Raw genomic sequence first — 57671 nt, 5'->3', positions numbered from 1 at the left:
TTTTTATAGAACATCTAAAAGTGAAGATGGTACCGAAAACACCAACAAGAGATTTATTAGTAATTCTCTAAATAGCGAGACCTTTAGAACTGAAGATGAGAATGAAGATGATGATAATTATCAATTTTCACTTAACTACGTTAATAATTTAAATGACGATGGTCAGAAATTAACGGTAGACCTTCAATACTCTAAGGGAGAAGAGACAAAAACATCTATCATTGAGGAAAACAATACTATCCCTAATGAGAACTTAATTGTTTTAGAGAATGTATTTGAAACTGAATTACAAAATGAGTACTTAGTTCAAGCAGATTATGTATTGCCTATGGGAGATGCCCAATTTGAAATAGGTTACAGAGGCACATTTGAAGAAGAGGTTACGGACTATAGATTAGATTCTTTAAACCAAGCTACAGGTCAATTTAACATCAATGAAGACTTGACCAATAAATTCACTTACAATGAAAATGTAAATGCTTTATATACCCAATACGGAAACAAAATTGGAAAGTTTTCATTTTTACTTGGACTTAGATTAGAAAATACGCAATTAAAAGGTCAATTAGATTCTGAGTTTGATACCAGTCAACTTGAAGAACAATTAGGCGTTGATGTTGATGTCAATTTTGACAAGAACTATTTAGGTTTATTCCCTACCGTTAATTTTATATATGAATTAGCCGAAAATGAGAATATTTCATTGGGTTATAACAGAAGGATAAACAGACCAAGAGGTTGGTTCATAAATCCTTTTCCGTCAAGGTCAAGTAGAACAAACATCTTTCAAGGTAATCCAGATTTAAATCCTGCATTTTCCAATGCCTTTGATTTAGGATATTTAAAAAGATGGGATAAAATAACCCTAACCTCATCAATCTACTACCAAAGAGAAACAGACTCTTTTGAGCGTGTACAGGAAGAGACAGGTCAAACTACTACTGATGGTATTGAAATCATTAGAACCATTCCTATTAACCTTTCTACTAACAACAGAATTGGTGCAGAAGCTGGTATGATGTACAGTCCTACTAAATGGTTACGATTAAATTCCAGTTTCAACTTTTTCAGGTTTTCAACAGAAGGCATATTTAACGATGTAGATTATGGAACTACAAATAACAGCTGGTTTGCAAGGTTCAGCTCTAAGGTATCTTTACCAGAAAAGATAGATTGGCAAACGAATGCTTTTTATAGAGGTCCGTCATCAACTGCACAGACCGAAAATAGTGGTATATTCTCTTTAAACTTAGCTTTCAGTAAAGATATAATGAAAGACAATGGAACACTGTCGTTAAACGTAAGTGACTTATTGAACTCTAGAAAAAGAAGCTCTTATACAGAAACAGAATTTTTTACTTCAGATAGTGAGTTTCAATGGAGAAGACGACAAATAACCATGGGCTTTGTATATCGTTTCAACCAACCAAAAGAACGTAATAAAGGTTCTAGAGGAAATGGCGGAGATGAAGGTGGCGAAGAAATTGAAGGATAGAAATAATTAAAACAAGACATAAAAAAAGAAGCCAATTGGCTTCTTTTTTTATACTTATCTTTTTCTATACTTCTCGTGCAGCTTTTTTCTTGTCGCGTCTTTCTTTCAATAATTCTATAATGTTACCACCTAACCAGTAAGGGACAACAAATAATAACAAAAACATCATTAACCAAAAACCGATGGTTAAAATGGTTAAAAACGCTAAAAATCCTAAATATTGGTCAAAATCAAACATATCCTTTTACTTATATATTACAAAGATACCATAAACGAATTATTTTTTGCAAACGTTCTGCAAAATTAATTTTACTTTTCACAACAAAGTTGTCACAATAAAAATAAATGTAAACCTTATTTTTGAGGCAATATTAATAAGTTAACTTAAGATTCATATAAATTATAAGATTATGGAGTTCAGAATCGAAAAAGATACCATGGGTAATGTTGAAGTACCTAAAGACAAATACTGGGGAGCACAAACAGAACGTTCGCGTAATAATTTTAAAATTGGTCCTTCTGCATCAATGCCTTTAGATATCGTCTACGGCTTTGCTTATTTAAAAAAATCTGCAGCTTATGCAAATTGCGAGCTTGGTGTGTTGGCTGAAGAGAAAAGAGATTTAATTGCACAAGTTTGTGATGAAATCTTAGAAGGCAAACTTGATGATCAATTTCCATTGGTAATTTGGCAAACAGGTTCTGGTACACAAAGTAACATGAACGTTAATGAAGTTGTTGCTAATAGAGCCCATGAAATAGCTGGTAAAGTAATTGGCGAAGGTGAAAAGACCATACAACCAAATGATGATGTAAACAAATCACAATCATCAAACGACACATTTCCTACTGGAATGCACATTGCTGCCTATAAAAAAATAGTAGAAGTTACTATACCAGGTGTTACTCAACTAAGAGACACACTTAATAGAAAAGTTGCAGAATTTAAAAATGTTGTTAAGATAGGTCGTACCCATTTAATGGACGCTACTCCCCTAACCTTAGGTCAAGAATTTTCTGGCTATGTATCGCAACTAGATCACGGATTAAAAGCACTTAACAATACACTGGCACATTTAAGTGAATTGGCTCTTGGTGGTACAGCAGTTGGTACAGGTTTAAATACACCAGAAGGCTATGATGTATTGGTTGCTAAATATATTGCTGAATTTACAGGGTTACCCTTTATTACAGCAGAAAATAAATTTGAAGCATTAGCTGCCCATGATGCAATTGTTGAAAGTCACGGTGCATTAAAACAATTGGCAGTTTCTTTGAACAAGATTGCAAATGACATAAGAATGATGGCTTCTGGTCCACGTTCTGGTATTGGCGAAATCATTATCCCTGCAAACGAACCAGGTAGTTCAATTATGCCAGGAAAAGTTAACCCTACACAATGTGAAGCTCTTACCATGGTATGTGCTCAAGTAATGGGTAACGATGTTGCTATAAGCGTTGGGGGTACTCAAGGACACTACGAGCTGAACGTATTCAAGCCGATGATGGCCGCTAACATTTTACAATCGGCTCAATTAATTGGAGATGCTTGTGTAAGTTTTGAGGAACATTGCGCTGCTGGTATAGAACCAAATCATGAAGTTATTAAACAATTATTGAATAACTCATTAATGCTGGTTACCGCGTTGAATACCAAAATAGGGTATTACAAGGCTGCTGAAATTGCAAACACTGCTCATAAAAATGGTACAACCTTAAAAGTAGAAGCTGTTAATCTAGGCTATGTTACTGCTGAAGATTATGATGAATGGGTTAAACCGGAAAATATGGTAGGTAGTTTAAAAGACTAAAGCCAAAATAATAGAAATGAAAAATGGCGACCAATTGGTCGCCATTTTTTTTATATGTAATAAGGTAATCTTACTTCAACATGAATTTAGAAGTACCCAATAATTTTAATTGATCATCATAAACGTTAACCATGTAGTTACCATCTTTGAAATCTCCAGAAGGCTTACTAATATAATCACATACATCTAAAGACTTGTTCTCATAGTAGAAACCAGTTTGCTTACTGTAAGTAATAGAAGCTCCATTATCATTTGTCATAGAATTACTACCACCAAGTACATTTCCTTGAGGATCTAAAACTTCTAAGAAAAATTCTCTATCACCAGCTTGTGCAATTACGTTGTCAGCAACAGTAAAACAAATTTTAAACTTGTCAGTTGCCTTAGCACGTTGTGTAGAAACTAATTTACCACTGTTACGCTCTTTTACAGCATCAACATTAAACTTAGATAAGTTTAAAGCAGAACCTTTTTCAACTACCTGAGCTAAGTTTGTATTTTGTACTACTAATGAATCATTAAAAACAGTTTGCTTTTCTAATTCAACATAAGTACTATCACGTTGCATAGCGATCATAGAGTTAGAACGAGTTAAAGAATCAACTTGTTTCAATAACTGCTCTCTTTCAGCTTTAAGAACACCAACTTGTCTTCTGTATCTTGATAAAGATCCAATGTCAGCTTTCATCGTTTTTACAGAGTCAATATATTTTGCAATATTATCTCTTGCACTTACCAACTCTTCGTTAGTTGCATTGCTTTCCAAAATAGCTTTATCATATTCAGATTTTAAGCTATTTAAATCTTCAACTACCAATTCTTTCTCCTTAGAAAGAACAACTTCAGTCTTCTTTTTATCTTGGTAAAGACTTACTGTATAAATGATAGTTCCTAAAAGCACAACACCTAAAAGAGCGGTCAAAACTTTTAAACCATTGTTGTTTTTTGTTTCAGTCATAATTTTAAATTTAATAAAGTGTCTGTTTGTTCAGTTTATATACGTGGTAATTCAAATTTTAGATTTCTTGGTGTTAAAATAAATAATTGATCATAGTAAATACTATATAATATGATATAATTTAGGAGTCACTAATATATCAAATATAACTCATGCTTACTATCGTACCTTTTGAGACTAAATATACTCAGAACTTTAAAGATCTTAATATAGCTTGGATTACCAAATACTTTATAGTTGAAGATAAAGATCGAGAGCTGTTAGAAACTAGCCAATATTCTATTATTGATAAAGGAGGCTATATTTTTATGGGATTATGGAAGAATGAACCCGTAGGGTGCTTTGCTTTAATCAAAAAAACCGATATGCGTTTTGAATTAGGAAAAATGGCAGTCAACAAATCTCATCACGGTTTACAAATCGGTCAAAAATTATTAATGTACGCCATTGATTTTGCAAAAAACAAAAATTGGGATACCCTTGAATTATATTCGAGCACTAAACTTGACACCGCACTGCATATATATAAGAAATACGGATTTATTAATGTTCCACTAGAGGATAATTTAGAGTATCTTAGATCAGATATTAAAATGGAACTAACACTTTAAACATACTATAATGAAAATAAAAGAATTACTTGTTTTACTATTCATAGGTGCACTATCTTTTTCTTGTAAAGAGGAAAAGAAATCTGACAGTGATATGAATACTTCAACAGAAACTGAGGAAAATATGTCAGCGACAAGTATGAAGAACCAACGCAAGACAGATGGTGTTGTAATTAAACCAATTGAACATGCGACGGCAGTTATTGAATGGAATGATGTTGTAATATACATAGACCCAACCGGCGGAAAAGCAGCTTTTGAAGGGCAAAAGACACCTAGCTTAATTTTAATAACAGATATTCATGGCGACCATTTAAATGTTGAAACCCTAGATGCTCTAGACACCTCTAATGCCACATTTGTAGTACCACAGGCTGTTGCAGAAGAGTTACCAGAAAAATATTCCAAACAATTAGAGATTATGGAAAATGGCACAAGTAAAGAATTGAGCGATATTACCATTGAAGCCATACCAATGTATAATTTAAGAAATGAAGCCCTTAAATTTCATGAGAAAGGTCGAGGTAACGGATATGTCTTAAACATTGATGATCAACGCATTTATTTTTCTGGTGATACCGAAGATATTCCAGAAATGCGTTCTTTAAAAAATATTGACAAAGCTTTTGTTTGTATGAACCTACCTTACACAATGACAGTTGAAAGCGCTGCCTCTGCTGTTTTAGATTTTAAACCAAAGCAAGTATACCCATATCACTATAGAGGTAAACCAGATGTAAGTGATGTCGCTAAATTTAAACAACTGGTAGATGCTGGTAATCAAGACATTGAAGTAATACAATTAGATTGGTATCCTAATGATGAATATTAATGTTAGCTGTTAGCTGTTAGCTGTTAGCTGTTAGCTGTTAGCTGTTAGCTGTTAGCTGTTAGCTGTTAGCTGTTAGCTGTTAGCTGTTAGCTGAAAATAAAAAAGCCCGCAATTGCGGGCTTTTATTATATAATTAAATTTCTTATCTAATTAACTTCTTATACTTAATTCGTTTCGGCATTAAGTCTCCGCCCAATCGTTTCTTCTTATTCTCCTCATAATCAGAGAAAGAACCTTCAAAGAAATAAACTTGAGAATCACCTTCAAAAGCTAAAATGTGTGTACAAATACGATCCAAGAACCATCTATCATGCGAAATAACTACGGCACATCCTGCAAAATTCTCTAAACCTTCTTCCAAGGCTCTTAAAGTATTTACATCCAAGTCATTGGTAGGTTCATCTAATAATAGAACGTTTCCTTCTTCTTTCAATGTCATGGCCAAATGTAAACGGTTACGCTCACCACCAGACAGCATGTTTACTTTTTTATTTTGCTCACTACCTGTAAAATTGAATCTACTTAAATAAGCACGAGAGTTTACCTGCTTACCGCCCATCATCACCATTTCTTGTTCATCACTGAAATTCTGCCAAATGGTTTTTTCAGGATCGATATTAGAGTGACTTTGATCTACGTAAGCAATTTTAGCTGTTTCACCAGTTTCAAACTCTCCTTTATCAGGAGTTTCTTCACCCATGATCATTCTAAAAATAGTTGTCTTACCAGCACCGTTTGGTCCTATAATACCAACTATACCTGCTTGTGGCAATTTAAAGTTCAAGTCTTCGTAAAGCAATTTATCATCAAAAGCCTTACTAACTCCTTTTGCTTCAATTACATTGATACCCAAACGAGGTCCGTTAGGAATATAAATCTCCAGCTTTTCATCAAGTTGCTTTTGATCTTGACTCATTAACTTATCGTAATTCTTAAGACGTGCTTTCTGCTTGGTCTGTCTTCCTTTTGCACCCTGACGTACCCATTCAAGCTCTCGCTCTAAAGTTTTCTGTCTTTTAGAAGCCGTTTTACTCTCTTGGGCCATACGTTTAGATTTCTGGTCTAGCCAAGAAGAATAATTTCCTTTCCAAGGAATACCTTCTCCCCTGTCCAATTCAAGAATCCAACCGGCAACATTATCTAAGAAGTATCTATCGTGTGTTACGGCAATTACCGTTCCTTTATATTGTGCTAAATGATGTTCTAACCAATGTACAGATTCTGCATCTAAGTGGTTAGTAGGTTCATCTAATAATAAAATTTCTGGTTCTTGAAGCAACAGTCTACACAATGCAACCCTTCTTCTTTCACCACCAGACAATACTGAAATTTTCTTGTCAGGATCTGGCGTACGAAGTGCATCCATCGCAATTTCTAACTTGGTATCTAATTCCCAAGCATTTGCAGCATCAATTTTATCTTGCAAAAGAGCTTGTTGATCCATCAACTTCTGCATTTTATCAGGGTTCTCATAAACCTCTGGAAGACCAAACATGTCGTTTATTTTATTGTACTCATCAAGAATAGCAACAGTCTCCGCTACACCTTCCTTTACAATTTCTAAAACTGTTTTGTTTTCATCTAATTCAGGTTCCTGTTCTAGGTAACCAACATTATAACCTGGAGAAAAAACAACATCACCTTGAAAGTTTTTATCAACACCCGCAATGATTTTCAACAAAGTAGATTTACCAGAACCGTTTAAACCTAAGATTCCAATTTTGGCACCATAGAAAAAACTTAAGTATATATTCTTTAAAACTGGGGTATTCGCATTTTTATAGGTTTTCGTAACTCCTGACATGGAGAAGATTACCTTCTTATCGTCTGACATAAAATTATAGTGTTAAGTGAAATATTAAAGCATACCAGAAGAATTCACTGGTGGCAATAAAATATATTATACTCTACCTTTAAGTGCGTTAAACACCCAAGCAATAGCAAAAAAGCCAATACCTACAGATGCAAAACCCCAACCGGCAACATCATCATAGCGAAAAGCACCTAAAGCAATAAGCGCCAGACCTACAAAGATCATTATAAACGTAGCCCAAGAGAGCACAGTATTCTTATTCATTTTCTAGTCAATTAAAATTTTAGCGAACTTCAAATATCGTAAAATTTAAGATATTTGTCCACTATTAACCCTGCTATTATTCAAAAGGAAACACAATACCTGTTAATTTACGAACAGAATCCATAATCTCTATTAAATCTAAACTATTTTGATGACTCCAAAGATCACTCTGCTTCTTCCCAGAAGCTAAACAATCTTGTACTTCTTCAATCTCATGCACATAACCTTTACCCCTTTTACCAACCTCATTAGAAGTTGATTCGCCATCTTTTTCTATAGTATACCCTGTAGTTTCATGCCATCTTGGATGTATAAATATAGATCCTTCGCTACCAGCAATTTCAGCTTTCTTTTCGGAATTAGAATTGAGTCCGCTATACAGAATAGCCTGAGCATTATCATAATTAAAAATCATACTGCACTGTACCTCAACCCCCGTTTTATAAAAATTTGCTGAGGCTTTTATATCCTTTGGCTTCCCTAACATTAAGTAAGCCAGAAATATAGGATAGATTCCGATATCTAACAGCGAACCACCAGCAAGATCAGGATTCAACAACCTACCGTTTTCATCTCTATCTAAAGCATAAAAAGCAAAATCAGCGTGTAAATAACCAATATCTCCAATGGTACCGTTATCCACTAATTCTTTTACCTTTTTAATAGTTGGGTTAAAACGTGTCCATAATGCTTCCATCAGAAAAACATTATTCTCTTTGGCTACAGCAACCATTTGCTCTACTTCGCTTTTATTGACACCCATTGGCTTTTCACAAAGTACAGCATTACCAGCTTTCATTGCAGCAATACTTAAATCTGCATGAGAAGTGTGTGGTGTAGCTAAATAAATAACATCTACGGTATTACTATTAAACAACTCTTCATAACTGCCATATGCATTTGGCGCACCATATTCACCTGCAAAATCTTGTGCTTTCTCTAAACTTCTTGAAGCAACGGAAACCAATTTAGCACCATTTACCAAGGCTAGGTCTTTAGAAAAACTATGTGCAATGTTACCTGCCCCTACTATACCCCACTTTATCATACTTTTTATTTTTGTTGCATGAACACCAAAATTAACTCCTTATCTTTATCCAAAGAAAAGAAATTATATAGAATGGATTTAAAATTCAATCAAAACGAAGATAGGAATAAGTTGTTATTATCAGACCTTAGAAGAAAGCTTAATGAGGTTTATTTAGGCGGAGGAAAAGCCAAAATAGCCAAGCAGCACGACCAAGGTAAAATGACAGCTAGAGAACGTGTTGATTATCTTTTAGACCCAAAATCTGAACAAATAGAAGTTGGTGCTTTTGTAGGTGACGGCATGTACAAAGAGCATGGCGGATGCCCATCTGGCGGAGTAGTTATAAAAATTGGATATGTTCAAGGCAAGCAATGTATTGTTGTAGCCAATGATGCTACGGTTAAAGCCGGTGCATGGTTTCCTATTACCGCAAAGAAAAATTTAAGAGCACAAGAAATAGCTATTGAAAATAAACTTCCTATTATTTACTTAGTAGATAGTGCAGGTGTGTATTTACCGCTGCAAGATGAAATTTTCCCTGACAAGGAACACTTTGGTCGTATTTTCAGAAACAATGCAGTAATGAGCAGCATGGGTATTACCCAAATATCTGCGGTTATGGGCAGTTGTGTGGCCGGTGGTGCCTACTTGCCAATTATGAGTGACGAAGCATTAATTGTAGATAAAACCGCTAGCATCTTTTTAGCAGGTAGTTATTTAGTAAAAGCTGCCATTGGAGAGAGCATAGATAACGAAACATTAGGTGGCGCTACTACGCATTGCGAAATTAGCGGTGTAACAGATTATAAGTCGAAAGATGATGCAGCTGCTTTAGATACCATTAAAAATATAATGGACAAAATTGGCGATTACCCTAAAGCGGGATACAACCGTAAGAAGGGTGTGAAGCCAAAAGAAAATCCTGAAGATATATATGGCATTCTACCAAGCTCTAGAGCTGAACAGTATGACATGATGGAAATCATTAAACGATTAGTTGATGATTCTGATTTTGAAGAATATAAAGCTGGCTACGGACAAACGATTCTTACCGGTTATGCACGTATTGATGGATGGGCAGTTGGTATCGTTGCCAACCAAAGAAAAGTAGTAAAAACTGCAAAAGGTGAAATGCAATTTGGCGGAGTAATCTACTCTGACTCTGCAGATAAGGCAACCAGATTTATAGCTAACTGTAACCAGAAAAAAATTCCGTTAGTCTTTTTACAAGACGTTACCGGTTTTATGGTAGGCAGTAAGAGTGAACATGGCGGTATCATTAAAGATGGTGCAAAAATGGTAAATGCGGTAAGTAATTCCGTAGTGCCAAAATTCACGATTATAATAGGCAATAGCTACGGTGCAGGAAATTATGCCATGTGCGGTAAAGCTTATGACCCAAGATTAATTGTTGCTTGGCCAAGTGCAGAACTTGCTGTAATGGGCGGTAACTCTGCTGCAAAGGTATTATTACAGATTGAAAAGGCATCTTTAAAAAAGAAGGGTGAAACCATTACCGAAGAAAAAGAGAAGGAGCTTTATGATAAGATTAAGCAGCGATATGACGATCAAGTGTCTCCGTATTACGCAGCCTCTAGATTATGGACAGATGCTATTATAGACCCAAAGGACACCCGTAAGTGGATATCAATGGGTATTGAAGCTGCAGACCATGCGCCTATCGAGAAGCCTTTTAATATGGGGGTTTTGCAGGTTTAATGCGAACTAATATATTAGAGAGATTATTACAATATAGATTTATAAAAATAAACAGTTATATTTTTTGCCTAGAAAAGTAAACTGGGGTTAATTAGCAACCATACTTACAGCATTTGATACTGAAAACAATTGCTGATTTACATTACGTAGACCAAGTTTAAATACCTTTGTTTCTTTTCGTTGCGATGCACTACCGTAATTATAATAGACAGTGGCTTTCAAATATGTAGGAGTCAAACTTTTATTACCTAAATACGTAGCATTAACCAACCAATTACCACGAAGCGTATCATCTATTAAATATTCTTCACTAGAGAAACCTGAACGTTTTTCGCTTTGAATTCTCTCAGCATTTGCAACTAATGAATGCTTACTTTTATAGTATCTCTTTTCTGGGTTTACAAATTGTAATTCAAATTCTGCCTCACTATCACTCCATTCAAAAACCAAGCGTGTTCCTTTAAAATCATCATCAAGTTTAATTTCATTCACCCTATCTGTTGAAACTAAATCAGCGCCTTTTAAGGATATTAAATTATTTAAATCTCGATCCATAATGGTTTTCACTTGTTCTTCTTTTTCCAATAATTCTTCTGCCAATAAATAATCATAACGCATGTACATTGCTGCAGCTTTCTGATTTAAACCTAATTCTCTATAACTATTTGCCAAGTCTAAATAAGATTGTGCATATTCTGCTCTGAGTGTATATACATCTTCATATAATTTATTTGCCTTTTTAAACTGTCCCTGTGCTTGATAAATATATGCAAGAGATTTTAAAGCTATAGGATTACTACTTATAATGCTTTTATTATCCTCAACAATCATATCAGCAAAATCTTGATTATTCCATCTATTAGAAAAATAATCGTAGGCATCTAAAACATAGTAAAAAGAGCTACTATATTTTTTAATTTGTTTAGCATAAATAGCCTTAGCATCTTCTTCCGTACCAGCTCCTAAAAGCTCAATTAAATAGTTTGGTCTCCCTTCGTTAAAATCAACAGTGTTTAGCGCTGAATTATCATATTTATTATTTTTAACTTTTGCATAATCAATAGGTTTACCATCTACCGTTCTAGAATATGCACTAGCTTTAGTGTTAATCACAATAACGCCTCCAGCTCCTATAGACCCATATCGTGTAGTCATAGCTAGATTATTTAAAACAGCCAATCGTTGAATAGCAGCGGGTGCTATCCAAGTAGGAGTTTGAGTCAATACCTGTCCATCAACATCATAAACCGCAGGTGGTGCTTGACTAACGGAATTTAACCCTCTAATATATATTAGACCTCCATATACGCAATCACCTACAACGTTTACTCCTGGAAACTCATTTTTCATTAAGTCAAGAATACAAATACCAACATCATTAATTTGATTTTCTTGTAAAAATCTAATTTTGCCTGGTGCAGTCTCGCTATCTAGAATACCATATGCCGTTTTTATAAGATTTGGGTTATAACTATACTCTTGTTGTAGCTCATTCTGTGATTTTCTATTGCTACCTTTTACAGTAACCTCATCTAGTTGATGTATCTCCTGACTCATTTCTATATTCAATATACGCGTAACGTCTTCAACTAGAATTTGAACATCATTTAGACCAGGATAAGTATATTGAATGACATCTCTTGGCTCAGCTGATATCTGGTAAAACCCGTTTGCATCTGTCTTGGTCGCAGTTTCTGAATCTATTATAGAAATCTGAACATTCGACAAGGGACTATCCATTTGTGTAACCTTACCTTTCACAGTATTACTTTGTGCTTGAATATTCGTGACAAAAGTTACTAGGACTAGAAGAATCAGAATATTTTTCATAGAAATATTATTAACGATTACATTAATTTATAGTATCAAAAATTAAACCATATTAAAGTTTTATGAAATAAAAACATCAAGAATATATTAATTCAACTTATCCACCCCTAAAGTCGGTAAATAAAATAGGTTTTGATTCACATTTTTTAAAGACAACCTATAAATTCTAATAGTACTTTCTTCATTATCTGTACCGTAGCCAGAGAAAGCAGTCACTTTTAAATAAGTAGGCAAGCCGCTTTTATTCCCCTTATAATTTATATTTATAATCCACTCTCCTTTAATATCACTTTCAAGGAAGAACTCTTTACTAGATGAATATTCTGGCTTACCAAAATATTCATTTTGATTGTTTAACGATGTACTAGAAACAAAATAACGATTTTCTGGATTTACGAACTGAAGGTCAAACTCAGCCTCATCATCGTTCCATTCAAAAAGAAGACGGGTATCTGTACCTTCGCGCATAGCCGCCATTTCTTTTAAATCTTCTGAACTTATGGTATAATCGGTTTTATGCTCTAAAAAGTGATTGAACTCAGTTGTAATTACGGGATGTAATCCTATTGTATCTGCCACTAGAAAAGAATCGTTCAATAATTTGGTGTACCTACTATAAAGATTAGCTGCCTTTTGTACCTCATTTACCTCAACATAGCTATTCGCCATATCCCGATACGATTGCGCATAATTAGGTCTTTTTACAAAAATGCTGGTATATAGTTTGTTTGCTTTTTCAAATTCACCTTCTCGCTGATGAGCATATGCCAATGCCTTCATTTCATTGATGTTATTCTCAAATAACGATTGATGATTGGAAATGATATCATTATTGAATTTTTCTTGCTCCCAATTGGCAGTAAAATAAATATAGGCATCAAGAAAAAACGAAGCAGAACTACTATAAAGCTTCTCATTTTTTTGGTATAATTTTTTAGCCGCTTCAAAACTATTACTAGCAAAAAGAGCTTGAAGGTAGCTTGGTAAATTTTTATTCACCTGCTCTTTACTTATAGCATCGTGTTCATAAACATTATTTCGAATTTTAGCTTGATCTATATTTTCTGCACTCCGCTTTCTAGAGTAAACGGCCGCTTTAGTTCTGATTGCTACAATTCCCCCTGCAGCAACTTGTCCGTATCTAGTAGCAGCTGCCAAACCTGGTATTACTGCCACCCTATCAATTGCTGCAACATCTAAAAAATAAGGCACCTCTTCGTAAATTATACCATCAACTTCAAAAATTGCTTTTCGGTTATTGTTAATTGAACTGAAACTACGAATAAAAACATACTTTTCACGATAAGTTTCCCATAATACACGCAGTCCAGGCACCTTTCCATCTATAGCGTCTAAAATATTTGCCCCAGCCAAGTTTAAATCTTTACCGTTTACAATAGTTATAGCATTGCCTGTTGTTTTCTTATCAATAGTACCAAAACCTGTTTTAGCAAATTGATCACTAGTTAAATACTCAGAGAACATTTCTGCCTCGGTTTTCTTTAAACGCGCTCTTTCAGTAACAGTAACACCTGCTAGTTCTTCAACCATCACATTCATGGTGACGTTGATATTATGTATGGTCTCCAATACGGTACGTTCCACTTTTTCGAAACCCAAATAATCAAAACTAATGACATCACCTATTTGTGCCATAATGGTATACCTACCATAGGCGTCTGTTTGGGTCTGTTTTAAAGACGCTGTTATTTGAACGGTAGCATTTTCAACAGGCTTACCATTATTAAAAACAAAACCTGTAATTGATCTATGCGTTTTAATAGGGTTGGTATTTATTATTGGAGTTTTAAAAGAACTTTGAAGAGTTTTGTTTCTGGAATAATTTGATATTTGAGAAATGTCACCATCACTCAAAGTAGAAGTATTTACATAAAAAGTCATTGCATCTCCCCTGAACGTTTTCCATTGTCCTTGACTCACATATCTTCTGTAAGATGTGCTTGGTCTATAATCCGCAGCCAAAACCAAGCCCACACGTTTACCATATACTTTCAATAATTCTAGACCAATACTAAAATCTTCATCTACAATAAGGTTGTACGGCTTTAAATCTACGGTTACCTTTCCAGAAGATTTGCCTATCATTTTGGTAACGTTCTTTTTCAATAATTTATCTTCAGGATAGATGGTGCCACCTTTATATACATTAATGCGCAACAATACACTATCAGAATAATTTTCGTTTACATAAAAATGAAAATCTTTTAAGTAGTGCTTCTTCTTATCTACGCTTATTCTTGTTACCAATTCAGCACCCAATGAACCATCACCTTTCCAATACCCGTACTTGTTTTTACTGGGATAGGAAAAACCAACGACATCATCTTTTTTACTTTTTAAAAATTTAGCTGATACAATCGCCTCATTTAATTGCATTGCTTCAGGTTGCATAACAATTTTTTGAAACAGGGCATTATTAAAATTTACTTCTGAAATTTTGAACTGTACGGTTTTATAACCTACAGATGAAAATTGTAGTATATCATAATTAGAAAAATTAGTTTTATCTATCTCTAGATTAAATTTACCATCAAAATTACTTACGGTACCTACGCCTTTATTTACAATACCAATATTTACAAATGGAAGCGTCTCTTTCGTATCAGAATCAATTACAACTCCTCTTACCTGATCTTGAGCAAATACACTAAAATTTAATGCACATAAAAAATAGAAGAAATAGAGATATTTATAGCGTTTTAATTCAAGAACCATAGACAAATGTAATTAGCTGTTATTCAGACACCTTTTTAAAGATATGAATAACAGCTAATTAAATAATACTATCTTAAAAATAAATAAGAATTTTATTACATAAGCAATAAACAAACCTACATATCAAAAATCAATTACCTTGATACCCTTTTACACGTGGAATTAATAAAAGTTCTGTCTGTCGCCCATTAACATATCTAAACCCATCTTCACCATAAAAACCAGCTTCTTCAAGCATAATTCTGATATCTCTATTCCATTCAGGTATAGTAATAGTAGTATTCAATTCTATAGCATAAACCGTATTAGGATTTAATGGATAGTTTTCACCATCGTCACGCATTACGCCACCTTGAGAATCCCACATTCCAATAGTAGTACCTGCAGAATGACCGTACATACCTAACGGGTGGGTATAAATGGAAGGCTTTAATCCTGCCCCTTTAGCCTCACTCAGTGATTTAGCTAGAATCTCGTTCCCGGTCCTTCCCGTTATCATATTATTGGTAAGAAAATCTTGCACTTTATTCCCGTCTTTTAAACCGTTAACCAAAAATGCAGGTGCAGATGTTTCTTCTGGTTTTAAGACATAGGCTAACTCTTGGCAATCGGTATTTAAACGTAAATAAGTGATACCAAAATCGCAATGTACCAAGTCCCCTGGCAGAATTACCGTATCCTCAGGTCTACCTGAGAATGAATATAAATGACTTACCAATTCCTCTTTACTTCGTTGCACATCGATTGTTGGATGAAACCAAGTTTCAAGCCCTAAGTCAGTTACCTTTTGACGCATCCACCATTCTACATCAGAAGTTGTTGTAACACCAGGTGTAATTACCTTTTCAGAAAAAGCTTCTGCAATAATATCATGTGTAATATCTACTAATTGGTCATATATAACCATTTCGCGTTCAGATCTTGTTTCGATCCAACGAACAGCAAGTTCTTGTGCAGAAACTACTTTAGATGAATATTTTTTTGGAAGATTAGCCATGAACTCTTCATAATCTGTCTTTACCAAACCATCAGCTATATTGTGATCTGCGGAATAATTAAGTCCGATTTTCTTCGGATTTCTTTCGGATATCAACTGCATTAATCTTTTCCACTGATTTGGCTCTTTCTCCTTATCCCATGCAGAAACAATATTCTTACCGACATTATAACGAGCTACGGCTAGCTTTTCAATACTATTTTTTGCCTTATCCCTATAAAACAATAAGATTGTTCTTCTACGCGCATTTAACCACGTAGCGGGAAGCATAGTTTTAATTACAGGATCTTCGTTATACTCTCTTGAAATAACCACCCACATATCTAAATCTGCGGCATCCATAAGTTCAGGCAACAAATTATTGAAACGGTCGTCTAATATTTCATCAATCACCTGCGCTCTTTCTTTTTCATTTAGAATTTGCTGAGCATTAATTTCCCCTATAAAAATTAGGCATACAAAAAGGAATAGTTTTTTCATGAGTGTTGTTTGGTTTAAGCCTTGAAAATACAAAATAACACACATTAGAAATACCCTATTCCTTTAAAATCAAAAGAATTTTACATTCTAGTTAAATTCAATAGTTGTCTGTTACCAATTTCTCATTTATACTTTTAACCAACCTGATAAATTCAGCTCTATACCCGTTTTTATCAACACCTCTACCGTTCTCTGCTAATACAATGACATCATTTAATGAAGCTTTATTATTAAATGCTGACTTTCGTAATTGTTGACCGAATAAAGCAACAGCTGCAGAGAATTGAAAATCTTTTGACATTTCTTGAGTATTCGAATTTTGGACATGAACCAACTCTATACTCTTATTACCTTCAGGTTTTTTGTATCTAAATTTTACAGTGAACAACTCATCGGAAAACTTATCTCCTGATACAACCTCTGTATACCTTAAGTCATGTGTTTCTTTAACATAGTCAGATGCCACACCTGCTTCTACTATCTCGTACAACGCAGTTACCTTATGTCCACTACCCAACTCTCCTGCATCTTTGGTATCATCAATAAAATCTTCATCAGCCAACAATCTGTTTTCATATCCAATCAATCGATACGATTTCACTTTTGCAGGATTAAACTCTACCTGTAATTTTACATCTTTTGCAATGGTAAATAAAGTACCTCCAAATTCCTTCCCGAATAACTTTTGAGCTTCTTGCATGGTATCTATGTAACCATGATTTCCGTTCCCTTTATCTGCCAAAGTTTCTAATTTGGAATCTTTATAATTCCCCATACCAAAACCTAGTACAGAAAGAAACACTCCCGATTCTCTTTTCTCTGTAATCAAATCTTCCATGTCTTTGTCACTAGACAGTCCGACATTAAAATCACCATCGGTTGCCAATATCACTCTATTATTACCACTCTTCTTAAAATGTTTCTCTGCCAATTTGTACGCTAATTGAATACCTTCTCCACCAGCTGTAGAACCGCCAGCCTCTAAGTTATTTAAAGCGCTCATGATTTTCTCTTTATTGTTACCAGATGTAGGCTCTAATACTACACCGGCTGCACCAGCATAAACAACAATGGAAACCCTATCTTTTTCTCTTAACTGATTTACTAATAATTTAAATGCAGATTTCAATAATGGTAATTTATTATCACCAGACATAGACCCAGAAACATCTATAAGGAAGGTTAGATTAGATGCTGGTAATTCTTCATTCAAGTATTCTTTACCCTGCAAACCAATACGCACTAATTTTGTATCTACATTCCAAGGAGTTTGTGCTACCTCGGTGTTTACAGAAAAAGGATGCTCATTTATTGGTTGTGGATAGTCATAATCAAAGTAATTAATCATTTCCTCAATTTTGACTGCATCTACCGGAACTTCTTTTCCGTTATTTATAAACCTCCTAACATTACTATATGCTGCTTTATCAACATCTATAGAAAAAGTTGACAACGGATTTATGTCGACATTTTGAAACTGATTTTCTGTAATTCGCGCATAATTTTCATCCTCTTCTATAACATAGTTACCTTTTACGGTTTGTAATATTATACAACCATACTTTGCACGTGGTCCATATAAATTTTCTGCATCGGAAACCTTTAGTTCTTTTCTGTTTTTAATATTTTTATTATCTAGACTTTCAACAATACCATTGTATTGCTTTTGAATGGGTATACCATCTACAATGTATAAAGGGCTTTTTACTTGATTTCCTTTACTTCTCTCTACTTCTGAACCCATACTGCGTATTTGTACACCACTTACCTTGCCTTGCAAAATGCTACTAATATTTTTGGTTGGAGTTCGTTTAATTTGGTTACCACTGACCATAGAAACCGAACCAGTTATTGATTTATAATTTCTAGTGCCGTACCCTAATACAACTACTTCTTGTAAAGCTTCATAGTCCTCCTCAAGCGAAACATTGATAACTGCAATATCCCTTATTATTATAGCTTGTGATCTATAACCAATATAAGAAAATGTCAATTCAGCACCTTTTTGAACCGTTAATTCATAATTACCATCAAAATCGGTTTGGGTACCATTATTAGTCCCTTTTTCTACTACAGTTGCACCAGGTAAAGGATAACCTGCGTGATCAGAAACAGTACCACTAATTTTAACTTGTTGCGAAGACAACAGCATACTACTAAGCAGAAAGAATAGGAAAGTTGCATTTTTCATAATAATTGATTTAAAGTTTGAGCAATAAACCTATTAAGAAAGAAGATTTTAAAAAACGAAAAATGAGTGAAGCCTACTTTAGAATGAGGGAAGTTATGACTTCAATAAGGTCATGGTTTCTTTCCGCTTAACCTTTCCACTATCCGTACGTAGGAATACAGGAATAGTTTTAATTTGACGTGGCACTTCGTACTTAGATAAAAGAGTACTTGAAGCAATTTTCTGCAATACATCTTTCTCTTTCACGGTACCTTCTAAAACCAAGACTAACTGCTCCCCTAGTTTTGTATCTGGTAAAGAAGCAATAAAAAAAGGCTGGTCTATACTATTTGAAAGTTTAGACTCTATCTGCTCCGGACTAAGTTTAATTCCGCCAGAATTAATTACATTATCAATTCTTCCTAACCATTTAAAATCAGTTTCAGAAACTAATTCAACGACATCATTAGTAACTACAGTTTCATCTGAAATCTTTGGCGCATTAATCACCAAACACGCTCTGTTATCTTTAGATATTTCAACGTCTGGTAAAATAGAAAAAGGTGCATCTTCTGCTACACCATTATTCAAGGGCTTAACTGCAATATGCGTTATGGTCTCTGTCATACCATAGGTCTCATAACTAGCATTGGATATACTTTTCATTTCCTTTCTCAATGAGGTAGCAATAGGAGCACCACCAACAATCAACTTGTGCAACAATGAAAGCTTAGGTAGTGAATTAGCAACTTGAAAGGGAACCATTGCTCCAAAATCAAAAGACCTATTTATATCTTCTAACGGATTTGAAGTAGGTTCAACAAAATGAATATCTAAGCCCAAAACCATAGCCCTAACCAACATCATTTTACCAGCAATATAAGTAGCAGGCAAACATAATAAGGCAGAAGATTTTGGTGATAGATTAAAATAGCTGCCTGTTGCCAAAGCACTATTCTCCATTTGTACTTTCTTTAAAACAATGGTTTTTGGAGTACCCGTAGACCCGGAGGTTTGCACTGAAATAGTTGGAGAGTCATCTATCCAATCTAAAATAAACTCACCAATATGCTTTTCAAACTGTTCACCTTCTTTTATAAAACTGTAACTAAGCTCTGTTAAATCGTTTAGAGAAAGAACTTTACCATGAATAGCAAAACTAGGGTGTAAAGAAGATTTACCCATTGTCTAGATTTTCAAGCTTGAAAAATTCTTCTTTCGAAAGCACCTTACCGGTTAATTTATCTTTCCAATTGGTCCAGACATACTTTTTAGAAAAAACTAATAAGAGTATCGGAAAAACCACAAAAACAGGAACTAGCATATCCCAGCCTAAAACTGGTTCTGAAACATCTCTATATAACGAATCTACACTAAACGCAGTCCAATCTGCAGTCACCAATAACGCTGCCGTTAAGTTGTTTGCCGCATGAAAACCTAATGCAAGTTCTAAGCCTTCATCCATCAATGTAATGATACCTAAAAAGAGCCCTGTTCCAATGTAGAAAATTAATATACCATACCCCAACTTATCTACTTCAGGGTTCATGATATGCAACATACCAAACAATAATGATGTAAATAATAAAGGAAACCACCTATTCTTAGTAATTATGCCTAAGCCCTGCATCATATAACCTCTCATTAGATATTCTTCCATACTGGTTTGTAGAGGAATCATTGCTATTGCAATAACCGCTAAAACTAAAAATGGAACTAGCTGAAAGTTAAATTCATAGTCTTCTGGCGATAAATAAATATCTAAAAATATGAAGGCTACAGAAATTGTAGCCCAGAGTATAAATGAAAAAGAAACTCTTTTCCAATCTATTTTTTTTCTTGATGTAGTTAAACTCTTTAGTGATTGTTTATGAATAAATTTTACTACTAAAAAAACAGCTATCAATCCAAACACAAAAGTTAAAAGCATGAAGAACAAAAATGTATTTGAGCCCAGCACATTAGACATTTCTGTAATATTGCCGCTAATCATAGCAGACATACCTCCTTCTTTAGTCGCCAAGGCAGCCAATAATGGAAATGCCCCTAAAAATTGCCAAACTATTACAATGCCAACAATTCCCAAAATATACCGCCAACTATCAATTAGGCCTTTATACGCTTGTTCTATATACATAAACTTTCAATTAAATTCTTATTCCATTTTTTAGAGCTGTTATAAAACAAGCCTCCATTATCAACTTCTAACGGACTCTCTATATTATTTGTAAAAAGAGATCCGGTGCCTAACCCTTGCGGCATTTCATTATGTAGTGTAGCTGTCCACTGCGCAATAGCATTTAAACCAATATTACTTTCTAATGCACTCGTTACCCACCACCCTATATTATTCTTTTCTGCAATAGAAATCCATTCACTGCTTCCTGCAAAACCACCAACCAAACTTGGTTTTAAAATAATAAATTGCGGCTGTATAGTTTGTAGTAGTTCTGCCTTTTTTGTTACATCTACAATACCAATAAGTTCTTCGTCTAAAGCAATCGGCAGAGGTGTATTGCTACAAAGCTTTTTCATTTCTTCTATTTGCCCTTGCTTAATAGGCTGTTCAATAGAATGTAAATCTAGTTTAGATAAAACATCTAGCTTAGATAAAGCTTCTTGTGGAGAAAATGCTCCGTTAGCATCTACCCGTAATTCAATAGCTTCTTTTGAATAACGTTGTCTAATAGATTTTAACAATGCTATTTCAGTATCGAAATCTATTGCTCCAATTTTCATTTTTATACAAGAGAAACCATCATTTAGTTTATCCTCTATTTGTTGATGCATAAATTCTTTATCACCCATCCAAACCAATCCGTTTATAGAAATTGGCTCTTGATGATTTATAAAAGAAGATTCAAAAAGGTGAAAAGAATCTTGTGAGCGAAGTGATAAAAAAGCTTGCTCCACTCCAAATTGAATACTTGGAAAATTTTGCAACTGCTTTAGTAATTCAACTTTACCTAAATCAAGATTATTGCTAACCCAAGTGCACTTTTCTTCAAATTCAGGAACATCGTCAAAACTTAGCCCCCTAAATAATCCACATTCACCAACACCCCATGCTCCCGCTTCTTCCAAAAAAAGAAAATAGGTCTCCTTAGTACGCAAAACACCTCTAGATGTGCCACTCGGATTTTTAAAATTTAGGAGATACTTTTTAAATGTAGCCTTCATATAATCCTTCAAATTTAACTATATTTTGAGTTTAATAACGATTGAATGACAAGTATGAAGAATAAGGTGATTTGGATAACGGGGGCATCCTCTGGAATTGGAGAAGCATTGGCATATCAATTAAATAATCTAGGAGCAAAAATAATCCTTTCCGCTAGACGGGAAGATGCATTATTAAAAGTCAAAAGTAACTGTAAATTTGCTGAAAATGCAATCGTTCTACCTTTAGACCTAGCCCAATTTAACACACTAGAGAGTATTACTGAAAACGCGCATTCTATTTATGGGAAAATTGACATTTTAGTTAATAACGGCGGACTTAGCCAACGTTCTCTTATTATTAACACCAAATTTGAAGTATATCAGCAAATGATAGATGTTAATTATCTGGGTACTATTAAATTGACCAAACACCTCTTACCTTATTTTATCGCGCAAAAAAGTGGACATTTCGTTACCATTACTAGCTTAATGGGCAAATTTGCTTCGCCATACCGCTCAGGATACTGTGGTGCTAAACATGCACTACATGGTTTCTTTGATGCATTAAGAATGGAGCATGAAAAGGATAATGTTAATGTATCTATAATTTGCCCAGGATTTATACAAACCAATGTGGCTAAAAATGCACTTACCGGTGACGGTTCCGCTTTACAGAAAGAAGATGCCGCAACCGAAAATGGTATGCCCGTAGAAAAATGTGCTGCACAAATTATTACCGCAATTAAAATGAACCGCTTTGAAACTTACATTGGTGGTAAAGAAAAGTTTGGTATTTACTTGAAAAGATTCTTCCCAAAATTATTACATAAAGTGGTTTTAAAAAGTAAGGTTAGGTAACCCTATTTAAAATTAAACCAAAAACGAACTCCATCTTGCGTTTTATCTGTATTCAATGAAGTCTGGAGTTGATTTGCCAATCTACTCATAAGACGTATTCCCATTGAAGAATTAGCACGCTCTTCTGAATCCTCAGGTAAACCAATGCCATTATCGGTATATTCAAAAAAGCCTTCTTGACCTAAAATTTTACGTAAGTGAATATAGATTTTGCCATCGCTATCATCATCTGGAAATGCATATTTAAATGAGTTGGAAACGAGCTCGTTTAATATAAGACCAAATGGAATTGCTCTATCGATATCTAGCTCAACGCCTTCCGCATCAATAGTAATACTAATATTATGCCCGCCTTTTTTATAAACAGATTGTATACTATTAATTAAGCTTTCAATATACCCTTGCATTTCAATAACAGATAAATCGTCATTTTGATATAATTTCTGGTGAATTAAAGCCATAGCTTTCACCCTACTTTTCCCTTCCTCTAATGCTTCTATTGCGGCTTTACTGCGTGTATTCTTAGTTTGTAAGCTCAGCAAACTAGAAACCATTTGTAAGTTGTTTTTAACCCTATGATGAATTTCTTTAAGTAATGAATCTTTCTCTACCAATGAATTTTCAATGATGAACTTCTGCTCTGCTATTAAACGTTGATTCTTTATACTTTTTAAGTATGCATAAACTAAACCAGCAAAACCAATCAGTGTAAATATCAAGGAAACAAACACCAAACTAATTTTATCATCTCTTGCTTTAATATCTTTTCTAGATTCTTCTAACTGAGCCTTTTGTTGCTCCATCATTTTTCTAGAATTCTCTAAATCTTGTGCAACAACAGATGTTAATTGTTGGTTTTTAATATTCGATGCTAACGCATCAATAGAGTCTCTAATTCTTATATTCTTTTTTAAGTAAACCGTTGAATTTTTAAAATCTCCTGTTTTAAAATAGTAATCCGCATAAATTCTATTTCGTTTTAAAATGTTATCAGATTTAATAGGATTAAGGTCGTCACTTAAATAGTCAGTGGCTTTGGCGTAATTATCTAATTTCAAATAACATTCCGCTAAAGCTAAAGTGTTCTCAATAATATCTGATGAAAATTTACTCTTATTATATTTTTTGATAATTTCCCTACTCTCTTCTAGAAACGGAATTGCCTTTTCATATTCTCCTAACTGAACATGACACTTACCAATATTACCAATTATAATACCATTTAGAATTCTACCATCAGCAATTTCTTTATCAGAATGCTGATTAGTTACATCACTTAAGAAAACCTTTATTAATCCTTCGGCTTTTTTAAAATAACTAAGAGATGTAGGTGTAGATTTATCTAATCTTAAGTAATTACCAATAGTATTATTATAAATAGCTTGACCGTAGTAATCATCTTCTTTTAATTCTTTTTTCTCCTCGGTCATATAATCACGCATAGCTTTTCTATACTGACCAAGACTTGCATAAATGTCATAAAAGGCGACATCGTTAGTCAAGCCTAACTCACGCTTAACTCTTCTTATCTCAATTTGCTTATCGTACAATTGTAACATAGCATAATTGCTATCCAAAATACCGAGAATTGTTTGCTTAGATTCTATATCTAATTTTTCTAGATCTTCATACAGAGGTCTAGCAATGCCCAAACTCTTCTCATAATTCCCCAAATCATAATAAATTTGAGACTCTATAAGCTGATAATTACGAATTGAAACTGAATCTTTAGTCTTCTCAGAACTGTTTAGATAAACTTTCACGGTATCTAACCAATCGTAAGGGGAGTTCTGATTGTAACGGTTTGGTGTATTAAAAAAGAAGAATGAACGTAATTCACCATTCTCTAAATCTTGAAATTGCTTGTAGTAATCTTCATTCTGAGTCTGCACATTATCTTGCGCAATTACAAGGCACGTAAAAGCACTAAAAAAGACAGTGCATATAAATCTCAAAATAATATGTTTTTTCATATCTCAATAAAAGCAGAATCAAACTTAAACCTAATACCTGATACTACTAATTTTTTGTTGTGAGCTATTATTAATTGACCATCAACTAACAATAAGTTCAAAAAGCGTGTTCTACGTACTTTTTAATAATTCTATAAAAATTGTGGTCAATCCCTATTTTAAAAACACATTTAGGGATAAAAACGCTTCAATTCCTATTACCTCAAAATTATAAATAAGCCATAGGAACTCGCATTATTTGTTGTGTAACTATCAATAATTGTGGTGAAACGATTTTTACCTTTACAAATACGTCATACAACGGCAAAAAGATACCTTTTAACGATGAATAAACACCTTTTATCTAAACTTAATTCAAAAAAAAACACCTTAAAAAGGTGTTTTTATATGTTATAAATCTTAGCTTATGAATTCATAGCTGAAATAATAAATTCTTTAAAATCTTTAGAAATTGGTATCAACGTATTGTTAATCATGATATCTTTAGAATTAATAGCATCAATATGATCTACATTTACAATGTAAGATTTATGTGCTCTGTAGAATTTGTTCTGCGGTAATTTCTCTAAATAATCTTTTAAAGGCGAACGTACCAAAAACTTCTTATCAATCGTATTTACTTCTAAGTATACATTATCGGCTTTAATAAATTGAATATCCCCGAATTGTATTCTATAGTATAAATGCTGTTTTTTAACAAAAATTGAATCTTTCAAGATTGAATTTGACAACGGCACATCTTCGGTATTATCTTGTGGAGCATTACTATTACTAGCATTTTGCTTTCCATATATAAAATTAGATAATGCTATTTCTATAGAAGTATATAAATCTTGCTGCTCAAAAGGTTTTACCAAATATCCATTCGGCTTTACAGTTTTAGCATTCTCAACCGTAGCACGGTCTGAGTTAGATGTTACAAAAATGAAAGGAATATCGTAATTCTCTCTAATATGCTTACCTAAGTCAATACCCGTTTTATCTGAAGCTAAAATGATATCAATAAGAACTAGATCTACCTGTTGGGTTTTTAAAACTTCAACAGCCTGTTCATAAACAATTACGTTATCAACAATTTCATATCCTATTTCCTCTAGCATAGATTGCATATCATCTGCTATGATGACATTATCCTCAACAATTAGAATTTTTATGGGTTGTTCCAAGGCTTAAAATGGTTTGTGGGTTATACTCAAAATTACAAAAAATAATAATAACTAATAAAAAACAATAGTGCGATCAAAAAGGTGCTTAATGCCAATTTTTTAAGCTCAGGATCAAGTTCTGCCTCGTTTAAAGTTACCGCTACTTTTCTCATATGAAAGAACACTGGCACATAGCCAATAAGACTTACATAACGTAACAGCGATGCATTTGTTGTAAATACATACCAAAACAGGCATAATACTGAGATTATCAACAACGAATAATGGTATTTTTTTGCTTTAGACAATCCCATTTTTACTACCATAGTATTTTTACCTACTGTGGTATCAGATTTTATATCTCTCATATTGTTGAGATTAAGAACCCCAACACTTAATAGCCCTATTGCGATTGCCGGCAAAATTGAGTTAAAAGGAATAGATTTCAGAAACAAAAATATTGAACCTAAAACACTTACTAATCCAAAGAATATAAAAACAAAAATATCACCTAAACCATTATAGCCATATGCAGATTTGCCAACTGTATATTTAATTGCCGCCCAAATAGCAAAACCACCAAGACCTAAGAATAAAATAGGGTATAAAATATCATCTAATCCAAAAGATGTAAGAATTAACAGAATAATTAAAATAGCATTAATAACAATACTGATATATATGCCACTTTTTAACTGCTTAGCGGTTAAAAGTCCGCTTTGCATTGCTCGTTTTGGTCCTACCCTATCGTCACCGTCAGTACCTTTGACCCCATCACCATAATCGTTGGCAAAATTGGAAGTTACCTGTAAACCAATAGTCGTGAGAATGGCAAGAATAAAAATGCTAACATTAGTAGCATTATGAAATGCTGCAATAGCAGTACCTACAAGAATACCTGAAATTGATAAAGGAAGCGTTCTAAGTCTTGCTGCGTTAAGCCAAGCTTTAACTGTAGTCACTAAAAAGGATCTTCTATTTGAATTCTCTTACCGTCTTGATAAGAAGCAACAAAGGCATCACCAAAGCCAATATCTACCAACTGTTTTCTAAAAGATTGAGCTTCTTCTAAAGTTTCAAAGTTTCCTAAAGAGTAGGAATAAAAAGGATTGGTTTTAACAAATAGTGTATTGGTAAGTGCTTCAGAAGCTAAAGTTACATTATTATCAACAAAGGATTTAACCTGTACTGAATAAATTTTCTCTTTTTGTAAAAACTCTTTAGCCAAGTAAAATTCCTTTACCAAGCTTAATTCCTCATTCTGTTCTTTTAAGTTTTCTAAACGAGTTCTAATAGCATCTACACTATCGATAGATGTCAATACTAAATCGTTAGAAGCTTTTCTATTGAATCCTCCTGAACTTGACAAGCCTGCTGTAAAAGATGTAAAAGCCAAACCACCTATTAAGAATAGACCAGTAATACCAGCTAAAATATTACGCTGTATCTTACTCTTCTTTAATTCTTTGTTCTTGAACTTTATCTGATCTAATAAACGCTCATTAATAATTTGTGCTTTATCGACGTCTTTATGTAATTCTAATAAATCGCTTTCTTCTATAAAAGGCATATACAGGGGTAATTTTTAAGCTTAAAACCTAAATGTAAGTCAAAAATTGTTAATAACTTTTCAATTCATACAAAAATAAAATTAAAAGTAATTTATCGCAATAATCACGATATTTTTTTAAGATATTCGGTTGAAAATCAAATATCTAAGAATTTTCTTACTTTTAGTTATTTATTCATCCAACAAACTGATACCGTCAGATTCAATCTTAATTTTTCTTTCTTTATATAGAGTACCTAATCCTTTTTTAAAGGTCTTTTTACTCATTTGAAAAACATCTCTAATCTCCTCTGGAGCAGATTTATCGTGCAAACCTAAAAAGCCACCACTCTCTACCAAAACTTCATAAATTTTATTAGCAGCAGGTTCTAAAACCTTAGCACCTAAAGGTTGTAACGAGATATCTAATTTATTGTCTTTCCTAATGGTTTTAATACAACCAGGTATTACATCGCCAATATTAATTGGTTTAAATACTTCATTAAAATAAACTAGACCTTTATGTTTTTCGTTTACAATTACTTCCCAACCTAAATCGGTTTGTCTTGTAACCACCAAATCTACCTGCTCCCATTCTTTAAGGTCAATGGTATCATTACTTAAAAATCTATCTAATTTGTTTGAAGCCACTAATCTACCTGAACGGTCATCTAAATAACAGTGTACCACGTACCACTGTCCTTCTTTCATCTTTACACGTTGTTCTCTAAAAGGAACTAAAAGATGCTTTTCTAGACCCCATTGCATAAAGGCACCGAATTCATTTACTTCAGCCACCTGTAACAACCTAAATTCACCCAACATAATGTCTGGTTCTAAGGTAGTTGCAACTGGTCTTTCATCATAATCCAAATAACAAAAAACTGTTATTTTAGCTCCTATTTCATATTCGGCAGGAACATATTTATTTGGTAACAAAACATCATTTCCTTCTTCATCACCTAAAAAAAGACCAACACTGGTATCTCTTAATATCTCAAGATTATTTTTACGTCCTAATTCTATCATGTTGCAAAATTACATTTTTAAATATTAAAAATCTTCACGTAAAAAAAAAAGACCGTTACCAATGGTAACGGTCTTTAAAATATTTGACATCTGACTATTTATCGTAAACGGATGCTTTATTGAAATGTTGACAAAGCTTGTAATAGATAACTGCTCTATGCTTATTTCTGTTAGAAGAACCGTACTTGTCCATAACAGTTTTTATAGCGTCATCTAATTTAGAATCATCGGCAAGACCTAATTTTTTGATCAAGTAATTGTTCTTTACAGTATCCAATTCTTTTTGATCACTACCAGATACTTTTGAAGCATCGATATTGTAAATAGATGGTCCTAAACCAACGGTTACTTTTTTAAGCAAGTCCATATCTGCATTTTCACCAAATTTATCTTTGATGTCCGCAGCATACTTTTCGATTAAATCGTCTCTTTTACTCATGTTAAATGTATAATTAATGGTTAATACACCCCTAAGATATGAAACGAAAATAATCAATCAAAATTTTATCGTTCTTTAATGCAGGCGTAGTAATTTCCAGTAATTGCGGACGAGCCGATTCTTTGAAAAAGTAACTTAATTCATCCTGGAGTTCTTGAGTTGATTTTGCCTTTCTATAACCCAACCCATACATACTACAAAGATGCTCTGCAGTTAAAGTGTGCCTAGTCTCAAAATAAGTTTCAAAAACATCTGAGTTTTCTTTTCCAGGTAGTATTCTAAAAATACCACCTCCATTATTATTTATTACAATGATTCTAAAATTACTTTTGATATAGTTGTTCCATAATGCATTGCTATCATAGAAAAAACTAAGATCACCCGTAATAAAAAGTGTTGGAGAGTTATTACCTATAGATGCCCCTATAGCTGTAGATGTACTACCGTCAATACCACTTGTACCTCTGTTACAAAAGACTTTTAAAGTGGTATTGAAATTAAATAACTGGGTATATCTAATTGTAGAACTATTAGCCAACTGAAGCATATACTCATTGGGTACAGATTTCAATATTGCACTGAAAGCCAAGAAATCTGAAAAAGGAATCTCTTTTAAATATAAATCTCTTTTTTGTTCAAACTTCTGTTTTACTTGATTCCATTTTTCAAAATAATCACTCTTTAATACAATTGAATCTGCATACATCTTATCAAAAAAAGTATTTACAGAAACTTTGATATGCTCTTCTAGACAGAAAAAAGTATCATTAGCTTGTTGACCACCAATATGCCAATGATGTTCTGGCTTATATTTTCTTAAAAATGCTTTTACTTTTTTAGAAACAATTAAACCACCAAAAGTTACCAATACATCAGGTTGCAATTGATTGAATTGCTCAATTTTATTGTCATGCATCTCAATAGGTGCAATCAGCGAATCTATACTGTTGAAAAAATTAGGATGATGTATGTTTGATGTAGTCTCGGTCAAAACCAAAACGCTTGGATCATTTGCCAAATGTTCTAAAATATAATCTTTAACAGTACAAGGAGTGCTCACTCCTACTAGAATCATTTTTCGAACAGCAATATTCCAAATATTTTTATGATACTCTATATTCGGCTGAGTAACTTCCCCAACTTTAATAGCATCTATTCTTGGTGTAATTATATTTTCAGTTAACGTATTATATAAGGGCTCTTCAAAAGGAGCATTTATATGAACTGGTTGGTTTAAATTGATTGCTATTTCAAAAGCATGATTTAGCTCAACATCATTATAGCTTTGAACTTTCTGCTGAACCTCACTAACATTCTCATCTATAATCCATTCTGGTTTATAATGTAAAACCTTTTCTGTAGCATGACTTACATCTTGTTTTAAATTAGCCGAATATCCAATATGATTCTTAAATACGTTCTGCTGATTAATAGTTTGCCCATCCCCTATTCCTAGTTTATAAATAGGCCTATCTGCAGAAATAACTACAAGAGGAATGTTGCTGAAATAAGCTTCTGCCACAGCAGGATAATAATTTAAAAGCGCACTACCAGATGTACATAACACTACTACGGGAACCTGTAATTGTTGCGCCAAACCTAATGCAAAAAATGCAGCACAACGCTCATCTACAATACTGTAACAGTTAAAAAACGGGTTCTCTGCAAAGGCAATTGTTAATGGTGCATTTCTTGAACCTGGCGATATAACAATATTAGAAATATTCTTTGCCTGGCAATGTTGAACAATAGATTGTGCGGTAGGTATAGCGGAGTATTTCATGTAGTTCAAAAATACGACCAATGCTTGTTATTACCCAAAAGTTGAATACTTAATTACTACCTAAGACACGTAACATGGTATTACTTTTCAAAGAGGTTTCATGCCATTCACTTTCAGGTATAGAATCACTTGTAATTCCTCCACCCACATAAATAGAAACTTTATTTTTATGTAATTGCATGCAACGTAGATTTACAAAAAGCTCTGAGGTATTTGTAACACTTCGGTAAGCGCTATTCTCTTGGTTTCTTCGGTTTCTATTTCTTGGTAATTCAGATTTCACATTTAATTCTCCTAAAAACCCTGTGTAAAAAGAACGGTCATAAAGCTCATTGTCCAAAATAAACTCTTTAGCTTTCTGTAACGGACTTCCACATACTGCCGGTGTTGGGTGTAATGCCTTTAAAACATTACCAAATTGATTAGGAGAAAATGTACCTTTCAACTCTGTTCTAAGATGCCAAAGCATACCAGCTTTTATAGATTCGCGTTCCAAAGCTCGTATAGATACAACCTTCTCTGTTAGAGCATCTACAATATAATCGGTTACCAATTGTTGCTCGTTTATTTCTTTTTTAGACCATTGAGGTTTTTCTGAACCTGCTGAATTCTGTGTCCCAGCCAAAGACATTGTAGTAAATTGTGAACCATTGGTTTTAACCAATATTTCTGGTGTCGCACCCATCCAAGTACCAATTTTAGGATGATGCCAGAAATAACAAAAAGCTTTTGGGTATTGTTTTAAAAGTCTTTTAAAGGTTTCACTGTAATCATCTTTATAATCAACTTCAATTTTCCTTGATAAAACAACCTTATTAATTTCTCCGTCGTTTATTTTATCTAAAGCATTCCCTATCAATTTAAGATATTTAGATTTCTCAACAGCATCAAGAGGTTTAGAACCCATCTCCTTAGCCACCACACTATCAACAATTGAATTCGACTCCTTTTGAATACTATCCATCTTTAAAAGAATAGCATCTGATTTTAAATTGAAGGGAGCAAATACGAATCCTTTTTCTGTAAAATCCTTAATCTTATGCACCTCATCATTATTCTGAAAAACACCGGTCAACTCAATTTCATTTGGTTTTCTATACAGAACAAAGGGTAACTGCTCTTTCAAGCATGTTGCAGCACGATTAAAAAGTTCTTGCATCATACTAACTTCTTGGTAAAGCGATTGTTGTTAGTTTACAAAGAGAAATAAGTTCGTCTGCTTCGTTAGTAATTTTTATTTCCCATAACTGAGTTGTTCTACCTTTGTGCAATATTACAGCCTTGGCATAAACAAAACCATCTTTGACGCTTTTTACATGGTTTGCTGAAATTTCAATACCTCTTACAAAAAACTTGCTAGCATCTAAAAAAATATAGGATGCCGCACTACCAACACTCTCTGCCAAAGCTACCATTGCACCACCATGTAGAACTCCATCGGGTTGATGCACTTTTGCAGTTACCGGCATTTTGGCCAACAAGAAATCCTCACCAACATCTATATAGTCTATTTCTAAGGTTTCCATTAAGGTATTCTTAGAAGTTTCGTTACAAATCTTTAGAATTTTTTCTTTGTAGTCGTTCATCCTTTTTTTTGTAAAATTAAGCATTACATTACCAACTGAAAAGCTTGATTGAATTGTACATACTATGGAAAACCAAATAAAAAATGTCACTTATAAAACCACTAACACCTATGAGACTTTAAATGAAATAAATAGCAACACAAAACGCGTGTGGTTAGTATTCCATGGCATCGGTTTTTTAAGTCGATTTTTTTTGAAATATTTTAATGAATTACCTAAAGAAGAAAATTACATACTTGCACCACAGGCACCTTCTAAATATTATCTGAAAAATGAATATAAACATGTAGGTGCAAGTTGGTTGACGAAAGAGAATACTGCAATAGAAACAGAAAATCTATTTAACTATTTAGATGCTGTTTTAGAAAATGAAAAGTTACCTACTGACTGTGAAATCATTGTTTTTGGTTTTTCACAAGGAGTATCCATAGCATTGCGCTACTTGACATACTCTAAACTACAATGCTCAAAATTAATTATTTACGCAGGCGGAATTCCAAAAGAACTAAATAAGACCGATTTCAACTATTTTGAAAATAAAACAGAAATAGTATCTATAATTGGTGATCATGACGAATACCTTACTCCAAAACGATTAGAGGAAGAGAATAGAAAGCTTAACTCACTCTTTGGAGATAGTATTAGGCATATAAATTTTAAGGGCGCACACGAAGTAAAAAAAGAAATTATTAATCAATTGGCTATATGAAAAACGATATTACGCTAGAGAATGAAAGGGTAAAATTAAGTCCTCTCACATTAGATAATTTTGAGCATCTTATCTCTATTGCCTCACAAAAGAAATTGGTTCAATTTTCACCTTCAGACATAGAAACGCCAAGTAGTTTAAAAAGCTACGTAGAAACTGCAATACAGCAATTAGAAGCAGGTACCAGTATACCGTTTCTTGTATATGACAAGCTTCATGAAAAATATGCAGGTTGTACCCGTTATATGAATATAAATCATAAGCACAAAGTTCTACATATTGGGTCTACTTGGATTGGCAAAGAATTTCAAAGCACTGGGTTAAATTCCCAAATGAAAAAATTAATGCTTGATTTTGCCTTTAACAATTTGAATTTTGAAAAAGTGGAGTTTCGTATAGACGAACGCAATATAGCTTCAAGAAAAGCTGTAGAGAAATTAGGATGTACTTTAGAAGGTATTCTCCGTAAAGATGTTTATTTATTAAATGGTTTCAAAAGAAACACTTGCTGCTATGGATTACTACGTGAAGAATGGCTTGATAAGAATCAATAGAATTATTCCTTAATAACTTTAGTTTCTTTAGGGTAATAAGTAATTTTTCTAGTTGTATATGTATTGTCTGGAGTAACTATCTGTTTAATCCAATTACCTTCTACTGCTTTATCATATTGGTAAACATACTCTTTCTTGATAATACCAGCACCTCTTTTAGCTACCTCAGCTATTAGCATACCTTTATCATCATACTCATAACTAGTACGTGTAGTAGGCTCAAACTTTTTTGTTTGAATATTGAATTCAAACTCTTGCTGTGCCATTAACTTTCCGTCCAAGCTAAAGACTTCTTCAAAGGCGTAACTTTCCTCCCCTTTTAAGTACTCTTTTGTCAATACAATCTTTTGAGCTGGTTTATTTTTTGGTTTTTGAGTTGACGTACGAATGGACTTTAGTGGCACTTCATTAATCATATAAGTAACCGTATTCTCACCTTTAAACTTCTTGTGTTCAATTAATGTAATATCTGTACCGTCATTATTAGTTCTTTTAATACTAATTAAATCACCGAACTCATCATAACCGTAAATATATTCATCTAAAAACTCTTTATCGTATGAAAAAATTCGCTCTTCTATTTTGATATTATCAGTAGAATCAATTTCATAAAAATGAGCTATTGACGTACTAGAATCAAACGCATTATTTCTATAAGATTCTGAACGTTTTTCAATTAATTCACCGTTGCTATACTTATAATGTACAACATCATAGTCTTGGGCATTATATCTGGTAACAGCCTTTGTTAAAAATCCTTTTTTATTAAAATCATATTCCTCTTTACCATAATCAGTACTTACCAAACAGAATTTGACTTCTCCCTTTAAATCAAAATCATCAAGGGTAAAAATCTGAATTTCTTGCCCTTGCATAGTTCCTACGGCTACTACTAAAGTCAAAAAAATTGTCTGTAAGTATTTATTAATCATACTGCAAAATTACTTTAATAATACTGGGTTAGAAAAAAATTACCGTAAAAGTAAAAAGGGACGGTAAATACCGTCCCTTTTCTATAACAAATTAGAGTTATATTATTTAACCTCTTCGAAGTCTACGTCTTCAACGTTATCTCCTTCAGAAGCTCCACCGTCAGCAGTAGGCTCTCCTTGAGGAGCACCACCTTGTGCCTCAGCTTGTGCTTTGTACATTTCTTCAGATGCTACTTTCCAAGCTTCATTGATTTTATCTAAAGCTGGAGAAATAACTGCAAGGTCTTTACTTTCGTAAGCTGCCTTTAATTCTGCCAAAGCATCTTCAATTGGTTTTTTCTTATCATCAGATAATTTATCACCAAATTCAGTTAATTGCTTTTCAGTTTGGAAAATCATTCCATCTGCCTCATTCAACTTATCAGCAGTCTCTTTCGCTTTTTTATCAGACTCTGCATTAGCTTCTGCCTCTGCTTTCATCTTCTTGATTTCTTCCTCGGTTAAACCTGAAGAAGCTTCAATACGAATATCTTGCGATTTGTTAGTTGCTTTATCTGTAGCAGATACTTTAATAATACCATTTGCATCAATATCGAAAGTAACTTCAATTTGAGGAGTACCTCTTTGTGCTGGTGGAATACCATCTAAATGGAATCTACCAATAGTTTTATTATCATTTGCCATTGGTCTTTCTCCTTGCAATACGTGAATTTCAACCGATGGTTGGTTATCAGCAGCGGTAGAGAATACCTGAGACTTTTTAGTTGGTATAGTAGTGTTGGCCTCTATTAATTTGGTCATTACACTTCCCATTGTTTCAATACCTAAAGAAAGAGGAGTAACGTCTAATAATAATACATCTTTTACATCTCCAGTTAATACACCACCTTGTATTGCAGCACCTATCGCTACAACCTCATCTGGATTAACTCCTTTTGAAGGCTTCTTACCAAAGAATTTCTCAACAGCTTCTTGTACCGCTGGTATTCTAGTAGAACCACCAACCAAGATAATTTCATCAATATCGCTATTTGTGAGACCTGCAGATTTCATTGCGCTTGCACATGGCTCTATTGTTCTTTTAACCAAATCAGCAATTAATTGCTCGAATTTTGATCTTGTCAAAGTTCTTACTAAGTGCTTTGGTCCAGAAGCAGTTGCCGTTACATATGGCAAGTTAATTTCTGTTTGAGCAGAAGATGATAATTCGATTTTAGCTTTTTCAGCAGCCTCACGTAAACGTTGAAGTGCCATAGAATCTTTTCTAAGATCCATATCTTCTTCAGATTTGAACTCATCAGCCAACCAATCAATAATCTTTTGATCAACATCATCACCACCTAAGTGAGTATCACCATCAGTAGCTAATACTTCAAATACACCATCTCCTAATTCTAAGATAGAAACATCATGTGTACCACCACCAAAATCAAATACTACAATTTTTTGCTCGGTATCTTTCTTATCCATACCGTACGCCAAAGATGCAGATGTAGGTTCGTTGATAATACGCTCAACAGTTAAACCTGCAATCTCACCAGCTTCTTTAGTCGCTTGTCTTTGAGAATCGTTAAAGTAAGCTGGTACTGTAATTACCGCACGAGTTACTTCTTGTCCTAAATAATCTTCAGCAGTTTTCTTCATTTTCTGAAGAATCATAGCTGATAATTCTTGTGGAGAATATAAACGACCATCAATATCTACTCTTGGTGTATCGTTATCTCCTTTTACTACTTTATAAGGTACTCTTTCAGCTTCTTTACTTGACTCTGAATATTTGTTACCCATAAACCTTTTAATAGAATAAATGGTTTTTTCTGGGTTAGTAACAGCTTGTCTTTTTGCTGGGTCACCTACCTTGATCTCACCACCTTCAACGAAAGCAATCACTGATGGTGTTGTTCTTTTTCCTTCTGCATTCGGAATTACTACTGGCTCGTTACCTTCCATAACAGAAACACAGGAGTTGGTAGTACCCAAATCTATTCCTATAATCTTACTCATTATTATATGTTTTAAATTAAGTGCTTTATTTTACAATCGATTTGTAAATGACAAACAATATGCCAAGCAAGAAAAACTGACATGATGTCATTATTATCATTAATCCCTCTAGATATATGCCAATTTTGTTTGATAAAAGGTTAGTGAAACATTGTACCTTAGCCTACAAAATACATAAGGTTTGGAGATAGAAAGTATTAGTGTTTTTGATATGTTAAAGATTGGCGTGGGTCCTTCTAGTTCACATACTCTTGGACCATGGCGTGCTGCCGAAAGATGGTTGGCGCGTTTAAATTCTAAAAACAATCTTGAAAAAGTTGAAGAAGTAGAAGTTCACCTATATGGCTCTCTATCATTAACAGGTAAAGGTCATGCCACTGATTATGCGGTAATGTTAGGCTTATTGGGCGCCGATCCAGAATTAATACCAATAGACTCCATTGATTCTTTAATCAACACTATAAAGAATGAGCATGTGCTACATTTAGATGGTACTTATAAGATTACTTTCGATCCGAAAAAACATATTGTTTTCAATAGAAAATTTCTTCCCTTCCATGCCAACGGATTAAAGTTTCAAGCAATACTAAAATCCGGTAAAAAGATTTCTAAAACTTATTATTCCATTGGTGGCGGATTTGTTATTAGTGAAGAACGAAAAAATGCCAAACGCAAAGTTGACATGTTCAACAAGTTTCCTTTTCCTGTACAAAAAGGAACCGAACTTTTAGATTTCTGTAAAAAAGAAGGCTTAATGATTTCGGAACTAGTCCTGGAAAATGAAAAGTCATTACGAGACGATAAGACAATTGACCATGAGCTAGAGAGAATATGGAACACCATGCTAGAATGCATGTATACGGGTTGCCATACAGAAGGAACTTTACCGGGTGGATTAAATGTTAAGCGCAGGGCTTTTGAAATGCACAACAAATTAAAAAGTGACATCCCCTACACTACCCCTGAAGAATGGTTACAGACCATTCGCCAAACCGAAGTGAAATTTAGACAGATTTTACAATGGGTAAGTTGTTTTGCCCTTAGTGTCAATGAAGTGAACGCATCGTTGGGTCGTGTAGTAACCGCACCTACAAATGGTAGTGCAGGTGTAATACCGGCCGTATTAATGTATTATATGGTTATTGAAAATCATGCAGGAAATTTTGAGCATGTAAAACAATTTCTACTTGTTGCCGGAGAGATTGGCAGTATTTTTAAAAAAGGAGCTACAATTTCTGCCGCCATGGGTGGATGCCAAGCTGAAATTGGCGTATCATCGGCAATGGCAGCGGGCGCTCTTACAGAACTATTGGGCGGTACACCAGAACAAGTACTTATGGCAGCAGAAATTGCCATGGAACATCACTTAGGGCTTACCTGTGATCCTATTGGCGGATTAGTTCAGATACCCTGTATTGAAAGAAATTCTATGGGTGCCATAAAAGCAATAAACGCCGCAGAATTAGCTTTAGGTTCAGACCCTTCCGCAGCGAAAGTACCTCTAGATAAGGTGGTGCAAACCATGTGGGAAACCGCAAAAGATATGAGCTCTAAATACAAAGAAACTTCTGAAGGCGGATTAGCGGTTGGTGTTTTTCTAAGTGATTGCTAAATACACTTTATCTTATAATAACCTTATATATTATAGTCATTTATAGAATCGCCTTTTTAATAAACTATAGTTTCGCTAAATTTAATTTATGAAAAACTTGATTTCTGAAAGGGTAGCCGATTTTATTAAAAATTACCCCCCTTTTAATGTTCTGGATAGTAAATCTTTATTTCAGTTAGCAGAGCAAGTCCTTATCGTTTATAAGGAAAAAAACAGTATTATATTTTCGGTAGATGAAAGTCAGCATTCTCACTTCTACTTAGTACATAAAGGAGCTGTAACATTAAACAATCCTGCCACTTCTAACATTCTCGATTTTTGTGACGAGGGAGATATTTTTGGTCTACGCCCCTTATTTGCCAATGAAAACTACAAGTTAGAAGCTAGAGCCCATGAAGAATCTATTCTGTACGGCATACCTATAGATATTTTTAGACCTATAGCTAAGCAGAACGAAGAAGTAACTGTTTTTCTAATGGAGAGTTTTGCTTCAAACACTCGTAACCCATATGCGAAAAATCAAAAAGGACAACTCTATGAAAGTGAAGGTGAAGAAACTGCTAGTAGCGAGGTAATAATCCCAGATTTACAATTAGCCAGCTATTCAAAAAAACTAGTGACATGTTCTACCAGAACAACCATACAGAAAGCTGCTGAAATAATGACCAAGAGACAAATTGGGTCTATTTTAGTAATCAAAAAAGATTTACCAGTAGGTATTATAACAGATAAAGATTTTAGAAACAAAGTAATATCTGGTAAGCAACCAATTACTGCCACGGTCAAATCTATAATGACTACGCCTGTAATTACCTATCCAAAGAATCTAACAATTACGCAGGCACAAATGGCAATGATGAAAAGTAACATTAGTCATTTGGTCATCACAGAAGATGGCACGCCTAATTCTGCTGCCTTAGGTATTTTATCCAAGCATGATGTTATGGTTTCATTGGGTGACAACCCAGCCGTATTGGTAAAAGCTATTAAACGTACTTCAAAAATTAAAAAAATAAAGCAGCTCAGAAAAAGTGTAATGGTACTTTTAACGGGGTATTTGGAACAAAATATTCCTTTGAGATTAATAGCCAAAATTATCTCTGAACTGAACGACACTTGTATTAAGCAAGTTGTTGAAATCTCCATCGCAAAAATGGACTCTCCACCGCCTGCAAAGTTTGCATGGTTAGCATTAGGTAGCCAAGGTAGAAGTGAGCAACTTTTGCACACAGATCAAGATAATGCACTAGTTTTTGAAGATGTTCCCGAAGAAGATTTACCCAAGACCACTACTTACTTTTTAGATCTTGCAAAGCACATAACTAAAGGACTAAATACAATAGGATACGAATATTGCCCGGCAGATATGATGGCTTCCAATCCAAAATGGTGCTTGAGCTTACAAGAATGGAAAAACAAATTATCGTATTGGATTAGTAACCCAGGACCTAATGAGGTATTAATGTCTTCCATCTTTTTTGATTATAGTCTGGCATATGGTGAACGTAGCTTATTGGACAACATGTCTGAACATATATTTAGAACCGTTGAAAAATACCCTATTTTCTTAGTGCATTTGGCAAACGGGGCATTACAAAGCCCTTCACCAACAGGATTTTTTAGACAATTTGTTGTGGAGCAAGATGGACAACACAAAGATTCTTTTGACCTAAAAAGTAGAGCACTAAGACCATTAATTGATGCTGCTAGAGTTTTGATACTATCGCATTCTGTTAAGGCTATCAGCAATACTTGGGAAAGATATGAGAAGCTTGCGGAAATTGAACCCAATAATCAAGAGTTGTATTTGGCTTGTTCTTATGCCACTAAAGCTTTATTAAAATTTAGAACACGTCAAGGGTTAGCCAATCATGATTCAGGAAGGTTTATTCAACTAGATCAATTGACAAAACAAGAAAAAATGAAATTAAAGCGAACGTTCAAAGCTATTAAGGAAATTCAAGAATTAATTACACTTCGCTTTAAGGTTACTAATATTTTAGGGTAATGGGACTATTTAAAAAAGCACCTAAGAATTTACCGGAATATTGGTTGAAATATGAGAGCCTTTTTAAGGACTCGCAGAGCAAAAACATCGATGATTTAATTTTTGTTGTTCTTGATACAGAAACAACAGGTTTTAGTTTTGAGGATGATAGAGTACTATCTATTGGAGCTGTAAAAATCAAAAAAGAGACTATTTCCGTACAGGAGGTTTTTGATATTTATTTAGAACAAGAAAAGTTTAATAAAGACACCGTGCATGTACACGGTCTATTAAAAAACGGTCAGCGAGAATGCATCAGTGAAATTTTAGCCTTAGAAAAATTTTTAGATTATGTTGGCAATGCCATTATAGTTGCCCACCATGCGGGGTTTGATATGGGAATGCTCAATACCGCACTTATAAGACATGGATTGCCTAAATTAAAAAACACTGTATTAGACACAAGTGTTATTTATAAAAAAACGCTGATAAAATCTTATTTAGTACAACCTAAACCTAGCTATACTTTAGATGAATTGGCAGAGAAGTTTTCCATCTCTAAAAAAGATAGGCACACAGCTTTGGGAGATGCCTATATTACTGCAGTAGCATTCTTAAAAATTATATCAAGATTAAAGGAGAAGAAAAACTTCTCCCTTAAATCTTTAATTAGGTAAGTTCTTAAAGGCTTTCCAGGTAATTTAAAACGTTTCTATTGATACGGTCATTTATATGGGTAGTATCCGCTTTTACAAAAGGTTCGCCTGTAATGTGTTCATATAGCTCAATGTATCGCTCAGAAACAGATTCAATATACTCATCAGTCATATGAGGTACGGTCTGTCCTTCTAATCCTTGAAAATCATTTGCGATTAACCATTGCCTTACAAACTCTTTAGAAAGTTGTTTTTGTGGTTCATTGGCATCCTGCCTTTCTTGATATCCTTCAGAATAAAAATATCTAGAGGAATCAGGAGTATGTATTTCGTCTATCAATACAATTTTACCGTCTTTCGTTTTTCCGAATTCATATTTTGTATCAACTAAAATCAATCCTCTTTTTGCAGCTATTTCTGTACCTCTTTCAAATAGTGCGTAAGTATATTTTTCAAGAATAGCATAATCTTCAGCAGATACAATGCCTTTGCTTAAAATGTCTTGTTTAGAAATATCCTCATCATGATCCCCCATTTCTGCTTTAGTTGCTGGAGTAATAATTGGAGTCGGAAATTTATCATTTTCCTTCATTCCCTCGGGCATAGTAACTCCGCAAAGCATTCTTTTCCCAGCTTTATATTCCCTAGCCGCGTGACCAGACATATAACCACGTATAACCATTTCAATTTTAAAAGGTTCACAAGCAACCCCTACAGCTACATTTGGATCGGGAGTGGCAGTTAACCAATTAGGAACAATGTCTTCTGTAGAAGCCATCATTTGCGTTGCAATCTGATTTAGAATTTGACCTTTATAAGGAATTCCTTTTGGCATTACTACATCAAAAGCAGATAACCTATCTGTAGCCACCATCACCAACATATCGTTATCAAGTGTATATACAGACCTTACTTTGCCTTTGTAGACATTCTTTTGACCTGGGAAATTGAATTCGGTTTCGTAAATAGTATTGTTAGACATGTATTTTATTAATTGTGGTGTTCAATAGTTTTATAAGCTTCAATTACTTTCTTAACAAGCTTATGGCGAATTACATCTTTATCATCAAGGTAGATGACTTCTATACCTTCAACATTCTGCAAAATCAACAAAGCCTCCTTTAATCCTGATACTGTTCTTCTAGGTAAATCGATCTGACCAGGGTCACCGGTTATTAAAAATCTAGCATTTCTTCCCATTCTGGTAAGAAACATTTTCATTTGTGCGTGGGTTGTATTCTGTGCCTCATCTAAAATAACAAAGGCATTATCTAACGTTCTACCGCGCATAAATGCCATAGGGGCAATTTGTATAGTTCCGTTCTCAATGTAATGCACCAATTTCTCAGCGGGTATCATATCCCTTAACGCATCATAAAGAGGTTGCATATAAGGATCAAGCTTCTCCTTTAAATCACCTGGTAAAAACCCTAAATTCTCACCAGCTTCAACAGCAGGTCTTGTTAATATAATTTTCTTTACTTGCTTCTCCTTTAATGCTTTTACAGCAAGAGCTACACCTGTATAGGTTTTACCTGTACCAGCTGGCCCTATGGCAAAAACCATATCGTTCTTTTTAGAAGCATCAACCAAACGTCTTTGGTTTGCAGTTTGGGCTTTAATTAACCTACCACTTACACCATGGACTAAAGTTTCGCCGCTGTTCTTTGATGATTTTGATTCATCTTCCTCAGAACTTGTCAATATCCTTTCAATGCTGTTTTCGTCCAGCTTATTAAATTTTATGTAATGTTGGGTAAGCATATCGAATCGTTTTTCAAACTCTTCCAAAAGCTCTTCATCTCCAAAAACTTTGATTTTACTGCCACGGGCAACAATTTTTAGTTTTGGAAAATACTTTTTCAATAAATCAATATGTTCATTTTGCTGCCCAAAAAACTCTCTCGGGCTAATTTCGGTAAGTTCTAGAATTATCTCGTTCAAACAGTCAGTTTTATAATGATTTATAGTTAGCGAAGATTAATTTCTAATCGCTGTTTTTTTGTTTAATTTTGTATATCAAATTTAAGCAAATTTTAAGTTTGACTAACCAAAAACATATCAACATTGCTGTATGGCAATCATCACCCTAACAACAGATTTCGGATTAAAAGATCACTTTGTTGCCGTATTAAAAGGTTCCATATATAGTGAATTGCCCGATGCTAAGATTGTTGATATTTCGCATGACATCATGCCCTTCAACATTCAAGAGTGCGCATATATTCTTTCTAATTCTTATAAAAGCTTCCCAAAAGGAACTATACATATTGTAGGCGTAGATTCTGAAGAAACGCCCGACAATAAGCATGTAGTAGCTCTAGTTAACGGCCATTATTTTATTAGTGCAAACACTGGTGTCATTGGGCTTATCACCTCAGAAATGACTCCTGATAAAGTAGTGGAAATTAACTTACCAGACTCCATCGCCAATTCTTTTCCTGTCTTAAATGTGTTCATTCAAGTTGCATGTCATATTGCGCGTGGCGGCACCTTAGAAATTGTTGGTAAGCCATTCACAGCATTGAATGATTTGAGAGAATTTGCACCTAGAATTGCAGAAGATGGTAAAAAGATTATTGGTAGTGTTATCTATATTGATAACTATGGTAATGTCATTACTAATATTCGTAAAAACCTGTTTGATGCTTACCGTAAAGACCGAAATTATACACTATTAGTTCGCAATCACAAGATTACGACCATTCATAAAGCATATAACGAATTTATAGATTATAGTTTAGAAAAGAACCAACGTAAAAGTGCAGGTGATCTTTTAGCCATATTCAATTCTTCTGACTATATTGAGCTGGCTATTTATAAAAGTAATCTGACTACCGTAGGTGGTGCATCTACCCTATTAGGATTAGATTATAGAGACACCATTATGGTCGATTTTGAATAAATTAAAAAAGTATATTATTCAGTTTATAAATTGAATCTATAGTTTGGCAAAAGAAAACAAAAGTTAATAACTATTTTTAAGAACTAATATTGATGGGGTTTAACTAGTAAAACCTAGTATTACACATCACCTTTAGCACATAGAAACTGTTAATAAGTTTGTTTCCTTAAAAAGACCAATTAAAATATCTTTGTTGGTAACTAAAACTGCCAACGATTAGGAGTTTAAACCTATTGTTCTTGATTAATTCAAGAATAATATCAATAAAATTAAAAGAATGAAATTTATAGTTTCAAGTACCTATTTGCTAAAACAACTTCAAATTTTAGGAGGTGTTATCAATAACAGTAATACGTTACCAATTTTAGATAATTTCCTATTCGATTTGCAAAAGGATAAACTAACAGTATCCGCCTCTGACTTGGAAACAACCATGAGTTCGGTTATTAAAGTTGATTCTGACAACGAAGGTACCATAGCCGTACCGGCAAGATTGCTTTTAGAAACTTTGAAAACTTTTCCTGAGCAACCACTTACATTTGTTGTGGAGGATAACAATACAGTAGAGATTAGTTCTAACCATGGTAAATATGCGCTTGCGTATGCAGATGGTGCAGAATTTCCAAAAGCGGTTGAATTATCTAGCCCAAGTTCCACAACCTTACTTGGAGATATTTTAGCCACTGCTATCAACAAAACAATTTTTGCTGCTGGTAACGATGATTTGAGACCCGTAATGAGCGGAGTCTTTTTTCAATTTTCTCCAGAGAACTTAACGTTTGTTGCTACAGATGCACATAAATTGGTAAAATACCAACGTACAGATGTTAGGGCTTCTCAAGTAGCGGAATTCATTATGCCCAAAAAACCTTTGACATTATTAAAAGGGATATTGGCAGGTAGTGAGTCTGATGTACTTATAGAATACAACGAGAGCAATGCTAAATTCAGCTTTGAAGAAACTGAATTAATTTGTAGACTAATTGATGGCAAGTATCCTAATTATGAAGCAGTAATACCAAAAGAGAATCCTAATAAGCTTACAATAGCTAGAAATCAGTTTTTAAGTTCAGTTAGAAGGGTTTCTATTTTCTCTAACAAGACAACACATCAAATACGTTTAAAAATAGCGGGTGCTGAATTGAACATTTCTGCAGAAGATATAGATTACTCAAACAAAGCAGAAGAACGTTTAACTTGTTCATACCAAGGTGATGATATGCAAATAGGTTTCAACTCAAGATTCTTGACAGAAATGTTAAACAATTTGGGTTCTAATGAAGTTTCATTAGAAATGAGCTTACCAAACCGCGCAGGTATCCTTACTCCTACAGATGGTTTAGATGAAGGCGAATATGTTACTATGTTGGTAATGCCTGTTATGCTTAACAGTTAATAAAAACTAGATAAAACTAAAAAGGGTCAGTTAAATAACTGACCCTTTTTTTATTACTATATTTTTCTATGAGATAAAACGTATAGTTCCAAAATAACTTGGCGATTCTCCATTGCTAGCTTTTATGGCATTTACTGCGGGCATTACTATGGATAACACACCTGCAAATATTAATAATAAAATACCGAGTCCGAATAACAAAATACCAGGTATACCTATTAATAGGTACAAGATTAAAGTAAGCTGAAAGTTAATGACAGATTTACCATGTTCTTCCATACCTATAACCGAATCTTTAGTTGTTAACCAAATTACCAACGGTACAACCAGTCCGCCAAATCCTGTAATAAAGTCTAAATATTGAGATAAATGTGTAATGACCAAAAGATTTCGATCTTCACGAATTACTACTGCGTTTTTATTTACTAGTTCCATTTTTGATTGATTTTAGATGAATACTATAAATATGACGCAGAAATCCTTTAAATGTTACACATTAAAGCAGTTATAATTTTCTGTTCAATTTCTTTAACTTCTCCTGCTCTTTCATAACCTTCATTTGACTTTTAGCAACTTTATCCTCAATCTTCTGTATATCTACTGGAGAAAGGGTTCCTTTTAATTTCCCTTTTTCAAGCTGATTTTTTAGCTTATCAATTTGTTTTTCCTCCTTAGAAATAGATTTTTCTTTTGAGTTGATTTGTTTCTTCAGCTTTTCTTCTTTCTTTTTCTCGGCAGCTACCTTCTTTTCTTTTTTAGCTTCAGCTTCAGCTTTTTCAACCTGTTTCCTTACCTGCTCCATTTCCTTTTCTTGCTCAATGGTAACCTCACTTGAAGTTTCTTGAGTATCACTTTGAGCACTACCAAATGAACAAACAAACATAAACACTACCAACAAAACTATTTTTTTCATTTTTTGATTACATTTTATAACATGCGAAATTACTATATAATTGTATACTGAAAACAAAATGCATTTAAATTAAGAAAACTACAACAGTTAATAATTGATTATTTTTGCACGATGAATCAAACAGATACCATAATAGCTTTAGCAACTCCAGCAGGCGCTGGAGCCATTGCAATTATTAGACTCTCTGGACCAGAGGCTATTTCCATAGCTTCTAACCATTTTGAGTCAGTCTCTGGTAAAGTTCTTAAAAATCAAAAAAGCCATACTATTCATTTAGGATATATTAAGGATGGAAAAAATGTACTAGATCAAGCATTAATATCAATTTTTAAAGATCCGCATTCGTATACTGGAGAAAACGTGATTGAAATATCTTGCCACGGCTCTCCATATATTCAACAACAAATCATTCAATTATTTTTAAGGAATGGATGTAGAACAGCCGATGCAGGAGAATTTACATTAAGAGCATTTCTAAATGGAAAAATGGATCTTAGTCAAGCCGAAGCTGTAGCCGATTTAATCTCTAGTGATAATGCCGCTAGCCACCAAATTGCAGTACAACAAATGCGTGGGGGGTTTAGTAATGAAATAAAACAATTACGTACCGAACTATTAAACTTTGCTTCTTTAATTGAACTGGAACTCGATTTTTCTGAAGAAGATGTAGAATTTGCCGATCGCACCCAATTCAAAGAACTCTTAACACGAATTCAAAAAGTATTACAGAGCTTAATTGACTCGTTTGCCGTTGGTAATGTAATTAAAAATGGAATACCTGTAGCTATTGTAGGCGAACCCAACGTTGGAAAATCAACGCTACTAAATGCGTTTTTAAATGAGGAGCGTGCATTGGTTTCAGATATTGCAGGCACAACCCGTGACACTATTGAAGATGAGATTTCTATTGGCGGAATTGGTTTCAGGTTTATAGACACAGCCGGTATTCGTGAAACAAAGGATGTCGTTGAAGGAATGGGCATAAAACGAACTTTTGAGAAAATTGAACAGGCTCAAGTAGTCCTTCTGCTAGTTGATGGCTCAAAGCTTCTAAACGATGATCAGAAACTTAAGAACATTGTAATAGATTTCGAAAAAATAAAGAATCAAAATCCTCAGAAACCTTTAGTTCTTTTGGTAAATAAATCAGATACGCTTTCAGAATTAGATAAAGATAAGATAGGAAAGCACTTAGATAGCGTTAAATACCTTTCTGCAAAAACAGGGGAAGGAGTAGAAGAATTACAAAATAGCCTTTTAGAATTTGTAAATACAGGCGCACTTCGTAACAACGAAACTATTGTCACAAATACTAGACATTATGATTCTTTACTTAAATCACTTGAAGAAATAGAAAAAGTGCAATTTGGTATGAAAGAAAATATTTCTAGTGACTTAATGGCTATTGATGTTAAGGAAGCGCTTTACCATTTAGGAGAAATCACAGGACAAGTAACCAATGATGAGTTGCTAGGGAATATTTTTGCAAATTTTTGTATCGGCAAATAAAACTAAGCAACAAAATATCAGCCGTGTATGGTTTCATCTTTTCCGTAGTTCTTAATTACTTCTGATTCAAATTCTACTAATTCTTTCCAGCGTTTATCTACATCAACATCTTGACCATATTTACGGGCAAAACCAATAAATGTGGTGTAATGACCTGCTTCGCTAATCATTAAATCCTTATAAAACTTAGATAATTCTGGATCTTGAATTTCCTCTGAAAGTAATTTAAAGCGTTCGCAACTTCTTGCTTCTATCATAGCAGAAAATAAAAGTCTATCTACCATAGATTGTAACCTATTACCACCTTTGTTCATAAACTTATAAAGTTCGTTTACATAACTGTCCTTTCGCTCTCTACCTAGTGTAAACCCACGCTCTTTAATAATTTCATGAACCATTTGAAAGTGAACCAATTCTTCTTGAGCTAGAAGAAGCAAATCTGTCACTAAATCCGGGTATTCAGAATTTAGAGTAATAATAGTAATAGCATTAGTAGCTGCCTTTTGTTCACACCATGCATGATCAGTTAGTATCTCTTCTATGTTCTTTTCAACGATATTCACCCATCTTGGGTCTGTGGCAAGTTTTAAATGAAGCATGACTATTTATTTTACCGTAAAAATAGGTGTATATCTATCATAATAGCTTAAATTTTATAAATAAGCATAATTCACAATCATCTAAGGCATTAAGCCATAAGGACAAAAGTTTTATGGTGTTGCAAATAGATTCGTTGAAAAACACCAAACAATTATGATAAGAAAATTTAGTTATATCTCTATATAATCAAAGACGAATAGTTAATTTCGTACAGAGCTATCCTATAAACGCTAATTTCTATGCAATTTCCGGCACTTTTTTTTGTGCTTGTAAATAACAAAAATCTAATTCTTACTTATGTTTAATTTTTTCTCCAAGAAACATTTTTTAATAGATCATTTAGAAGGTTTTATAGATGTTCATAACCATTTATTACCAGGTATAGATGATGGTGCAAAGACTGTTGAAGATTCCATTGAACTGATTAAAGGTTTTAGTGAATTTGGAGTGACAGATTTTATCTGTACCCCTCATATTATGGAGAATTATTATCCCAATACACCATTAACTATCAATAGCTCCCTATCAATACTTAAGAATGCTCTAAATATGAATAATTTAGAGCACGTAAATGTTGATATAGCAGCAGAACATATGATTGATTCTGGCTTTGAAAAACTAGTTGACGAGAAAAATATAATGCCTTTAACCAAAAGCTACCTTCTAATTGAGATGTCGTATTTACAGGCTTCTATTAATTTTGATAGTGCAGTTCAAAAAATTAAGAGTTCCGGGTTGTTTCCAATCTTTGCGCATCCAGAACGGTATGCGTATTTACATAAAAATCTTAGAAATTATACGCAATATAAAGATGAAGGATTATTATTTCAATTGAATATATTGTCTTTAAGTGATTATTACGGAAAAGAAGTAAATAAGACAGCCCTGTGGTTACTTAAAAATAATTTAATAGATTTTATGGCGAGCGACGTTCACAAAATCTCTCAACTAAATTATTTAAAAAAAATAAGCATCAATGAAAAAACACTGATGCTTATAAAACCTGTAATAGAAAAAACTATTTATAATTTTAAATAAGGTAGATTAAAATTTCCACCATTTTTTACTTGTCTTACTATAACCGTAACCATATTTACCGCCATAGCCCAATTCGTCTAAAGTTACATCATTTACTACAAAAGATATTCCTTTCAACTTACCTTCATCACGAAGACTTAATGGAAACTTAACAGCAGTTTCATCCGTAACCCCTGCTCTAGTTACGTAAATAATATGATCTGCATAAGGTGCTATCATTAGGGTATCACTTACAACCATCATTGGCGCTGTATCTACAATTACATAATCATACATTTCAGACACTTCCTTCAATAAATCATTCACTTTAGTACTCATTAATAGCTCCGCAGGATTTGGCGGGATTTTACCTGAATATATAACATCAATAGTATTATGATGTACCAACATTGGTCTAATAATATCTTTAACTTGAATAGTATCGTCTAGTAAAAATTCCGTTAAACCTGCATCCTTATTTCTAGAAGGAGTTTTAAGTTTATCGACCGCATCTCCAGAAAAGAAAGAATATAATTTAGGATTTCTAATATCTGCACCTACTAAAAGAACTTTTTTATCAGTACTTGCTAATATCATTGATAAATTAGAAGAAACAAACGTTTTTCCTTCACCAGGTGTACTAGAGGTAACATATATTATATTGTTCTTATTTCTATCGTTAGCGTGTTTAGTTTTAATTAAAAAATCTAAATTAGCCCTTATAATACGTAAAGCTTCTGCTAAAACCGATCGATCATCATTAATAATAATCTTACTATCCTTTTTCGACAGTCTAGGTAATTCACCTAATACTGGTACTTCATTTGTAAATTTCTCTAAACTATGTTTGTTATGAATTTTAGTATCCAATAAATCTTTAGCGTAAATGAATCCAAAAGGTACTAATAGCCCTAATATCAGCGATGATAAATAAACCAACCCATTTTTAGGCTTAACTGGTTCTTGCTGCACAAGATGAGCACTATCTATAACCTTGGATTTAGGTGAACTTGAAGCCATGGCAATCTGAGACTCTTCACGCTTTTGAAGAAGATAAAGAAATAATGACTCCGTAGTCTGCTGTTGTCTTTCAATATCTCTAAGCTGTCTTGAATTACTGGGGGCAGAGTAGATTTTTGAATTTATACGAGATAATTGTCCACTCAAATTATTCACTTGCATTCCTAAATTCCTCTCCATACCGGACAAACTGCTCTTAATATTACCTTTTAAACCAGCTAATTGTTCATCTAGATTAACAATAATAGGATTTTGTTCATCTGCACTTTTCAATAAACGCTTACGTTCTAAAGCAAGTTCATTATATTTAGCTGTAGTATTTGCAATACTAGGGTCAGAAAGACCAACGTTTGAAGGGATAACATCAAATCCATTCTCATCAGAAAGAATCTGGTTCATTCCGTTAGCTATATTTAATTGTGTTTTAGCATTCTCCAGTTCTTGTCTATTGGCTGCACTTAAATTTAGAGCAATATTAGATTCATTGGCAATATCAGTAACCCCTTTTGAAGTTTTAAAATCTTGTGCATCTTGATCCACCGAAGTCAAATCACCTGAAATTTCTTTAATTCTATCGTCAATAAAATTCGAAGTCCTATCAGCTATTATTTTTTTATCAAGAATCCCATTTTCATTATATTCATTAATCAAACCATTTAGAATATCTATACTCTTTTGAGGTATTGGATCCGTTAATTCGATATTAATTATATTAGATTTTTCACCTATAGCACTTATCAAGGTATTAAGTTGGTAAGCTTCTGCCACAGTAAAAATTGGCATAATTTCAATAAATATTCTCTTTCCTGAAAATTGTTTAAGAAATTCAGTATTTGGAGTTAGTACTATATCCCCAATTGGTGTTTCAATATTCTTACCATAAGAATAAATTTTAACAGGTCCATCTTCCAAAAGATTAAATCCAAAATTATTAGAATCTTGAATATCAACATAAAATGTCAATTGAGAATTATTGATAATAGAATCATTAGCAATAAAATTTATGTTAAAAGGTCTTTTTCTATATACCTCAGATGTTTTTACATTACCGAGTACATTATATCTAATATTTAATTTTAAATCTTTAACAACTTCAATAAAATTTGACCTTGAGTTTAATATTTCAATTTCGTCTTCAACTTTATTCGTTCCACCCACACCCAAAATATCTAAATCGCTAAAAGCAGCTAATTCTGACGAGGCATTTTTTTCTTCAATAATATGAATTTTAGCTTGCCCTGCATATTGAGGAGTAGCATACCTTAAATAAATTGTGGCCAACAAAATGGCTATTATTGCACCCACTACAAACCATTTCCATTTTTTTGTATAAACCTTAAGTGTTTCACTTAAGGTTTGATTTGTATTTACAGTTTCACTCATGAAAATATATTATTATATTGATATAATTTATAACTACTTAATTTCTAGTTAAAATTAAAACGGAAGAAGTGATTAAAACAGAAGCTATAGATACCAAAATGGTAGCTCTATTATCCAATGATGAAGCAGTAATCGCTGATTTATTAGGTTCCACATATACTACATCATTTTGTGTCAAATAATATACTGGAGAGTCAAGAGCTTCTTTACTTGTCAAATTAATGCGATGATAAACCTTAGTACCATCAAAATCACGAATTACTAAAACATTATCTCTTTTACCCTTTATAGTTAAATCATTTGCCAAGCCTAAAGCTTCCAGAATAGTTATTTGTTCACCAATAACAGGATAAGTTCCTGGAGATTTTACTTCTCCTAATATTGTAACAGTAAAATTCTTTAAACGAATATTTATAATTGGATCCTTCAAATAGTTACTTAATTTTTCCTTTAATAATTCTTTAGTCTTTTCTGCTGTTAAACCAGCAATTTTCACTTGACCAACAACCGGAAAATCTATATTCCCACTTTTATCTATAATGTAATCTAATTGTTCTGCTCTTAAACTACTTTCATCCATACCTTTAACTAAATTAAATGGCATACTCGCTTGGGGATCCAAAGTAGATACATTTATAGAAACAACATCATCTACCTTGAATGTCTGAGAATGATTATTCTCACCAACATTTGTTTCATAATCTCCAACACCTTGAAAATACACAACATCTTTATGAGAAGCACACGAGTGCAATAAAAATATTGTACTCAAAAAAAGAAATGTTTTTGATTTAATTACAGATAAACGATTCATTTAATTTTAATTTTAGATTGATTTTAAGATTTTACTATTTTAAGCTTTTGTTCCGAGTCTTTCTTTGACTCATCTTTATCAAAGTCACACAAATCAGAATTTTTCGATATATATTCAGGTACAATCTCCTTCATCAATTTTACTGTATTACCGCTGAAAAACATATTGGTAATACACAATTCATCAATTTTTGACCTTACTTTAGCATATTCTACCTCTCGAACCTTGCTAATCTTTATCTTTTGATGATATGTAGGCAAGGTATTTTCTCCATTTGCCAAAAGTTCTTCATATAGCTTTTCACCCGGTCGCAAACCTGTAATCTTAATATCAATATCTTCTGGATAACGTAAACCGGATAATTTAATCATGTTTTTAGCCAAGTCAAATATCTTAACCGATTCACCCATATCAAAAATAAAAATCTCACCTCCTTCTCCCATTGCCCCTGCCTCTAAAACTAGCTGTGAAGCTTCTGGTATGGTCATGAAATATCTCGTTATATCTTTATGTGTCAGAGTTAAAGGTCCACCTTTCTCTATTTGTTTTCTAAATAGTGGAATAACTGAACCGTTAGAACCTAAAACATTTCCAAATCTGGTAGTAATAAATTTGGTTTTATTTTCCTTTTGCATACAACTAATATAAATTTCTGCAATTCTCTTAGTTGCTCCCATTACATTAGTTGGGTTTACAGCTTTATCCGTAGAAACAAAAACAAATTTTTCTACTCCATGTAAAACAGATAAATCTGCAACATTTTTAGTTCCTCCAATATTAATTTTTATGGCTTCATAAGAATTGTATTCCATCAATGGAACATGTTTATATGCCGCAGCATGAAAAACAATATTTGGCCTATGTTCTCCAAAAAGAGCATTCATCCTATTTTTATCTCGAATATCTGTGACAATCGGTATAAAATTATGAAAACCATTTTGTTTTAATTCTTGTTGTAAATCATATAATGCTGATTCAGCGGAATCAATAATAATCAACGATTTATAACCATAATTACAAATCTGTCGAACAATTTCACTACCTATAGACCCTGCTCCACCTGTTACCATTATAGTTTTATTCATCAACTCCATTGCAATTTTACTATTCTTAATAGTAATTGGCGCTCGATCTAATAAATCTTCAATTTGAACTTGCTTTATTTGAGAAACTTTCAACTCTCCGTTAATCCAATCTTCAATAGGTGGAACAATTTTAACAACAATAGGTAAATCAACTAAGCCTTCCACTGTTTTTCTCAATTTGACTGAATCGATATTTTGTATTGAAAAAATAATTTCAGAAATATTATTCTTAACTATAAAAGCCTCAGTTAATGTTCTTCTAGCAAATACAGGTACTCCATTAATATTCTTACCTATTTTTTTGGCATCTCTATCAATATATCCAATAACTTTATAACGACTTTTACTGTTATTTCCAATCGCACCATGTGTTAACACTCCAGAATCTCCAGCACCATAAATCAAGATATTCTTAGTCACTTTTATAGTGCTATTCATTTTGTTATAAAATGATTTAAAAACAAAACGAGAAGCGGCTAGACCTATAAAAGCAATTAAACTATTTATAATAATGATAGATAGCGGTATTGTAAACTGACTTAAAATATCCATCTGCCTATTAATCATTACAATAAAAATGACCAATATACTAAAGAAACATACTGCGTTAAAAATATTATATACATCTTTAACCCCTGTATGCCGAACAACTCCCTTATAAGACCCTACAATTAAGAAAGCCATTAATGCTGCTACAGCTACCAAAGGTATTTGAACCAAAAAATTATGAACATCAAAATTTAAGGTTAAATTAAATCGAATAAAATAAGATAATATAAAAGCGAAAACTACCGTTAGTAGGTCAATGCATAACACAAGCCATTTAGAGGCATAACGTTGCGCATTATAATTTAGATATTTTTGTATCATGATAAAACGTTTTTGATAGTTGTTACAACTCGTTCTAATTCTTCATTTAACAAATTAGAACCGCTAGGCAAACAGAGACCTTTCTCGAACAATGATGCTGAGGTACCATCTACAAACTGCTTTGAAGTTTTAAAAATCGGCTGTAAGTGTAGTGGCTTCCATAATGGTCTAGACTCAACATTAACTTCAAGAAGAGCTAACCTTAGTTTTTCTCTTATTTCATAAGATGGTGTTAAGATACAACTTAACCATCTATTTGAAAAATACCCTTCAGGCTCAGAAAGAAATTTAATTTCTTTAAATTGATCCAAAGACTCCATATAAAACTGATGATTGGCTCTACGGGCATTTACTCGGTTTTTTAAAACCTCCATTTGCCCACGACCTATACCGGCCAATACATTACTCATCCTATAATTATAGCCTATATTAGAGTGTTGATAATGGGGTGCATCATCTCTTGCTTGTGTAGCTAAAAATATAGCCCTTTCGATATAATTCTTATTTTTAGAGACTAAGGCTCCACCACCGGAAGTAGTTATTATTTTATTTCCATTAAAAGACAAAACTCCAATATCGCCAAAAGTTCCGCATGCATTGTTGTTAAAAAAGCTGCCAAGGGCTTCTGCACTATCTTCTAAAATAGGTATTTCAAATTCATCCGCTAAGGCTCTAATTTCAGCAACTTTATAAGGCATTCCATATAAATGGACAGCAATAATTGCCTTTGGCTTTTTACCTTCTTTGATTCCGCTTTCTATAGCCTTTCTTAAAAGTTTTGGAGATATATTCCATGTATCGGTTTCACTATCTACAAATACTGGTTCAGCACCTAAATAAGAAATCGGATTGGCAGAAGCAGAAAATGTAAAACTTTGACAAATGACATCATCACCCTTCCCTACACCTAATAACTCAAGGCCTAAATGTATGGCTGCAGTCCCCGAACTTAAAGCGGCAACATGAACAGCGTTGCCTAACTCATCTTTAATTGCCTTTTCAAAAGCATTAACATTCGGTCCTAATGGAGCAATCCAATTAGTATCAAAGGCTTCATTAACATAATTTTGCTCTGTTCCTCCCATATGCGGAGAAGAAAGCCATACTTTGGTTAGGTTTGAAACGGTTTTCAATAGTTGTCAATTTAGGATTACAAATATAAGGCTCAAAATTAACTATAGATTTAATCAAAACAGTGAAATAACATTATATTTCGTTTAATATGTGTAAATTATCGGTTAAAGGAAATACTATATACCATTTACCGTCTTCTCAGACTTTTAAACCCAGTAAATAACGACTTCATCTAAAATATATTTTCTAATCGAACGTTATTTTTTAATCTTTGCTTTTTTAAATCCTATTTAAATAAAATGAAAAAAATTACAAAAATTTGCTGTATTGGTGCTGGTTACGTAGGTGGCCCAACAATGTCGGTTATTGCAAAACAATGTCCAGAAATACAAGTAACAGTAGTAGACATTAATCAAGATCGTATCGATCAATGGAATACTGTTAATTTAGATGAACTCCCTATATATGAACCAGGTTTAAAAGAAATTGTTGGTGAAACACGAGGAAAGAATTTATTCTTCTCTACCGAAGTAGATAAAGCCATCGATGAAGCTCAAATGATATTTATTTCTGTAAACACCCCTACTAAAACATATGGAAAAGGTAAAGGGCAAGCTGCAGATTTAAAATTTATAGAACTTTGTGCCCGCAACATAGCCAAAGTTGCTAAAGATGATAAGATAGTAGTTGAAAAATCTACACTTCCGGTAAGAACAGCCCAGGCAATTCAAAATATTTTGGATAATACTGGCAACTCTGTTAAGTTTGAAATTTTATCAAACCCAGAGTTTTTAGCTGAAGGTACTGCCATTGAAGATTTAATTCATGCAGACCGTGTATTAATTGGTGGAAATGACACGCCTAGTGGACAAGCAGCCAAAGACGCATTAAGTGCTGTTTATGAGCATTGGCTACCAAAAGAACGTATTTTACAGACGAATGTTTGGTCTTCAGAATTATCAAAATTAGTTGCTAATGCTTTTTTAGCGCAACGTGTTTCGTCTATCAATACCATATCGGCTCTCTGCGAAAAAACAGATGCCAATATTCAAGAAATTTCTAGAGCCATTGGTTTTGATAGTAGAATAGGATCAAAATTTTTAAATGCATCCGTTGGTTTTGGTGGGTCTTGTTTTCAAAAAGACATATTAAACTTAGTATATATTGCACGGTCATACGGTTTAAATGAAGTAGCCGATTATTGGGAGCAGGTAATTATAGCTAATGATTATCAAAAAAGTCGCTTTGCTGAAAATATTATAACTAATCTTTATAATACCATTTCAGGTAAAAAAATTGTTATGTATGGTTGGGCGTTTAAAAAAGACACGAATGACACCCGAGAATCTGCCGCTATTGCAGTTGCCGATGCTTTGTTAGAAGAACGTGCTGAAATAATAGTATATGACCCTAAGGTATCAGAAGAACGCATTTATGCCGATTTAGACTACCTAAATACAAGATCACCAGAAGAGAATAGAAGATTATTAAAGGTGACAAAAGAACCTATTGAAGTTACGAAAGATGCGCATGCAATTGCAATTTTAACCGAATGGGATGAATTTAAAACCTATGATTGGGAAACAATTTATAAGCAAATGCTTAAACCTGCTTTTGTGTTTGATGGTAGACGTTTATTAGAAACTGACACTATGAAAGGTATTGGCTTTAATTATTACAAAATAGGGCAATCATGAAAATTTTAGTAACCGGTGCCGCTGGTTTTATTGGCTTTTTCGTTTCAAAAAAATTAATTGAGAAAGGTCATGACGTTGTCGGTTTGGACAATATCAACGACTATTATGATGTAAATCTTAAATATGCGAGATTAAATCAACTTGGTATAGAAAGAGATGATGCCGAACAATTTAATATTTTAATTGAAAGTACTACAAAAGCCCCTTTTTCATTTATAAGGTTGGCACTAGAAGACCGTGAAAATTTACCCATTTTATTCAAGCAACAGAATTTTGATGTAGTTTGTAATTTAGCTGCGCAGGCAGGTGTTCGTTATAGTTTAGAAAACCCAGAAGCCTATGTAGATAGTAATCTAGTTGGTTTTTTAAACGTTTTAGAATGTTGCCGTATCAATAAAATCAAACACCTAGTATATGCTAGTAGTTCTAGTGTATATGGATTAAATGACAAAGTACCTTTTAAAACTACCGACCCGGTAGATCATCCCGTTAGCCTATATGCTGCTACCAAAAAAAGTAATGAGCTAATGGCACATACCTATAGCCATCTTTATAAATTCCAATGCACAGGACTTCGGTTTTTCACTGTCTATGGTCCATGGGGCAGACCCGATATGGCCTATTTTTCATTTACTAAAAATATTTTAGCAAATAAGCCTATTAA

The 57671-nt window shown here is 33.5% G+C and carries 49 protein-coding genes (2 of these 49 running past the window's edge); 17 read left to right on the top strand and 32 right to left on the bottom strand.

Features of this window, described 5'->3' with window-relative positions; translation table 11 throughout:
• Positions 1 to 1495: the 3' portion of a TonB-dependent receptor domain-containing protein gene (locus P178_RS0112545; RefSeq protein WP_027066543.1), read on the top strand. 998 nt of this gene lie to the left of the window's left edge; the window shows 1495 of its 2493 coding nt (coding positions 999-2493); its start codon lies off the left edge, out of view; its stop codon occupies positions 1493 to 1495.
• Positions 1496 to 1559: 64 nt separating this feature from the next.
• On the opposite strand, the gene P178_RS23450 is transcribed toward P178_RS0112545, so the two are convergent.
• Positions 1560 to 1733, bottom strand: a complete 174-nt coding sequence (locus tag P178_RS23450) for a hypothetical protein (protein WP_091904107.1) — start codon at positions 1731 to 1733, stop codon at positions 1560 to 1562.
• Positions 1734 to 1905: 172 nt separating this feature from the next.
• On the opposite strand from P178_RS23450, the gene fumC reads away from it, so the two are divergent.
• Complete coding sequence (fumC, locus tag P178_RS0112535; RefSeq protein WP_027066542.1) at positions 1906 to 3306, top strand: class II fumarate hydratase; 1401 nt, start codon at positions 1906 to 1908, stop codon at positions 3304 to 3306.
• A 70-nt stretch (positions 3307 to 3376) separates the two neighbouring features.
• Here the strand turns inward: fumC and P178_RS0112530 are convergent, their stop codons facing one another.
• Complete coding sequence (locus tag P178_RS0112530; RefSeq protein ID WP_027066541.1) at positions 3377 to 4264, bottom strand: hypothetical protein; 888 nt, start codon at positions 4262 to 4264, stop codon at positions 3377 to 3379.
• Between the two features lie 152 nt (positions 4265 to 4416).
• Here P178_RS0112530 and P178_RS0112525 point away from each other — a divergent pair, with 152 nt between their 5' ends.
• Entirely contained in the window at positions 4417 to 4875 is a 459-nt protein-coding gene (locus P178_RS0112525; protein WP_027066540.1) for a GNAT family N-acetyltransferase, read from the top strand.
• Positions 4876 to 4885: 10 nt separating this feature from the next.
• On the top strand, positions 4886 to 5707 hold the full coding sequence (locus P178_RS0112520) for an MBL fold metallo-hydrolase (protein WP_027066539.1): 822 nt from the start codon (positions 4886 to 4888) through the stop codon (positions 5705 to 5707).
• 142 nt (positions 5708 to 5849) lie between these two features.
• On the opposite strand, the gene ettA is transcribed toward P178_RS0112520, so the two are convergent.
• The 3 genes from ettA to P178_RS0112505 all read right to left on the bottom strand — a co-directional run bounded on the left by ettA (position 5850) and on the right by P178_RS0112505 (position 8832).
• Positions 5850 to 7541: an energy-dependent translational throttle protein EttA gene (ettA, locus tag P178_RS0112515; protein WP_027066538.1), complete on the bottom strand. Its 1692-nt coding sequence runs from the start codon at positions 7539 to 7541 to the stop codon at positions 5850 to 5852.
• 66 nt (positions 7542 to 7607) lie between these two features.
• On the bottom strand, positions 7608 to 7784 hold the full coding sequence (locus P178_RS23445; RefSeq protein ID WP_091904100.1) for a CAL67264 family membrane protein: 177 nt from the start codon (positions 7782 to 7784) through the stop codon (positions 7608 to 7610).
• A gap of 76 nt (positions 7785 to 7860) precedes the next feature.
• Positions 7861 to 8832, bottom strand: a complete 972-nt coding sequence (locus tag P178_RS0112505) for a Gfo/Idh/MocA family protein (protein WP_036146771.1) — start codon at positions 8830 to 8832, stop codon at positions 7861 to 7863.
• Positions 8833 to 8904: 72 nt separating this feature from the next.
• Between P178_RS0112505 and P178_RS0112500 the strand changes: the two genes are divergently transcribed.
• The gene (locus P178_RS0112500) at positions 8905 to 10533 is read left to right on the top strand and encodes an acyl-CoA carboxylase subunit beta (RefSeq protein WP_027066536.1); all 1629 of its coding nucleotides are present in this window, start codon (positions 8905 to 8907) and stop codon (positions 10531 to 10533) included.
• Positions 10534 to 10620: 87 nt separating this feature from the next.
• Here the strand turns inward: P178_RS0112500 and P178_RS0112495 are convergent, their stop codons facing one another.
• The 7 genes from P178_RS0112495 to P178_RS0112465 all read right to left on the bottom strand — a co-directional run bounded on the left by P178_RS0112495 (position 10621) and on the right by P178_RS0112465 (position 21926).
• The gene (locus tag P178_RS0112495) at positions 10621 to 12363 is read right to left on the bottom strand and encodes a carboxypeptidase-like regulatory domain-containing protein (RefSeq protein WP_027066535.1); all 1743 of its coding nucleotides are present in this window, start codon (positions 12361 to 12363) and stop codon (positions 10621 to 10623) included.
• 87 nt (positions 12364 to 12450) lie between these two features.
• Positions 12451 to 15099: a carboxypeptidase-like regulatory domain-containing protein gene (locus P178_RS0112490; RefSeq protein WP_027066534.1), complete on the bottom strand. Its 2649-nt coding sequence runs from the start codon at positions 15097 to 15099 to the stop codon at positions 12451 to 12453.
• Between the two features lie 130 nt (positions 15100 to 15229).
• The gene (locus P178_RS0112485; protein WP_027066533.1) at positions 15230 to 16576 is read right to left on the bottom strand and encodes a M24 family metallopeptidase; all 1347 of its coding nucleotides are present in this window, start codon (positions 16574 to 16576) and stop codon (positions 15230 to 15232) included.
• A gap of 97 nt (positions 16577 to 16673) precedes the next feature.
• Complete coding sequence (locus tag P178_RS0112480) at positions 16674 to 18767, bottom strand: VWA domain-containing protein (RefSeq protein WP_027066532.1); 2094 nt, start codon at positions 18765 to 18767, stop codon at positions 16674 to 16676.
• Between the two features lie 93 nt (positions 18768 to 18860).
• On the bottom strand, positions 18861 to 19931 hold the full coding sequence (locus tag P178_RS0112475) for an AMP-binding protein (RefSeq protein ID WP_027066531.1): 1071 nt from the start codon (positions 19929 to 19931) through the stop codon (positions 18861 to 18863).
• Positions 19924 to 20883: a CPBP family intramembrane glutamic endopeptidase gene (locus P178_RS0112470; RefSeq protein ID WP_027066530.1), complete on the bottom strand. Its 960-nt coding sequence runs from the start codon at positions 20881 to 20883 to the stop codon at positions 19924 to 19926. Before P178_RS0112470 ends, P178_RS0112475 begins: the two co-directional genes overlap by 8 nt.
• Complete coding sequence (locus P178_RS0112465; protein WP_027066529.1) at positions 20874 to 21926, bottom strand: o-succinylbenzoate synthase; 1053 nt, start codon at positions 21924 to 21926, stop codon at positions 20874 to 20876. The genes P178_RS0112470 and P178_RS0112465 overlap by 10 nt, the downstream gene beginning before the upstream one ends.
• Before the next feature lie 54 nt (positions 21927 to 21980).
• Here P178_RS0112465 and P178_RS0112460 point away from each other — a divergent pair, with 54 nt between their 5' ends.
• A complete protein-coding gene (locus P178_RS0112460; protein ID WP_316930012.1) occupies positions 21981 to 22766 on the top strand; it encodes an SDR family oxidoreductase in 786 nt (261 codons plus the stop codon).
• Between the two features lie 2 nt (positions 22767 to 22768).
• Here the strand turns inward: P178_RS0112460 and P178_RS0112455 are convergent, their stop codons facing one another.
• The 9 genes from P178_RS0112455 to P178_RS0112410 form a co-directional block, all read right to left on the bottom strand.
• Entirely contained in the window at positions 22769 to 24721 is a 1953-nt protein-coding gene (locus P178_RS0112455) for a histidine kinase dimerization/phosphoacceptor domain -containing protein (RefSeq protein ID WP_231500545.1), read from the bottom strand.
• Between the two features lie 422 nt (positions 24722 to 25143).
• Entirely contained in the window at positions 25144 to 25905 is a 762-nt protein-coding gene (locus P178_RS0112445; RefSeq protein ID WP_027066526.1) for a LytR/AlgR family response regulator transcription factor, read from the bottom strand.
• 32 nt (positions 25906 to 25937) lie between these two features.
• Positions 25938 to 26846 carry a 1,4-dihydroxy-2-naphthoate octaprenyltransferase gene (menA, locus tag P178_RS0112440; protein ID WP_027066525.1) on the bottom strand — a complete coding sequence of 303 codons (909 nt, stop codon included), beginning with the start codon at positions 26844 to 26846 and terminating at the stop codon, positions 25938 to 25940.
• A complete protein-coding gene (locus tag P178_RS0112435; RefSeq protein WP_027066524.1) occupies positions 26846 to 27454 on the bottom strand; it encodes an SPOR domain-containing protein in 609 nt (202 codons plus the stop codon). The genes menA and P178_RS0112435 overlap by 1 nt, the downstream gene beginning before the upstream one ends.
• 171 nt (positions 27455 to 27625) lie before the next feature.
• Complete coding sequence (locus tag P178_RS0112430) at positions 27626 to 28462, bottom strand: S1 RNA-binding domain-containing protein (RefSeq protein WP_027066523.1); 837 nt, start codon at positions 28460 to 28462, stop codon at positions 27626 to 27628.
• A 94-nt stretch (positions 28463 to 28556) separates the two neighbouring features.
• Positions 28557 to 28901, bottom strand: coding sequence for a DUF2853 family protein (locus tag P178_RS0112425; protein ID WP_027066522.1), 345 nt, complete (start codon positions 28899 to 28901; stop codon positions 28557 to 28559).
• 31 nt (positions 28902 to 28932) lie between these two features.
• A complete protein-coding gene (gene menD / locus P178_RS0112420; protein ID WP_027066521.1) occupies positions 28933 to 30684 on the bottom strand; it encodes a 2-succinyl-5-enolpyruvyl-6-hydroxy-3-cyclohexene-1-carboxylic-acid synthase in 1752 nt (583 codons plus the stop codon).
• Between the two features lie 49 nt (positions 30685 to 30733).
• Positions 30734 to 31846 carry a chorismate-binding protein gene (locus P178_RS0112415; protein WP_027066520.1) on the bottom strand — a complete coding sequence of 371 codons (1113 nt, stop codon included), beginning with the start codon at positions 31844 to 31846 and terminating at the stop codon, positions 30734 to 30736.
• Between the two features lies 1 nt (position 31847).
• Complete coding sequence (locus P178_RS0112410; protein WP_027066519.1) at positions 31848 to 32270, bottom strand: PaaI family thioesterase; 423 nt, start codon at positions 32268 to 32270, stop codon at positions 31848 to 31850.
• A 64-nt stretch (positions 32271 to 32334) separates the two neighbouring features.
• On the opposite strand from P178_RS0112410, the gene P178_RS0112405 reads away from it, so the two are divergent.
• Both P178_RS0112405 and P178_RS0112400 read left to right on the top strand, forming a co-directional pair.
• Positions 32335 to 32979, top strand: a complete 645-nt coding sequence (locus P178_RS0112405) for an alpha/beta hydrolase (RefSeq protein WP_027066518.1) — start codon at positions 32335 to 32337, stop codon at positions 32977 to 32979.
• Positions 32976 to 33533: a GNAT family N-acetyltransferase gene (locus P178_RS0112400; protein ID WP_027066517.1), complete on the top strand. Its 558-nt coding sequence runs from the start codon at positions 32976 to 32978 to the stop codon at positions 33531 to 33533. Before P178_RS0112405 ends, P178_RS0112400 begins: the two co-directional genes overlap by 4 nt.
• A 2-nt stretch (positions 33534 to 33535) precedes the next feature.
• Here P178_RS0112400 and P178_RS0112395 read toward each other — a convergent pair whose 3' ends face one another.
• Together P178_RS0112395 and dnaK are read right to left on the bottom strand one after the other, a co-directional pair.
• Positions 33536 to 34465 carry a hypothetical protein gene (locus P178_RS0112395; RefSeq protein ID WP_027066516.1) on the bottom strand — a complete coding sequence of 310 codons (930 nt, stop codon included), beginning with the start codon at positions 34463 to 34465 and terminating at the stop codon, positions 33536 to 33538.
• Positions 34466 to 34567: 102 nt separating this feature from the next.
• Positions 34568 to 36469 (bottom strand): molecular chaperone DnaK, encoded by a 1902-nt coding sequence (gene dnaK / locus P178_RS0112390; RefSeq protein ID WP_027066515.1) that lies wholly within the window; start codon positions 36467 to 36469, stop codon positions 34568 to 34570.
• A gap of 187 nt (positions 36470 to 36656) precedes the next feature.
• On the opposite strand from dnaK, the gene P178_RS0112385 reads away from it, so the two are divergent.
• The 3 genes from P178_RS0112385 to P178_RS0112375 all read left to right on the top strand — a co-directional run bounded on the left by P178_RS0112385 (position 36657) and on the right by P178_RS0112375 (position 40745).
• The gene (locus P178_RS0112385; RefSeq protein ID WP_027066514.1) at positions 36657 to 38081 is read left to right on the top strand and encodes an L-serine ammonia-lyase; all 1425 of its coding nucleotides are present in this window, start codon (positions 36657 to 36659) and stop codon (positions 38079 to 38081) included.
• 88 nt (positions 38082 to 38169) lie between these two features.
• Positions 38170 to 40089 carry a DUF294 nucleotidyltransferase-like domain-containing protein gene (locus P178_RS0112380; protein WP_027066513.1) on the top strand — a complete coding sequence of 640 codons (1920 nt, stop codon included), beginning with the start codon at positions 38170 to 38172 and terminating at the stop codon, positions 40087 to 40089.
• Complete coding sequence (locus tag P178_RS0112375) at positions 40089 to 40745, top strand: PolC-type DNA polymerase III (protein ID WP_027066512.1); 657 nt, start codon at positions 40089 to 40091, stop codon at positions 40743 to 40745. Before P178_RS0112380 ends, P178_RS0112375 begins: the two co-directional genes overlap by 1 nt.
• Before the next feature lie 4 nt (positions 40746 to 40749).
• On the opposite strand, the gene P178_RS0112370 is transcribed toward P178_RS0112375, so the two are convergent.
• Positions 40750 to 41706, bottom strand: a complete 957-nt coding sequence (locus P178_RS0112370) for a phosphoribosylaminoimidazolesuccinocarboxamide synthase (RefSeq protein ID WP_027066511.1) — start codon at positions 41704 to 41706, stop codon at positions 40750 to 40752.
• Positions 41707 to 41714: 8 nt separating this feature from the next.
• Positions 41715 to 42668 carry a PhoH family protein gene (locus P178_RS0112365; protein WP_027066510.1) on the bottom strand — a complete coding sequence of 318 codons (954 nt, stop codon included), beginning with the start codon at positions 42666 to 42668 and terminating at the stop codon, positions 41715 to 41717.
• A gap of 130 nt (positions 42669 to 42798) precedes the next feature.
• Between P178_RS0112365 and P178_RS0112360 the strand changes: the two genes are divergently transcribed.
• Both P178_RS0112360 and dnaN read left to right on the top strand, forming a co-directional pair.
• A complete protein-coding gene (locus P178_RS0112360; protein WP_027066509.1) occupies positions 42799 to 43629 on the top strand; it encodes an S-adenosyl-l-methionine hydroxide adenosyltransferase family protein in 831 nt (276 codons plus the stop codon).
• A gap of 277 nt (positions 43630 to 43906) precedes the next feature.
• The gene (gene dnaN / locus P178_RS0112355) at positions 43907 to 45025 is read left to right on the top strand and encodes a DNA polymerase III subunit beta (protein WP_027066508.1); all 1119 of its coding nucleotides are present in this window, start codon (positions 43907 to 43909) and stop codon (positions 45023 to 45025) included.
• A gap of 66 nt (positions 45026 to 45091) precedes the next feature.
• Here the strand turns inward: dnaN and P178_RS0112350 are convergent, their stop codons facing one another.
• Together P178_RS0112350 and P178_RS0112345 are read right to left on the bottom strand one after the other, a co-directional pair.
• A complete protein-coding gene (locus P178_RS0112350) occupies positions 45092 to 45460 on the bottom strand; it encodes a DUF4870 domain-containing protein (RefSeq protein WP_027066507.1) in 369 nt (122 codons plus the stop codon).
• A 70-nt stretch (positions 45461 to 45530) separates the two neighbouring features.
• On the bottom strand, positions 45531 to 45938 hold the full coding sequence (locus P178_RS0112345; protein WP_027066506.1) for a hypothetical protein: 408 nt from the start codon (positions 45936 to 45938) through the stop codon (positions 45531 to 45533).
• Positions 45939 to 46049: 111 nt separating this feature from the next.
• Here P178_RS0112345 and mnmE point away from each other — a divergent pair, with 111 nt between their 5' ends.
• The gene (mnmE, locus tag P178_RS0112340) at positions 46050 to 47447 is read left to right on the top strand and encodes a tRNA uridine-5-carboxymethylaminomethyl(34) synthesis GTPase MnmE (protein WP_027066505.1); all 1398 of its coding nucleotides are present in this window, start codon (positions 46050 to 46052) and stop codon (positions 47445 to 47447) included.
• A 17-nt stretch (positions 47448 to 47464) separates the two neighbouring features.
• Here the strand turns inward: mnmE and P178_RS0112335 are convergent, their stop codons facing one another.
• Positions 47465 to 48046 carry a tRNA-(ms[2]io[6]A)-hydroxylase gene (locus P178_RS0112335; RefSeq protein WP_027066504.1) on the bottom strand — a complete coding sequence of 194 codons (582 nt, stop codon included), beginning with the start codon at positions 48044 to 48046 and terminating at the stop codon, positions 47465 to 47467.
• 298 nt (positions 48047 to 48344) lie between these two features.
• Here P178_RS0112335 and P178_RS0112330 point away from each other — a divergent pair, with 298 nt between their 5' ends.
• Positions 48345 to 49085, top strand: a complete 741-nt coding sequence (locus P178_RS0112330) for a tyrosine-protein phosphatase (RefSeq protein ID WP_027066503.1) — start codon at positions 48345 to 48347, stop codon at positions 49083 to 49085.
• A gap of 6 nt (positions 49086 to 49091) precedes the next feature.
• Here P178_RS0112330 and P178_RS0112325 read toward each other — a convergent pair whose 3' ends face one another.
• The 4 genes from P178_RS0112325 to P178_RS0112310 are packed head-to-tail and all read right to left on the bottom strand — an operon-like array spanning position 49092 to position 55321.
• Positions 49092 to 51467, bottom strand: a complete 2376-nt coding sequence (locus P178_RS0112325) for a GumC family protein (RefSeq protein ID WP_027066502.1) — start codon at positions 51465 to 51467, stop codon at positions 49092 to 49094.
• A gap of 37 nt (positions 51468 to 51504) precedes the next feature.
• Positions 51505 to 52281, bottom strand: coding sequence for a polysaccharide biosynthesis/export family protein (locus P178_RS0112320; RefSeq protein WP_027066501.1), 777 nt, complete (start codon positions 52279 to 52281; stop codon positions 51505 to 51507).
• 23 nt (positions 52282 to 52304) lie between these two features.
• On the bottom strand, positions 52305 to 54236 hold the full coding sequence (locus tag P178_RS0112315) for a polysaccharide biosynthesis protein (protein WP_027066500.1): 1932 nt from the start codon (positions 54234 to 54236) through the stop codon (positions 52305 to 52307).
• Positions 54233 to 55321, bottom strand: coding sequence for a DegT/DnrJ/EryC1/StrS family aminotransferase (locus P178_RS0112310; RefSeq protein ID WP_051638390.1), 1089 nt, complete (start codon positions 55319 to 55321; stop codon positions 54233 to 54235). Before P178_RS0112310 ends, P178_RS0112315 begins: the two co-directional genes overlap by 4 nt.
• Before the next feature lie 288 nt (positions 55322 to 55609).
• On the opposite strand from P178_RS0112310, the gene P178_RS0112305 reads away from it, so the two are divergent.
• Together P178_RS0112305 and P178_RS0112300 are read left to right on the top strand one after the other, a co-directional pair.
• Complete coding sequence (locus P178_RS0112305) at positions 55610 to 57007, top strand: nucleotide sugar dehydrogenase (protein WP_027066498.1); 1398 nt, start codon at positions 55610 to 55612, stop codon at positions 57005 to 57007.
• Positions 57004 to 57671 carry the 5' portion of an NAD-dependent epimerase/dehydratase family protein gene (locus tag P178_RS0112300; protein WP_027066497.1) on the top strand. The gene runs 352 nt beyond the window's last position, so the window shows 668 of its 1020 coding nt (coding positions 1-668); it begins with the start codon at positions 57004 to 57006; its stop codon lies beyond the right edge, outside the window. Before P178_RS0112305 ends, P178_RS0112300 begins: the two co-directional genes overlap by 4 nt.

The organism is Maribacter sp. Hel_I_7 (genome assembly GCF_000688315.1).
Taxonomy (GTDB): Bacteria; Bacteroidota; Bacteroidia; order Flavobacteriales; family Flavobacteriaceae; genus Maribacter; species Maribacter stanieri.
The sequence above is the reverse complement of the archived record's forward strand: the minus strand, read 5'-3'. Positions and strand labels throughout refer to the sequence as shown.

Coding starts and splice junctions, on each gene's coding strand:
- P178_RS23450 (WP_091904107.1), bottom strand. CDS start 1,733: ATGTTTGATTTTGACCAATATTTAGGATTTTTAGCGTTTTTAACCATT.
- fumC (WP_027066542.1), top strand. CDS start 1,906: ATGGAGTTCAGAATCGAAAAAGATACCATGGGTAATGTTGAAGTACCT.
- P178_RS0112530 (WP_027066541.1), bottom strand. CDS start 4,264: ATGACTGAAACAAAAAACAACAATGGTTTAAAAGTTTTGACCGCTCTT.
- P178_RS0112525 (WP_027066540.1), top strand. CDS start 4,417: ATGCTTACTATCGTACCTTTTGAGACTAAATATACTCAGAACTTTAAA.
- P178_RS0112520 (WP_027066539.1), top strand. CDS start 4,886: ATGAAAATAAAAGAATTACTTGTTTTACTATTCATAGGTGCACTATCT.
- ettA (WP_027066538.1), bottom strand. CDS start 7,541: ATGTCAGACGATAAGAAGGTAATCTTCTCCATGTCAGGAGTTACGAAA.
- P178_RS23445 (WP_091904100.1), bottom strand. CDS start 7,784: ATGAATAAGAATACTGTGCTCTCTTGGGCTACGTTTATAATGATCTTT.
- P178_RS0112505 (WP_036146771.1), bottom strand. CDS start 8,832: ATGATAAAGTGGGGTATAGTAGGGGCAGGTAACATTGCACATAGTTTT.
- P178_RS0112500 (WP_027066536.1), top strand. CDS start 8,905: ATGGATTTAAAATTCAATCAAAACGAAGATAGGAATAAGTTGTTATTA.
- P178_RS0112495 (WP_027066535.1), bottom strand. CDS start 12,363: ATGAAAAATATTCTGATTCTTCTAGTCCTAGTAACTTTTGTCACGAAT.
- P178_RS0112490 (WP_027066534.1), bottom strand. CDS start 15,099: ATGGTTCTTGAATTAAAACGCTATAAATATCTCTATTTCTTCTATTTT.
- P178_RS0112485 (WP_027066533.1), bottom strand. CDS start 16,576: ATGAAAAAACTATTCCTTTTTGTATGCCTAATTTTTATAGGGGAAATT.
- P178_RS0112480 (WP_027066532.1), bottom strand. CDS start 18,767: ATGAAAAATGCAACTTTCCTATTCTTTCTGCTTAGTAGTATGCTGTTG.
- P178_RS0112475 (WP_027066531.1), bottom strand. CDS start 19,931: ATGGGTAAATCTTCTTTACACCCTAGTTTTGCTATTCATGGTAAAGTT.
- P178_RS0112470 (WP_027066530.1), bottom strand. CDS start 20,883: ATGTATATAGAACAAGCGTATAAAGGCCTAATTGATAGTTGGCGGTAT.
- P178_RS0112465 (WP_027066529.1), bottom strand. CDS start 21,926: ATGAAGGCTACATTTAAAAAGTATCTCCTAAATTTTAAAAATCCGAGT.
- P178_RS0112460 (WP_316930012.1), top strand. CDS start 21,981: ATGAAGAATAAGGTGATTTGGATAACGGGGGCATCCTCTGGAATTGGA.
- P178_RS0112435 (WP_027066524.1), bottom strand. CDS start 27,454: ATGCCTTTTATAGAAGAAAGCGATTTATTAGAATTACATAAAGACGTC.
- P178_RS0112430 (WP_027066523.1), bottom strand. CDS start 28,462: ATGATAGAATTAGGACGTAAAAATAATCTTGAGATATTAAGAGATACC.
- P178_RS0112425 (WP_027066522.1), bottom strand. CDS start 28,901: ATGAGTAAAAGAGACGATTTAATCGAAAAGTATGCTGCGGACATCAAA.
- menD (WP_027066521.1), bottom strand. CDS start 30,684: ATGAAATACTCCGCTATACCTACCGCACAATCTATTGTTCAACATTGC.
- P178_RS0112415 (WP_027066520.1), bottom strand. CDS start 31,846: ATGATGCAAGAACTTTTTAATCGTGCTGCAACATGCTTGAAAGAGCAG.
- P178_RS0112410 (WP_027066519.1), bottom strand. CDS start 32,270: ATGAACGACTACAAAGAAAAAATTCTAAAGATTTGTAACGAAACTTCT.
- P178_RS0112405 (WP_027066518.1), top strand. CDS start 32,335: ATGGAAAACCAAATAAAAAATGTCACTTATAAAACCACTAACACCTAT.
- P178_RS0112400 (WP_027066517.1), top strand. CDS start 32,976: ATGAAAAACGATATTACGCTAGAGAATGAAAGGGTAAAATTAAGTCCT.
- P178_RS0112395 (WP_027066516.1), bottom strand. CDS start 34,465: ATGATTAATAAATACTTACAGACAATTTTTTTGACTTTAGTAGTAGCC.
- dnaK (WP_027066515.1), bottom strand. CDS start 36,469: ATGAGTAAGATTATAGGAATAGATTTGGGTACTACCAACTCCTGTGTT.
- P178_RS0112380 (WP_027066513.1), top strand. CDS start 38,170: ATGAAAAACTTGATTTCTGAAAGGGTAGCCGATTTTATTAAAAATTAC.
- P178_RS0112375 (WP_027066512.1), top strand. CDS start 40,089: ATGGGACTATTTAAAAAAGCACCTAAGAATTTACCGGAATATTGGTTG.
- P178_RS0112370 (WP_027066511.1), bottom strand. CDS start 41,706: ATGTCTAACAATACTATTTACGAAACCGAATTCAATTTCCCAGGTCAA.
- P178_RS0112360 (WP_027066509.1), top strand. CDS start 42,799: ATGGCAATCATCACCCTAACAACAGATTTCGGATTAAAAGATCACTTT.
- dnaN (WP_027066508.1), top strand. CDS start 43,907: ATGAAATTTATAGTTTCAAGTACCTATTTGCTAAAACAACTTCAAATT.
- P178_RS0112350 (WP_027066507.1), bottom strand. CDS start 45,460: ATGGAACTAGTAAATAAAAACGCAGTAGTAATTCGTGAAGATCGAAAT.
- P178_RS0112345 (WP_027066506.1), bottom strand. CDS start 45,938: ATGAAAAAAATAGTTTTGTTGGTAGTGTTTATGTTTGTTTGTTCATTT.
- mnmE (WP_027066505.1), top strand. CDS start 46,050: ATGAATCAAACAGATACCATAATAGCTTTAGCAACTCCAGCAGGCGCT.
- P178_RS0112335 (WP_027066504.1), bottom strand. CDS start 48,046: ATGCTTCATTTAAAACTTGCCACAGACCCAAGATGGGTGAATATCGTT.
- P178_RS0112330 (WP_027066503.1), top strand. CDS start 48,345: ATGTTTAATTTTTTCTCCAAGAAACATTTTTTAATAGATCATTTAGAA.
- P178_RS0112325 (WP_027066502.1), bottom strand. CDS start 51,467: ATGAGTGAAACTGTAAATACAAATCAAACCTTAAGTGAAACACTTAAG.
- P178_RS0112320 (WP_027066501.1), bottom strand. CDS start 52,281: ATGAATCGTTTATCTGTAATTAAATCAAAAACATTTCTTTTTTTGAGT.
- P178_RS0112315 (WP_027066500.1), bottom strand. CDS start 54,236: ATGATACAAAAATATCTAAATTATAATGCGCAACGTTATGCCTCTAAA.
- P178_RS0112310 (WP_051638390.1), bottom strand. CDS start 55,321: ATGGGAGGAACAGAGCAAAATTATGTTAATGAAGCCTTTGATACTAAT.
- P178_RS0112305 (WP_027066498.1), top strand. CDS start 55,610: ATGAAAAAAATTACAAAAATTTGCTGTATTGGTGCTGGTTACGTAGGT.